Raw genomic sequence first — 46,770 nt, 5'->3', positions numbered from 1 at the left:
CTCTTCGCACGCGCGTCAACACGCGCGTCAAGATTGGAGGCTTTCTCCACAGTCGCTGAAGATTTTGAGTTCGACTTGCTGCGGCGACGCTCACTCGCCTGCACAGGATCCGCCGTTATCGGAGCTCCTCCAATCTCAGCACGTTCGGCTGCTGCTTCTTCAGCGCTTCTGCTTTCCAACTCGGTAGGTTCTAGCGTCCGCATCGCGGACCTCGCCTGCGCCTGTTGGCTCATTAGCGCATGCAGCTTCTCTGGCGCGACACCGGCGGGGCCCGTAGACGCCGTTTGCGCAGCTGGGGTCGAGACAGCTTCGTTCTCTGCGCGCGCGAGCGCCTGCTGCGTCGAGCCGGCGCCAGCTTTAGGATCCGCTGTAGTTGTTGCTTCGGCGGACGCCGGGGAGGCAGCTGGAGTAGGTACCGTGGCAGGAGCCAAAGTCTGTGCGGCAGCCTGCTGGGAAATATTCGGAGCTCCGCCGGCTCCATTTCCGATTGCATGCGGCAGAGGGGCCACCTCAATGTCACCAAGGACAGTAAGCGGGTTCGCCAACTTCGTGGCCTGATATTCCTTGCCATTTGGAAGGATTACCTTCCAGTAGGGATCACGATCGCTCTTACCAACGAACACTTTCGCGTTCAGCAGCGCTTCGGCAAGAGTGTTGGCTTCGGAAGGTACACCTCGTATGCCCTTCTCATCGATCGCCTTCGAAAGCTCGTCCGCAGCTTTTTTCCAGATTACGTATAGGCCGTCGGTGCCATACCACACGCGACCACCCTCTTGGTTGATCGTCCACTTGCTCTCACGAATCAAAGTTCGCATCGCCTCCAGCAGATGAGGCTCCAAATGGTTGCCAACCGTGAGGGTGCCGTAGTACTCCGGCCGCACAGCTTTATCGCGATCCAGAACTCGCTTTCGAATACGGGTAACGAGTTCGGCCACGGCGTTTTCGTTGTCGCGTGCAACGCCCGTCGCAACGGAGAACACGATAGGAGCGAGCGTGGGGGAACCAGCCTCCAGGTACTGAAGGCATTTGTCGGGGACGATCTTACTGATCATCGCGGACACCTCGGCTTTTACCCCGGCCCACTCCGCCCTTGGCTCTGGCTGCCACGAGATGTAGTAGTTCTCGAACCCATGATCGGTACACCACTTATGAAGTGGCGAAAGATACTTTGGCCATTGCACTCCACCCGGGCCACTCACAATGAGTGAAGCCAGCGGGCGATGCAACTCGCAGCACAGACCAGCGAGGAAAGCCGCATAGCGCCATCGAGGTTCGAGTTTGTGACGGCGTTCGACGCCTTCAGTCGGGGTGAAGATCACGCCTTCAGAAGCCTGCAGGCTGTAAAACCCCATTTCGAGCGACAAACGAAAGAGGCCACCCGCGCCGGTGTGTGTCTCTAGTCTTGATGCCGGAAGGAGGTGCACGTACGCCGCCAAGTTGCTGATGACGGACATGTACATCTCGTTGAACTCATCGTCAGCACCGCCAGCGACTGTACGGATACGTCCCATCAACTGGGATTGACTATCAATAAGTTGCTCCACCGCTAACACGTCGATCCCCGGATCTATTGGGGGATAAACAGGGACGCGAACGGCTACAGTGTCGACTCGCGCGGCTGGCGTACCGAGCCGCGCTGCGATGACAGGCGAAACCGCAGGGATAGCGGCGGCCTCTTCTTCAGTTCGACCTAACAGCCGATGGAGGAATCGTTTGAGCATAGGGAAAGTCTATGCCCGGCCTCCAGAGCAAGAAAGCGCAAAACGTGCTGCATACCGACGGTGTTTCAAGGCATTTGAGGCGACTGAAAGACCGAACCGAGTCGAGCACGGCAACCCTATATAGGAGTTGATCAACTGGAGGTAATCAATCCTCGTCACTCACAGTGATGGTGCGGCGGACCGCAGAACTCTCCAGTCTCCGTTTGCACAGTAGACGGCATATTCGTCCACGAGCTGAGCAATCTGCTGCGCAAGGACCTCGTCAGCATCCCCTCCCGAAGGTGCGAAGAAAGCCGAAACTTGCTCCTGCGCTTGTCGACACGCTGGTCGCAATGCTTTCACAAGGCGCAATGCGTGGGCGTAAGGCATGCGATGGAACAAGTACTGGCGGACGTGCGCCGAAACGTCCAGCGCGTCGTTCAGGATCGAGGTATCACTGAAGACAAAGCTGTGCCCGCCGCCGCGAAGCTTCGCCGGCAAGCTGCCCAGACCGAGCGCGCGTCCCTCAAATGCACCCACAATCTGGTTGAACACAATCAGCGTTGGGGACACTTTCCCCAGGCCCTTCAGTTCACATGAACCCAGGGTGCGGAGGATGTTTCCGAGACGCATGCGCGTGTATTTGTCTTTTGGCATTCCCGATGGAATGTCATTCCCCGGAACACAGTGGCCAATCCCTCCCAGCGCCATCAAATTTGCGATCGCCGCCTGATCACCGCGGGAAAATTCGTTTGACGCGGCATAGTTCACCAAATGCCTGTCCGCCAGCTTCTGCAGTGCCCTGGCAACGCGGGGATGGTTGCCACTATCGATCCACAGGACCGCACCGCCGCCTGCGAGCATCTGCTCTGCCAAGCCCATGATTGCCATAGACCTGCCGGAGCCAGTTTCACCAAGGCTGCGCAGGAACAGTGGACGACGGGCCGAGATGGAGACCACTCCCTCGCGCCCGAGCACAAGTTCCCGGCATGATTGGTGTTCTACATTGGCGCGTTTGGTCGCCAACCCGCTGGGGCTCAGTCCGACTTGCATAGCAACTCGTGCCCGCCAGAAATCGCGCTGTCTACTTCCTGTAGAAACACGAACCCGGTTGAGGATGCAGGCAGCACCGATCAGCCTGCCTGCTGGTATGTCGCAACGACACGCGATTTGTGCCGCTTGCGCGAGCCGCCGAAGTTGCCGTTATTGCACACAGGGCACATCACCGGTTCGTTACGCTCATGAACGTGGTTGGAGGAGCAACAGTCGCACTCTGAAAGCCGTAGTTCGCCACTGTCAAATGCCCGAGCGAGCATGAGCGCGCGCTCAAAAGAGAATTCCATGCTCTTTTCCGCGGGCGCGCTCTCCCGAAAAAAGGCGTACGCCTCAATCAGCGCATCAACATGGTGAGCACCAAGATTGCAGAGCTTATTGTATGAGTGGAGTATGAGGCTGCACTCGAATCGACGATTCGGTTTTTGGAAGAAGCTTCCGAAATCCGGAGACGGTGACATGCCCGGCTTTGGCGTTCGCCCCGTCAACTGAGTAAAAATTTCTCGGAAGGTGGCGATATGTACCCCCCCGTGAGGGGTAAGGAGCGCCTGCATCGTTTTGGGTCTGGCGCCAAATTCACATAGCCGCTTCAGTCTGCGTTCGTGCTCAATGTAGAAGCGAAGCTGGGTATTTTTCATGTTTACCCACGCAACGCGATGACATTCTTGATCGCCGACGGTGACGCGGTCGCAATCGCAGCAACCTTGAGGAGATCCTCAAACTGGTTGTCGACGAAAATTGCCTGGTTGGCTTCTTTCGTCTTCTCAACAAGAACTTCAAGAGGGGTCTGGAGAAGCATGTCCACAGCTTCCTGGCTGAGCTTGTAGACCATCATGGCCCGACTCCTATCAAGTCGCACCGCGTTCCAGCGATTCTCCAAAGCCCTTGTATTCTCGCGCGCCGCGAGCTCAAGTATTGGACACATCATGTAGACCCCCCAATGTTTGCCGTCAGCCGATTCCCGTGTTTGGATCTAAGCCTGGGAATTACAACTTCTTGGCAAGAACTAACCCTGAGCGGAATCTACACAAAGGACAGCCCGTTAGCAAGCTGGAGGACACCCCTCGGAAGGGTTGATAGATGTTTCGAGGCAACAGGTCTAAAGTTCCACGAAAACAAGCCGTTACAGCTAGACCGCGTTGACTTCCTAGCGCCAACCGCGTCACCTTGCCCTAGATGAGGGTCACCTTACGCGGCCGGACGAATGTGATTTATTATTCTCATTTTCTTGGCTGCGGACGTGATTTTCCCAGTCGCCCGTGTCGACCTGCGGCATAATACGCCGCTAAAAACTCACTTTCTTTGGGTAAGCCACATGGAACAGAGCGGCATTGACGCCGTCCGTCAGACGTTTGGCCAACGCCTCCACTTGGTCCTGGATGCGAGAGGGTTGCCGACTACTGGATTTGCTCGGAGCAGGTTCATCGCCGAGTTGATCAAAGTCACATCGCCGACTGCATACAAGTATCTGTCCGGCGTGTTCGTGCCCAACTACGACATATTGATGGAGCTCGCGCGCCGACTCAACGTGACGCCAGACTTCTTGATCGGCGCAGAGGGCACGAACAGCTATCTTCTCTACGATCCGCGCGGGAAGGACCCGATTTCAATGTCCTTGCCTCAGCGCATTAAGGAGTTTGCGACCATCGGGTGGGCTGGCTTGTTCTTTTACTGGCAAGTGGCGCCTGAAGAGGCATTCTCACTCGTCCAGGCCGGCGACATTGTTGTCTATACGGCGCAAAACGTGGTCCTTGAGGATGGCCAGCACTACATCGTTCGCTATAACAACTTGATGTACGTGGCCAGGATCAGATCTCTGCCGGAAAACCCACAAGGGGCGCCGCGCTGGGAGTTCGCTTTTGAAGACAACACGGTCATCGATATTGCCCAATCCGACATTGGCATTGGCTATACGACCCATCAGCAACGCGATAGCCTCTACGTTATCGGAGCGCCCGTGTATCGGTTTCCTGCTGGACATGCTTTCCCGCGTTGAGGTCTGAGTAGGCGGTAATCAGATTGCCGTCCTCCCCCACAATGAACGCCCAGTGACTTTCTGCATGGAAGAGCTTTCGGCTTCCTCGATGGTACTCACGCGTTGAGACCATTCCCACCTTCGCGATTCGCTGCATCTCCTTCCAAGCATCAACTGCACCGACGTTGTTCAGCCGAGTTCGGAACTGATCGAACCCATGCTTTGTGACGCCGATCGTTCCGTGCCCTTTTACGTCCAGTAGAACTCGCATAGGCTCCGTCACCACCAGGTGCTTGACGCGGGTGCCCGCGCCCTCGCCTACCCAAGAGTCGTCCCTACTCACACTCGTTGGAACATCGAGGAATTTTGTAGTGAGAAGCGCCGCAAATGGGACCAGGTGGGATCTTTGGCTTTTGCCCGTTTTGATGTCTGCAATGAGCGACGACGAAACAGTGAGCGCGAGATTAGCGCCACTCCGATTATCGCCAAGCAATTGGACGTCTTCCACGAGATAGTGAATTGCGCTCAATTCAGCAACGACGGCCTTTTCTGGCACGTCCACCTCAACGCTGACGAAAACCATCCCCTGCTTCCGGCCTACCTTCCAAACGCATACAAACTTGTCACCGTCCTCCCGCGTGTGCACGGTGAGTTGATCCATCGCTGCAGTCATCAAAACTCCTCTATCTACTGCCTAGAGGATACGGAATGTGCCCTGGGTTTCAAGCCACTTTCCTCTCACGACAGCGCAAAAAAAACGCGCCGGGATATCCCCGGCGCGCTCATCATACACAGACCGTTTCCGGCCTGCCATCACGCCCTTTTGGGAAGCGATCGGACAAAATCATCCATGTCCATCCCTGCCTTTCCAGGTGCGTACTTGATTGCACGCTTGCCCATCGCTTTCGCACGCTGAGCAAGCTTTTCTCCCGCCTCGAAACCACGTCGACGACCCCGTTGATCCGGTAGGTCGTTGTCCTGATAGATGCGGATAAGGTCTACCTCATCTGGAATGGCGATTTCCTCCATCCCCTGGGCGTCAACGGCTGACCAACAACTCTCGCCGCGATATCGAATCACTGCGAGTGATGTCTCAATGCCTTCCGCAACGCTCATCTCCCGGCCGACCAATGGGAGCAGCCGGATGGCTCCCCCCTTCACTCCGATGGAGAGTTCCTTCTTACGAGCACTCGGTACCGGCGCCTTCTCTCCTTCCTCGGTCAGGAAAGTTCGATGGATGTTGCAACAGACGCCATCTGGGCCCTGAATTGCGGCCAGCATTCCCGGAAAATTGCCGACATGAACCCACTTCTCGTTGTCGTCTTTCTCCCAGTACTCCAAGGCAGGATGAAACCGCAATACTCGAGGCACTTCAGATTCCTCCAGCCCGGGCAGCCTTCGCTCCAAGTGCTTCCATACCGGGTCTCCTTGAGTCACCCGAAAACCGGCGTCCCAAAGCTTTTTGTATCGCCCTTTCCTCCGCTCTACTTCAGCGGGAGTAAGTTCGTCGCTGGACTTCAGGACAGGCCTCGGAGCAAGCGCTGAACCGCTTAGGTCGGGCACGCTTCCCCCCGACCATTGGATCGCCCACTCGATAGCTTCCATGAAGCTCACGCCGCCCAGGGCGAACTGCAGCAACTTCAGGCCATCGCCTGGGCCACATCCGCGACAGAAGTAGTTCCCATCTCCCCACTTGTCGGTGAAGCTGTAGCGATCATGGCCACCACAGAAGGGGCAGGGAACACCCTTTTTCAACCAAGTTTTGTCAAGGCCAGCTGACTCGAGCAGGCCGCGCCATTTGCCGGCCGCACGGTACTTGGCATCCTTGATCATCGCGTCGCGCGCCGCACGGCGAGCATTGTCATCTCTAATCATGGTTCCAATCCCCATGCTTACAGCTGTTAAAGAAACCAGGCGCAATCATCGCGCCTGGGCCCCTACGCCGCTTGCTTCAGTACAAGACGATTCGTCATCATCTCGAACATTCGCTGCGGCAACTCCTCGACCTTGTCAATTCTGATGCTGTCGGGTATCTGACTGGAGATATCAAGGCCAATTCCCACTCCCATCACCTCGACACCCCAACGAGCGCATGAAGCGACAACTTCGGCAACTGCAGACCGGCTATCCGGTTCTCCATCGGTGATGGGAAGAAGGATTCGCCGAGTCGCCTTAGTCGAAAGCAGCGAGTACTGGCCAAACAACATCGCGTCGGCTAGCGGGGTGTTTGCCCCGTCCGCCCGAACTGCCGCGATTCGACCTGCACGCCTGCTCACCGACTCACTGAACCCGTTCAAGACGAGCACGTTGCGATCGCAGTTGATTTCACCCGCCGGGAAAGCAGCAGTTGCAATCTGCACGCCATCAATCTGACCGAGCGCTAGACCCAATGCAGTGCATGCGTCAATTGCCAATGCGATACGCTCTTCCTCCTGCATGCTGCCCGAACGATCCAGCAGCAATTGGATAGCGACGTCGACGTTTGTCCGTCGTGTTTCCCGCTCGAAGATGTTCAAGTCCCCCATAGGCAACCTGAGAGCTCCGAGATTGGAAAGACGTTCACCTGCATACCCTTCCCAACACTGGCTCAACGTCTGTGATTCCAATGCCGTCGTCAACTTCCGACGCAGTGCGATCGTTTCGCGCTTCACGCGCTGAACGATTTCACCGTTGTCTTCAATTTCCGACAAGAACGGCACGGCTTCGGACAGTACTGGCGGGTCCTCCGTGGTGGACGCAATGCTGGTCAGCATCGCTTGCAGCGCTTCACCTAAGTCCTCGCTTGGGTTGTACGCCGCTCCAAGCGCTGCCTGAAGGGCGGCGCTTGTGACGGGATCTGCCAGGCAGAACGACGGTTCCGCTTGCCCGCCGGTATCGACTTCAGTTGCGTCGGTACCATTGGCTGTCGCGTCGTGACCATCTTGTCCACCCGCCAACGATTCGCTGTCGGCGATATCGCTGCATTCTGATGAAGAAGAGTTACCTTCCCCAACTGCTCCGGGTTCGCCGGCATGCGATGACTCAGTGTCTCCGCCGGCGGTGTCCTTCTCGCCGTTGACGTGACTTTCACCGCCGCTCTCAGCAGGGACTTGCGTCCCAGCCTCGATACCTTCTGGACCAGATTCAGCCTGCTGCGGTTGCCCACTTTCGGCTGTATCTTGCTCTCCACTAGGGCTGGTCGCTGACGACTGAGTGCTGTCGCCAGCAGCCGCGTCCGAGTCATTGGTTCCCGTCGGGGACGCGTCAGACTCATCACCTTGCGGATCATCTTCGGACTGTTGGCCAGGAACGCTGGAGGCGTCTGCAGACTCGTTCTCGCTGCCGCTTTCATCCGGCTGAGAAGTTGACTCTGCAAGGTCGTCCACGAACTGTTGGAGCAGCGCAGCTGCCTCTAGGGCAATGTGCGCGGCTTCAACTGACGAGCACGAAGTCTTAAGCTTTCCAACGATCGCGAGGTAAGAGTCGGCAAAGGCAATGCCGAACCCGTTGCGCAACCACTCAACAGCAGTTGCCTCGCTTTCCTTGTAGAACTCGCGCTTCAGCACTCGCCACTGCAGTATTTGCAGCGTGCCGATTACCAGTGCCCCGGACAATGAATCCACGTTTGAGATATCTGCCAGGCGGCCTTGCTCTTGAAGCAGCTTTCGCATCGCCATAAAGACCCGATGCGCGCCCGGATACCGACGCTCCACTCGCCCCTCAATGCGCACGTCTTCCAGTGCATTGAAGAGTCGGAATACGAACGGCGGCAGATTCAAGGCTTGAACCCCCTCGAAGTCGGTTTCGACCACATGTCCAGCGCCTTCGTGGAGGATAAATCCAAGACCCAAGATGCGCGCTGTTTCGACTTCAATCGGCAAATTCGGCAGGGTAATCTCTCTGCCGTTGGTGCAAGCCTGGCCGCCAAACCGCACGACAAGGCCACACTTCTGTGCCAACAGCCTTGCTGCGATTGGCAGAGCCCCTTTCAAGGTATTGATGTTCATGCGATTCCTCAGAATGAGAATCGTCCCCGAAGGGGCGACAAATTGCCCCTACGGGATTAAATACCGAGACTGATGACAGTTCCCGACTGCGTCGGCAACGGCAGCGGCAGGGACGGAAGCTGGCGCGAAGAGCGCACAGTTGTTACTGCCGAAGCACCGACTGTGACCGAGTGCTGAACCGGTGCCTGAGGTACCTGTACAGGCGCGAGTTCGGTTTCGTCGTCGACCGCACTTTCGTTCGTGCCGACAGCAAATCCGAACGTCGCGGCAACATCACCGGAGTCCAGACATTGCTGACCGAACGCGCGCATCCGATCTGGACGTTTCAAGATGCCTGTCAGGCCCCAGAGAGTCGTCAGATGGATCCCCTCGATCTTGCCCTTCGACGGTAGCAAGTTGATGCTGTAGTCGATGGTCTCGATGATGGGACGCACGCACGGGTCGAGGAACGCCAGACCCTCCATCTTCTCGCGAATGGCTTCCAGTGCGTTCTTGCATCGCTGGGTGACATACTCACGAGCATGGCGACCTTTGTTAGCGTCACCAAAGCAGAGGGTGCGCTCCTCAAAAGCTGCGGCCTCTTGGGCGATTTCCCGAAAGAGAGTGCCCGCAAGCCCCTGCTCCGCCTGCTTCAGACCTCGCGACAGTTGCTCTGCTGCTTCCTCCGATTCGTCGACCGAACGGACCTTGCAGGCCTGCCAATTGAAACCCAACGCACTCTCAACGTACGCCTTCCCAGGCGCTTCGTCTTTGATGATGTGGGCCCACTCCTTGTTGTTCGGAGCGTTTTGCCATTCCTGGATGAAGCGGTCGTAGTTTGCAACGAGGTGGGCGCGAGCTTGCTCGTATTCCACTGCGATGGCTTCCAGCTCGTCGGCGACGAGTTTGGCCTTGTTGTACGGAATAGCATAGCCGCCAAGAAAGCGTACGCCGCGGCTTTCGCAAGCCTTCTGCGCGCGCTTCTTGAGCTTATCGAACGGTTTCAGGTGCTCGCTATCGATGACCTTTTTGCTTCCTAGCGACGCGAGGTCGCTGTTCGGCAGCTCATCGATCTCACCGATATCAGTCGTACGCAGCTTGCGCCGGCCCGACCAGATATGGATTTCGAGACTGAAACAAAGGACCCGTTCAATGGTCCGGATTTCGTTTTGATTCGACATGGAGATCTCCTTACTGCGAAAACCCGAAGACACCATGCCCCCTACCGGGCATGGAATCCCCGGCTGGGTTAACAAACGAATGGCTGACTTGGTTAGGTGTGTCAGCTACCCTCTCTGCGCACTGCGCAAAAAACATCTCTGGAAACGGCTCGCTTTCCGGAGATGTCTTCAAACATATGGGCCGGCCAAGGCCCTTCAGCACGGATACCCGCGCCTAATTACCGCACCGTGATTCCCCAGAGGTAAGCGCGATTGCTAAGAGCTGTCAGTTTCGCCGACTGCTCCAAGCTCCAGCTGTCCGGGATCAGCACCTCTGCGAGATACTGGGTCCCAAAGCCCTGAGAGATCACTTCGTGCCAAGCAATTTGTTGGCCGACCCCCTCTGCAGTTCTCACTGCATCAACTGCCCAATCGGAAGTTACTCCGACAGACATCGCAAACGCCGGCCGATCCGCCATAAGCGCCCAACCGAAGATCTGCGCATTCCTGAGCCCATACGTACGGATACGCTCCACCAATGAAGGCGGTAACTGATCCGCGACGGGTCCGGTGTGGAAATCAACGCTGTCAAACCATGGCGACGCACCAAACTCCTCTGCGAGATCGCAGGAAGCTCGATAAGCCTCGTCACGAATGATCCTGGTTACCTGCGCAAGCGCCGCTCTGGCTTTATCCGCGTTCCCTGCAACTCCAAGCTGCTGAAGTGCGAACGCGACGCCCGAGATCCCGATTCCGATCCGCCGGCCAAATCCAGGTTGCCCCGGACATCCCAGCGTCTCCTTGACGTCGTGCATCGAGTCAAGCTCGCGAACCGCCAGCCGGATTTGCTCCTCGAGCCGCTTGCTGTCGAACCAATCATTTCCGCGTTGAGTATCAGCAAGATAGTCGCAGAGGTTGATCACCGATCCTGCCACCATCTCGCTTGCGTCGACGAACTCGGAGCTCGTACCGAACACGCCGCCGCAACCATCCCGAACCACTGAACCCGCACCAAAAATCATTCCGCTGACTTCCGTTCCCAGCAATTCGGGAACGCGTTGCGGATGAGCGAGTAACTCGCAATCGACGTGTTGGCTTGACCCAACACGCACATACTTTTCCACATTCCCGAGACGAGCAGCATCTGCGAGATCGCCTTCGCTGATCACGATCATCGGAGGGGCCCCATCAACTGCGTTGCCTCGCGCCGACGCTGCGTACAGCCTTTCGATTGCTTGCAAGGTCGCAGCCCTGTTGGGCTCATGGGGATTAGATTCATCGATGAGTTGAGTCGCACTCGCCAGATCAACGAGAAGCGGCATACCCACCCGCCCGGCAACAGCTACTTCTGCCAGGACGTCGTATGTTGAACGGCTGCTTGATAGCGCCAAACTGACCGCCAGCACGCGGCTAGTGTCAGTCGATGTGGTGTACTCGGAGACGAGAACACCACGGTCACTCACAGGATCGGCAAGCCAACTGGTGCCTTGATCGGTGCCATTGCTTGCCCCGAACACACCTGACTGCGCAATGAGCTGACGCTCAAAAACCTGGGGTTGGACGTTCATTTCTATCTCCTTGCGAATTTGAACCCCAGAATCGAGGCCCCCCAGAGCGTTCTGGATCGCTCTGGGGGGCCCCGAAACTGAAGAAATTCGCAGGGAGAAGCACTACCAGCCCATTGCTGGACTTGGTGAAGACGAGAGGGGAAAGCTCCCTAAGGCTTGGCTAGTCACATTCGAAGAATGCAAGACGGGCATACCAAGCAGCCCTTCCGTGCCGTGGCACAAGAAAACGTCAGAAGCATTCCAGTGGGGCATGCTTATGACGTCTCGGAAGAACAGAATGCCGCGGGCGCGGCTAAGGCTAGTGTAGACCCCCAGCTAGGTTCCGGTGATTATAGTACGGGCGATTCCTAACGGGAACGGTCAATTTAGTTGTTGTTGCGTGGACGAGGCCCCGCGCTTACGCGCGGGGGCTGCCCACGGCCACCTAACAGATAGGTAACCACTTTTACAGGGGTTTCCTGATACGAAGCAAGCAACACCGCTTCGTCGTGTCTCCATACCGGAGTCGCCTTCCGAGGCGGAGACTGACACATTGGACAAGATTGCAAACACCTAACGAACGTGCCGATTAGGGCACAAAATCTCAACTTATGTGTCCGAAATCTCAACTTATGTGTCCGTGAGCAGGCGAAGATTTTCAATCCCAACTGAGTGCACCGCCAGTCTGATACTCGATGACTCGAGTCTCAAAAAAGTTGCGCTCCTTCTTCAGGTCGATCATCTCGCTCATCCACGGGAACGGGTTTTCCTCGTTCGGGAACAGCGGTTCCAAGCCGATCTGCTGACAACGGCGGTTGCAGATGAAGCGCAGGTAACCCTTGAACATCGATGCGTTCAGGCCCAGCACACCGCGCGGCATAGTGTCTTCCGCATAGCGGTATTCCAGATCGACGGCCTTCTTGAACAGCTCCGTGATCTCGGCCTTGAACTCATCCGTGAATAGGTGCGGGTTCTCTAGCTTGATCTGGTTGATCAGGTCAATACCGAAATTGCAGTGCAGCGACTCGTCGCGCAGGATGTACTGGTACTGCTCGGCAGCACCAGTCATCTTGTTCTGACGGCCCATCGCGAGGATCTGCGTGAAGCCGACGTAGAAGAACAGGCCTTCCATGATGCAGGCGAAGACGATGAGCGACTTCAACAGCTTCTGGTCGTTCTCGGGCGTGCCGGTCTCGAAGGACGGGTCCGTCAGCGTGTCGATGAACGGGATCAGGAACTCGTCCTTGTCGCGGATCGACTGCACCTCGTGGTACGCGTTGAAGATCTCGGCCTCGTTCAGGCCCAGCGATTCAACGATGTACTGATACGCGTGCGTATGAATCGCCTCCTCAAACGCTTGGCGCAGCAGGTACTGGCGACACTCAGGTGCCGTAATGTGCCGATAGGTTCCGAGCACGATGTTGTTGGCAGCCAGTGAGTCGGCCGTAACGAAAAAGCCTAAATTGCGCTTGATGATACGTCGCTCGTCTTCGGTCAGACCGTTCGGGTCTTTCCACAGGGCGATGTCGCGCGACATGTTGATTTCCTGCGGCATCCAATGGTTCGCGCAGCCGGCCAGGTATTTTTCCCACGCCCACTTGTACTTGAACGGCACCAATTGGTTCACATCGGTCTTACCGTTGATGATCCGCTTTTCGGCAACGTTCACTCGTTTCGCAGCTGCGGTCGCATGAGCGAGCGCAGTCGTTTCGACTGACGAGATATCCATATTAACCTCTCTCTGAAAATGACGGGGGCAGCCGACTGACTGCCCCCAAAAATGATTCACTGCAAACCTAGTCCGACTTCATTGGCAGGCTTGGCATCCATCAGAATCCGGATCCCCAGGACGGAACATGCATACCCGTCCCTCAACATCAAGATCCGAACTCTGCGTTGATTGCTGCGTCGCCATTGCTGACGAAGGCGCAACAGCATTGAGAGTTCCCAAAGCAACCGTAGACTTCTCAACAGACGTAGCGGCAATCGTGCGCAGGTAATAGGTCGTTTTGAGACCACGCAACCACGCAAGTTTGTACACCTCGTCCAACTTCTTTCCAGAAGCGCCGGCCATGTAGATGTTCAAAGACTGCGCCTGATCGATCCACTTCTGCCGGCGTGCGCCAGCTTCCACGGACCAACGTGGCTCGACCTCGAACGCTGTGGCATAACGCGCCTTGATCTCATCAGGGACGCGATCGATCTTCTGAACAGAACCATCGTAGAACTTCAGGTCCGACAACATCACCTCGTCCCAGATGCCGAGCTTCTTCAGATCGGCGACCAGGTACTCGTTGACCAAAGTGAACTCCCCCGAGAGGTTGGATTTCACGTAAAGGTTCTGGAACTGGGGCTCGTTACTCGCAGAGACACCCACGATGTTCGAGATAGTTGCAGTCGGAGCAATCGCTACGCAATTCGAGTTGCGCATACCCTGCCGCCCGATCTTTTCCCGCAGGGCATCCCAGTCCATCGACGACGAACGGTCGATATCCAGGTAGCCCTCTCCGCGTTCCTGCACCAGCAGATCAATCGAGTCGAGTGGAAGAATTCCCTTCGACCACAGCGACCCGTTGTAGCTCGGGTAAACGCCGCGCTCAACAGCGAGATCCGAAGAGGCCTCGTAAGCGTAGTAGCAGATGGCTTCCATCGAGCGATCGGAGAAATCGACAGCTGCCTCGCTGCCGAATGGAATACCAAGCACGTACAGCGAATCTTGATACCCCATCATGCCAAGGCCCACCGGACGGTGCCGCATATTCGACGCGCGAGCTTTTGCCACAGCGTAGAAATTCATGTCGATCACGTTGTCCAGCATCCGCATCGCGATCCGGACAGTGCGCCGCAGCTTCTGGTGATCGAGCGCCATACTGCCATCTGGCAGTTTCACCAAATGAGCAACAAGGTTCACCGAACCAAGGTTGCACACGGCGATTTCGCTGTCGTTGGTGTTCAGCGTGATTTCCGTGCAGAGGTTGGAGCTGTGCACCACGCCGACATGCTGCTGCGGAGACCGAATATTGCAAGGGTCCTTGAACGTGATCCAAGGATGTCCGGTCTCAAACAGCAGACCGAGCATCTTGCGCCAAAGATCAACAGCGGGCAACCGTTTGAAGTGCTTCAACGTACCAGCATCGGCCAAAGCTTCATAATGCTTGTAGCGCGCTTCGAACTTCGAACCGTACAGATCATGCAAGTCCGGAACATCGTTCGGCGAGAACAGCGTCCAGTCTGCACCCTCGTGCACGCGCTTCATAAACAAGTCCGGAATCCAGTTGGCCGTGTTCATGTCATGCGTACGACGCCGATCATCCCCGGTGTTCTTGCGAAGCTCCAGGAATTCCTCGATGTCGAGGTGCCACGTTTCAAGGTACGCACACACCGCACCTTTGCGCTTGCCCCCTTGGTTCACGGCGACGGCTGTGTCGTTGGTGACCTTGAGGAAAGGGACAATTCCTTGCGATTTGCCATTGGTCCCCTTGATGTAGGAACCCAATGCGCGAACGCGAGTCCAGTCGTTACCGAGCCCACCAGCGAACTTCGACAACAGGGCATTTTCTTTAAGCCCGTCATAGATGCCCTCGAGGTCATCCGAGATCGTGGTCAGATAGCAGCTCGAAAGCTGCGACCGGAGCGATCCCGTATTGAACAGCGTCGGCGTACTGGCCATGTAGTCAAACGTCGACAGTACTTCGTAGAACTCGATGGCACGTACTTCTCGTTCCACCTCGTTCCGCGCCAGCCCCATCGCCACCCGCATCAGGAATGCCTGCGGTAGTTCGATGCGCTTGCCGTCGATGTGCAACAAGTAGCGGTCGTACAACGTCTGCATCCCGAGATAGTCCCAAAGGCGATCTCGGTCCGGACGAATGGCACTTGCCAGACGTTGCAAATCGAACCCACGCGACATGTCGTCGGCAAGCAGTTCAGCGTTCACCCCTTCCTTGATACCGCGAGCGAACGCCTCTCCGTAAGAACCGGCAAGCTCAGCGAAGGTTACGGCCTTGCCGAACACGTCGTGTCCCAACTGAAGCGCCAGGACAAGCCTGGCAGCCGCCTTGGTGTAAGCCGGCTCCAACTCGATCTTCGTACGCGCTGCAAGAATCAACGCGTTCTCGATCTCCTCTTCCTTCGCCTTGTTGTAGAGGTTTCGAACGGCTTCATCAAACAGATCTGTCGCTGAAACACCTTCGAGTCCAGCTACGACGGACTCGACAATAGCGATCCAGAAGTTAGGATCGAACGCTGATTCACCGCCACTGCGCGTGCGATACGACTTGATGTGGTCGTAACGCCCTGCAGTCTCGGCCGGCGCACGCTTCTTCGACGCCATCTCGCGGTAGAGGACATAGCCGCGGGCGACCTCGTGCTCGCCCGCACGCATCAGGGCCAGTTCGACTTGGTCCTGCAAGGCCTCGATGTGAAATGAACTGCTTTCCCCTCGTCGACCCAGCGCATCACAGACTGCTTGTGTCAGCTGCTCAATGCGTTCACGTTGTGCGGCGCTGAGCGATACGACGCCTGGGCGATACGGATTCCCATGTGCGTCATACAGAAACGCCTTGGCAAGCGCGTTTGCAATTTTCGATGCGTCAAACGGCACCGTCTCGCCATTTCGGCGAATGACCATGTAAGCACCGACAAAATCTCTTTTCATACAAAACTCCCACAAAAATGCGTGTTACCCAAATGATTGGACGAGGCCTAGTTAAGCGGCCTCTCTGCGAGATCGCTTAAGTGGATCCCGCAAGCACTGGGTGACATACGTTCGGCAGGAATTTCCCCTGACGGGAAAGCTTCCCCGCCGGGTTCAAGAACGTCGACCGCGAGGGTCAACAGTGAAAGAGAGAACGAGGTGTTCTCGATGGTGTGTACAGCATCACCAGACTAGCCAATGGTCCGGCCTGGGCTAAATCCGTCAGCTCGGGAGCGACTTGCGCTCAAAGAAACCGGCAACTTCCCAAAGGTTCTCATTCAGAGAAGCTTGGGGAAGTCCGCTCGAGTGAACGAGCGGGCTTCGGGTTGTGTACAGCAAATTCGCTGTACGAAGACATCCGGTCAGCGCAGCACCGGGGGCACAAAGACACTGTTCGCTTTGACGAACTGATCGGGATCACAACTCTCGTTGTCAACCACCAAACCGATACCGTCGAAGGCGACCTTCTTCTCCACCGTCTTACCTGCTGCTTCGACCTGCACTCTGCAAGCAAACGCGTTTCGGAGCACCTGCTCGTTCTTGATGAACTCGATCAGTTCTGCACCCGTTACGACTCGTTGAGCATCCATGTCCGTCTCCAAATCTAGTTGAGGCAGACACATTCCCCGGGATGGGGAACGTGCCCCCATCTCGGGAAAAAACTCATTTCATTGCGACGCTACACCGGCAGGATCTTCAAAAGTTCTTGCCACCATAATCGTCCGACAAACCAGCAACAGAAGTTACCTCCTGTCTACCGTTTCCAGCTTGATACTGCTTGCGCTGTTCGGCCTTGCGCCCTTCTGAAGCACCGCCTCGCTGCTGATCGTTTCCGATCGGCTTTGCGCGCTTGGCGATCAGCTCCATCGTTGACACATAGATTTCGACAACTTTCACCTTCTGACCGTTTTTCTCGTAAAAACGAGGTTTCACACGGCCTTGGACGATGACTTCGTCGCCTTGCTGATACTTCTCAGCATATTGCTCAGCGGCATTCCCAACTACGACGCAGTCGTGCCACTCTTTGACTTCCACCCATTCGGTTCCATTGTGATAGTCGTCGTTCGTACAGAGCGAGAACAACACAGTGGCACCGCCAGAGTTGCGAAAACGAACTTCAGGGTCCTTCCCCAACCAGCCGTGGAGAACACAATGGTTCGTGTTTTTCATCTCTTACCTCATCAATCAACTGAGCAACTCAACGTTGAAGGCGTTCTTCCAAGCTTTCTTTCCGTTCTGCTCGTGCCACTCGATACGACCGAGGTGCTCGATTCGAACGCGATCGCCAACTTTAGCCCCACACTCATCAATTGCTCTCTCCAGGTCGGTACCCCAAACCGGCAGGGCGTTTCCTTGGAGTTCGTCTGCTTCCATGGTCACGCAGAACTGGTCAATTTGCTTTGCGGGTTTCCCCTTCTCTTGGGAGATCTTTCTGGACTTGACGCCCAATTCGATGACTCGCCCGGTGTAGACCTTTGCAGGTCGGCTCTTCGACCGTTTCAACTCCACGGCATCCTTGAAGGATTTCGGCATCACTGCGACATCACCGTCAACCTTCTTGGCCTCCATTGTTGAAGCTACTTGGGTGTCCTCCACTTGTACCTTTGTGGACCCCCCCTCTTCCTTCTTCGCGTCACTGGCGGACTCGTTAGAACCCGAAGCGACGATCCGAAGTTTCACTTCATGCTTGCCTCGCAGAAGTCTTTGGACTTGCGCGATGGTTTGCCTGATAACCACTTCGACTTCGGCCTGGCCGGAGTATGCAACCTCCTCCAACTCGTACCGCTCGAAGCCAACTTGCTCGATCAAGGCACGGTCGTAGATTTTTACGAGCCTCCTAACCTTGCCGCCCGGGTAGAACCACAACAGCACTGACCCAAAGCCCTTCTCGAAGCTGATGGTTCGTGTGAACGCTGCCGTTACCGGACCCGAAAACGCAATTCGGCTCTTCGGTTCAGCCACGCTCATGGCCGGCTTGAGACTTGGCACCGGTTCTGGTGACTTCGTCTTTGCCGGCTCAGTCGCCTCCAGATCCTTCGGCACACGGCGCTTCGCTGCTTTCATTCCGAAAGCAAACAAGAAGCGACAACTGACGAGCAGCAACTTCGCTGCGCCACGCACCACCAGTGAAGCGATGGTGACCGCCGTCTTGAGGGCGAACCCGATCAGGACGAAGCACCACTCCACAATCGTTTCACACACTCCTTGCGGACGGCGGTAAACGCTACCTTGCTGAGACATATCAACCTCTCATCAGAAATTGACCAATGGCCTCCCCACTGAGAAAACTGTTGGAGAGACAACCAGTCCGGCTTTGACAGATGCTCCATGGAGCGCCCCGAAAAACAGGTCGCGACCAAAGAACGACAACATCTCCTTCCCGCTTTTGCGAACAGGAACGAGATCGAGCTCATCGCTCGTACTGCGCGGCTTGGCAACCTCAAGTCCTAACCTGATTGCCGCGCCGAGGACACCGATTACCGTCTGGTTGCTCGCACGGGTTCCCACGACAAACATCTCGTCGTGGCAATCGACAAACGACCAGTCAAGGTCACCTCCGACCAGGCCCGCGACTGACTTCCTGAATGTTGACTCCTTGACGCCGAGTACTACGAACAGGAGGTCTGAGGCCGCCGTTTCTACGACAGAGCCCTCCTCGAACTCTCTTTCGCCGAGCGACTCGAAGCCCATGGCCCCGAGCTGCTCTTTGAGTGAGCTCTGCGTGTAGCCTTCGACGATATGCTTCGTCATCCGCCCGCCAGATACCCCGATGTGCAAACACAGCGGGGAATCCTGCGTCGTCGACAAAGCTACGTCGAGACCATCAGTGGCCTTACGGAACAGCAGAACGTTATTCACGATCAGCCTCCCGCTAGATCCAGTGCATGCAAGCTGTCCTTGCTGGATTTGTATTCAGCTCCCCCGAAGGTTTGCGTCACCAGCTCGTGAACTGCAACTCGAACCTCATCTGAACACGACAAGGACCACGCACGTTCGAGACCGTAGTGAATGGGTGCCTCAACGAGGCCTCCACCCTGTGCCAACATCGCCTTGCCGACCCAACGACGCAGAACGCGTGTCGAGATCGTCTTGTCGAGAGCACCGGACTCGTCGGACTCACCAGCGTAGAGCTTGCGCACTTGGTTGGCGACAGTAACGAACATCTCCGCAAGAGTCTTTGGTGGCAGACCAGGTTGAAATGGTTCGATCAGCCCCGCAACCAGATCGATCTCGACCTCAGGTGGGAGGTAGCCGAACCAGCTGAACTCGAAGCGTTCGTCATTCGCGTTGTCCTGCGTATGACGTCCATGAACCAAGCCTTTGTCATCCTTTGGATTGCAGGTGGCGTAGACGCGAAACCCCTTCCGCGGAACAACAAGTTCGCTTGTTTCCGGAACCAGATACGGCCGTCCCTCCAGAAGGAGGTTCAAGCCGGTCATTTCTCCCGGATCGATGACGTTGTATTCATCGATCAAAACGGACATACCGAGGCGGGCAGCCATGAGCACTGGGCCGTCTGACCAAGACACGCCACCCTCTTGGTTCGGAACGAGCCGGCCAATCAGGTGATACGCCTGGGTCCTCGGATTTGCCGACATGCAAAGAAGCGGCAAATTCAACGCGGCGTGGAACTGCTGCACGCCTGCCGTCTTGCCTGTCCCGGGGTGACCCATTGCGCAGAAGGCATTCCCACCAGCAACGTAGAAATACGCCAGATCGCGCAGGTTTTCCATCGGCCACTTGTAAGTCGGGTCCTTGGCCGGCGTGAACGCCGAAGGCGCACTCAGACCAATCATCGTCTTACCACGCATCAGCTCAACGCCGAACGCTTGATAAGCGTCGTGCTGAACCCATTGCGGTTGGACCTGCTCTTCGGCCAGCCCAGCACCAGCGACAGCCTGCGGCGCGGGAGTGGGAGCAGGTGAAGCCTTCTTTCTGCCCTTCTGTCCCGTACCAGCGGACGTTGTAGCTTGGGTTGTCATAAAAATCTCCGGATGATTTGGAGACTCCAGTCCCCACGGGGACAGGAGCCCCCGGGGCTTAACTACTCAGAATCTGCTCCCGCCTCGACCGAATCTGCTCCCTGAGTTCTTCAGGATTCAGTCCAGCGACACGGCAACAGGTAGCGAAAGTGAAGGGGATCTCGTCTTGATAGACCCGCACTCGCACCCGGCGCTGCTCAACGACATCAGTTTCACGTCCGTCGATATCCTTATCCCTCCTATCGGAGAGAATCTGGTCGCGGTAGCCGCAAAAGTTGGGCTTCAAAATCCAATCAAGGATATCGAGCTTTTCCTCAGTGCTGATCCGCATCGACAGCAGTTCGATCGATCTCTCGAGGAGCAAAGCGTGGAGCCATTTGACGGCATCCGCACTCCATTCCTCATTCGATTCGACCGCCCCAGCGACGTTGACTGCTTTATCTACCGTGGCACCGTCTGCCGCCTCAAAAATCTCAGCGAACATCTGGCGCAGCAGGGGCATGTCCAGATCGTCGAATCCCTCAGGGACCGGCCGAACCTTCTTGGACTTGCTCTTGGCGTAGGCGACTTGCCTCGCTTCACGCTCTCGCGCTTCCTGGGCGTCCTTCGCTTCCCGCACGATTTGCTCGTGCGCCGGAATGAAGAAGAACGTTGCCTGGATTGGTGATGTCGAAACTTGCCTCATGAACCATCCTCCTTCTCGGAGAACAGTTCGGCACCATCCTTCAGCGCTTGGACGATATCGGCAGTACGCCGACCGTCCTTCTTTGCACTGATGAATTCGTGCCGGCCATTGGCCTTGCGCTTCCGGGCGAGGACGATACATCCCCCGGAGCCCGACAACTCCCAGACCGTAAAGAACCGGTCTTTGGAAACGTTGTCGTCGACCTCGACACGCGACACGACACGAGAATTGCCCTGCAGACGACTGACTTGCGTCCAGTCCATAGGCTTCTCCATCTGTGAGACGCGAGAAACCCATCCCCCTGCGGAAATGAGATTCCCGCAGGGGTTAATACGCGGCAAGGTTGCCGCGCCAGGCTAGGCCTGTAACAAAGGTAGGCTAGAACACCAGCTTTAGCCGGAAAACTCCGGCAATACCCCCAAGACACAACAGTGTCCAGAGAGCATTTCAACGACGTTCAACAGCTACGCCGCACGAAATACCTGGCTTTGGAATAGACAATGGAGGAAGGGAAAGCGTATCAACGCCTATTCGAAAGCCCCCGGTTCCACCAGGGGCTGGTACTTCTGGCAGTGCTTGAGGCACTCCCGGGCCAAGGGCCCGCTTAACTAGCGAATTAGCGGTTTCCCGCTAGGGGCCGGCCGTCGCCAGCTCGCAACAATTGGGCTACGAAAAGGGTACCAGTTCCAGCTGCTGGGTGTGGGTTCTCTACCGACACGTGGCCATTCTGTACCGCGACCGTAGAAATTGCAAGCACGGCTTCCTACCAAGAACCACAGGCGGCCCTTATGCAGTACCGACTGGTGCGCCAAACAGCGCATTACGCCGCATACCTGCAAGAAAGACACCCTTCATAGACGACGATTCCGCGTTGTTGCACCCGGTGGCGACAATTACTCTAGGCTGACCCACTTCCTATGAGGAATCACCATGACAACTGCAGAAAACGTCAACCTGCTGCGCCCGACCGTGACCGAATCGGTCGCGGAGTTCGCTCGCGAAGCTTTCGGCCGCCAGATGCGCGGCGCTGTGGCGATGGAGCCCGTTGAATTTTGCTCCACCATCGTGCAATCCATCGTTCGACGAGAGTACCTGCTGCTGAACAAGAATATCTCGTTCACGATCGACGCTCCGCGCACGTTGCCCCGGTTCGATACGACTGCGTGCGACGAAATCGATGATCTGTTCAAGAAGAAGATTGGCGACACGATCGTCTATGTCGACAATCTGACCAAGCAGCTGTGGGCGCTGTTCGAGAACAACAGTGAGACACCGGCGGCTGAGTTTCCCGGCATGCTCAAGCAGGATCTCCCCTACGTCTCTCCGCGCGTCAAGGAGTACATCAAGCTCCTGCGCCGCGCAGATGAGTACCTCAAGCTCATCTGGGCTGCGTATCTTGCCGGCCTCGTAAGCGCGCGCGACCGTCACAGCGCCGAGATTGCTGTCCGCAAGCGCCTTCGCTCGATCTCCAACCTCGCGCGCGACGTGAAGTTCCGGATGTACAAGCAGTTCAATGCCTGGCAGGCCGCTGAGAAAGCCCGATTGCCTGCCGGTTCCTCCGCAGCTGCCACTGCGGGATCTGCCCACACGGGAGACGAGAGCGTGGAGACCGACGCCACCGAAGAAGGCGCGACTGCATCAGCTACCGATGAAGCAATCTCCGTCGCGCCGGCATCCACCGAAGCCCACTCGCATGCCGAGGCAGCCTAACTCGTGAGTCTCAATCCTTCCCAGCACCGCGTGGCGTACGGCCACGGCAACATCCTTGCCGTGGCCGGCCCCGGCTCGGGGAAAACCAAAACGATCATCACGAAAATCGGGGTCACCCTTGAGGCCGACCGGAAGAATCGAGTCGGCGCAGTGACCTTCACGAGCGATACGGCGGCTGAAATGCGCCATCGCCTAACTCGAGACATCGGGCCCGACGTACTTAAACGCGTAGAGTTGGGTACCTTTCACAAGCTCTCGATCGATCACCTGCGCCGGCACAAGATGCTCGGCAAGATCGCTACACCACCTGAACAGAAGACTTTCCTCAGGCGCGCGATCGCGGTTACCAATACCGAAATCGACAACGAAACGGCCTTAAAGCTGTTCGAGAACTTCAAGTGCGCGATTGCGCCCGACGAGTCGGATGTTCCTCCGTTCATCGCGGCATACAACGAGATGCTAAAGCGCAACCGCGTTGTCGATTTGTATGACGTCATGCGCGACTGTGCTCTGAAAATGACTAGCGGAGAGCTTCCCCCTCTTCCAGTCACCCACCTTCTAGTCGACGAATTCCAGGACAGTGACGAGATCCAGTTCGTCTGGATGATGGCGCACGCCAACAGGGGCATCCCTGTCACCATCGTGGGGGATGACGATCAGTCGATTTACGCTTGGCGTCGAGCTCTCGGCTACAAGGGCATGATCGATTTCGTCGAGCAAACCGGCGCTGAGATCATCCCCCTTGGCGAGAACTATCGATCCCACTCTGAGATCCTTGGCCCTGCAGACAGGCTGATCCGTCACAACGCTGGACAGCGAGTGGAGAAGAACCTCGTCGCAAAGCGCGGCCCTGGTGGATCGGCTCACGTCTACGCTGTGTCTGCTGCGAACCGGCAGGATGGAGAGGAGCACGATTCCGTTGCCCTTCAAACTCAGTTTCTCGTGCCCTTCATCCTTGAGTTTGCGCTACCCGAAGACGAGCAACCGGGCGGCAGAATTGCAGTTCAACCAGAACAGTGGGCGATTCTCGCGCGAACCAACTTTATGCTCGACACGGTCGAGGCAGTCTTGGACGAGTTCAACATCCGCTCCCGAAGGAACGGCGCCTCGTTTTGGGACAAGGACTACATCAATACCTATCTCCAGTTACTCGTGTCCGTCGAGACGATGAGCCGCAGCGGCATCGATCACGCCCTCGCGTTCGTCGGCGCCGGTGAAGAAGCCCTCAGCCAACTTCACAAGCGGATACCCGGCGCGACCATGGCTCCGTTCTTCGAGCGGGACTTCGACGACTACGGCGATATCGCGAAGGTCGATGCAGAGCACATGCGTTCACTTCAGCAGCTGCTAGTCACTTGGCGACAGGATGCGCTGTATAGAAAAATCCCTGGCACGAACACACCGATGCGTGCGGTCAACCAGGCTATCGATAGCGCAGCCACCTTCCTCACCATGGGAATGCGCCAAGGACAGTATAGGGACCGCGTCTCTAAACATCTGACCAAGGCGGCGGACATTCTTAAACGTCGTAGTGGTTCGCTGGTGTCTCGTGTTCAGAGCGTCCAAAAGCCCAAGGGAAAGGACGATCCAGCCTCTGTCGGCTTGTTCACCATGCACAGTTGCAAAGGTCTTGAGTTTGGCAACACTGCCATTGTCGGCGCCGACAAGGACATCATCCCTTCGCTTGGAGAGGGTAGCTCCGAGGTCGACGAACGGCGGTTGATGTACGTGGCGATGACTCGAGCGAAGAACCGCCTTTTCATTCTCCACTCTCCCGCGAACGACACGCCATACATTGCTGAGGCTGGGCTGGCCTCGAACCCTGCCACGGTCTACCCCGACTGAGCCTCGATTCCAACGATCTACATCAAAAGACGATCCACATGACCCGCGTTGTGCTGCCGACTGTCGCTGACTACAAGCGCCTGTACCGACAAGAGAAGGCCGAGCTGTATGCCCAAGACAAGTGGGCCGACACCGCGTGGCTGTATGACTTCTGCGTCCTCGCATGGAAAGGCTTGGTGTACGCAATTGTCTTGGTCCCCGTGGCCGCCTTCTGGGTGGGTGCGTCGGATCTTCCCTATGTCCGGGAACTGCTCAATCAGAGCAATTTTGAAGATCTGAAGAATCTCCTGCTCCGGTACTTCGTTGGCTTCTACTTCCTTAGCTTCTTAGGTCACGCGCTCTTCTACCGTTGGACTTTGCCTTCCCGAGTCAAGCGCCGCATCACTGCGAAGGTGGTGGCTCAATACATCAAGGACGACATCCGAAGCGGTCGGTGACGCGAGCAACTCCGCCGGCGAGGTGGGCATTGACGACATCGTCGTCAAGAAGGCAGAAGCGCTCTCAATGGCGATGGTCGGCACACTCTTGGGCTTGTTCTACGTGCTTCCGTTTATTCGGCTGTTGGTCAACGCGAAGTCCTCGGTTCGCCGAAGCACTCATTCCCGGCCCTAACCATTCCAACTCCGCTCACCTGCCCCGGGGGCTGCCGTTGCAGGTGACGAAACTCTGATCTCTGATGCGTTAATCCAACCGCTTGGCCTAGTGTCAGCTATTGGTAGCGATTACCAGGGGGAGCCCAAAAAGTTTCGCGTAGCCCTCGGCGTGGCGGTGCTGTAGAACAGGCTCTCCCGTGCCTTTTGTCCACCACAAATTGGACATCGCCACGATCAAATCCGGCTTTTCCCGCCCGATCGAGTAGAGCACCTCCCAGGGCAGATACTCTTCATAGCAGAAGAGAAAAAGTGCCCCTCTTCCGCCGATAGGCATCACCCCGCTGGAAAACCATTGGGCGGGATAGTGATAACGAGATAGAGGGTTCCATTCGGCGACGGGCACCGTCTGGCGTGCCTGAAATTGAAGTTCGTGTACCCCGTCCGAGGTGTACTCGTACTCGCGCGCAATGTTGGCCATTCCGACGTCAGTCATCGCGTTTGCACCAAACACCACGCTCACCTTCTTCTGTGCAGCGGCCTGCTTGAGCATGATCTCAAGCACGCCATCTTCGGAAGAGTCATAGGTGCCTATGATGCTTTCTGGGAACACAATAACCTTTGCTCCCCGGGAAGCTTCATCATGGATGATCGTGCGCATCTTCACGAGTGTTTCAGGAAGGGTATCTGGCGTTTGGACACCCCATTCCGTAGAAACGCCCACCCAATCTTCTGAACGTGCGAACGAAGCCTCCTCCAAGGGCGAAAAGACCAGCGCGACAACCACTGCAACGCCCACCGCTACCTGGCCAAAAAATCTGTGTGCGTAAGCGCCGAGCAACGTGGTGAAGCCAGCGCCCAAAGCAAGCCCCAACCACTTGGTTCCTGGGAACCAGAATCCCCAAGTGGCCACAAGCGACCCTGCCAAGAACGCTCCCAGCGGCGGATAGGTCCACAAGACGGTCCATGCCATGACCGCAACCGCCTTTTTCTTTGGGCTTTGAGTGTCATTCGGATACAGCGCAGCAACGGTTGCACTGAAAATCAAACCGTAAGTGGCACCTGCTGCAAGCCCCAGAAGCCACGATCCGCCGAAGAAGGTACCGGCACCACCGAAGCCCATCAGGCCAATGTCGAGACCGTATCCCAACGCAAGACACCAGGCTTGCAAGCGGGATGTGCACATAACCATCACCACAGGGAAGAGTGCGGCCAACAAGGGCGCGGCATGCTCTCGCCAACTGAACGCACACATCGATGCTCCAACCGCAAACGCGAGAAAGCACCCCGCAAGTTTGCTTTGGCCAAATGGCAACGCTGTCGCCCGCCACTGGCTGAAATTGCCCCAAGTCTTGCCGGCCATAAAGATCCATTCCTCAAAAGCAAACCGCGGCGGATCTTGAGGTCCGCCGCGGTCTATGTCTAGTCGTTCAGCCTACTGCCGCGACTTGTGCAGAGTCAGAAATGACGACTCGCAATGCGGGTGCCTGCTGAGCTTGTGCCGGAGGCTGCGTAAAGTTGGCGACGGGCGACGGATCGTGCGTCAACGCCGGCGGTTGAGTGGAACTCAGCTCTTCAAGATGGAGATCCTGCCCAGGCGTTCGCAAGCCTTCTCGAGCAAGCGGCTGCTGGTGAGTTACTTCACCTATGCGCTGAATCTGCCCGCTTACATTTGTCGCCGAGATCCCGTTGTGCTCGATGTTGGCGTGAATTTGGGCGGCGTGACTGATTGTCAGACCGTCAATCTTCTCGCAGCGAATCGTCGATCGGTGGGAGGACGTTCCGACCTGGCCTAGAACAATGCAACGGCCTTTGGCCACGATATCGCCCTCAACAATGGCACTTGAGTCGATCAACAGCGTTCCGGACTCACTGATGACATTGCCTTTGACCACGCCACCAATGCGACCGCCTTCTTTCAATCTGAGCGCCCCTTCGATAGTGGCGCCGGCTGGCAGTACCGCTGTGATCTTTTCCTTTACGGGATCGATGCTCAGCACGCACGACACCGTTTCAGATGCTTGATCATTCATGGGGGTGATGTTCATTTTGACTCCTTACCTTTACTGAATTGGCCGCCAACCAAGATCGGCGAGTTCTGCTCCGCTGCCGGCGCCTCGTGCGGTTGCGGCCGCACAGGAGCCTCCTGATGCACTACGCGAGGCCTCACGATCTTCGGAGCAGCAGGCAGGGGCACAAGCGGCGCCCGTTCAATGAGAGCTTGGGGAACCGGTTGAACTTCGGCTTTTTTCACCGGCTGGGCCTCCACCGCGACGGGAGCCGGCGCAGCAGCCTGAGCCGGTGGCGCCACCGGGGCATTCGCCTGTTGAGGTCCTGTAGGCGCTGAGGCGAACGGTTGCACCGCCGAAGCTTGGCTGTGAACCTCCACTGGGGCTGCCGGCTGCGTCGGTGGAATGACAGCAGCTGCTTGCGTGACCACTGCAGACGCTGCAGAAGGGGTCACAGCTGAAGCCGGAGCCTGTGTGACGGCCCCACCAGCAACTAAAGTTGGCGGAGTGCTTGAGGTCGCAGACGACCTCGTCTCGTTATGAACCGTCGGGAGAAAACCCTTAAAAAACTTCCATCCGTCGCGCATGTAGATGGTGCCGGCCGTGAACGCAAGCGCTCCGACGCATCCAACTGTCAACGCAACCCGCAGGCGCTCCGCGCTCAGCGGTTTCATGACGAATACCCCCCCCAGCTTTCGCCATCCCGTCTTAGCAGTGAGGCTTCGCGCTTGCCTGGAGCCGTCCTCAGGCTTTGCGAACATCACTTCAGGCTTGGGCGCTGGTGGTAACGGCCCCAATCGAGGCGCGGCCGCATTCGCCGCAGTCGCCTTGGATTGAAAAGGCGGTCGTGTGGGGGTACCTCCAACAAACTGTTCGAGACGCACCGTAATGGATGAGCCGATCACCCTCGCGTCTAGTTCTTCAAAGGCCATAGTGCTCCTTGCGATGTATCAAAAACCTGTCCCGCCTGCTACTGCACGCGGCATTTCCGGGATACCGGCCAAGGAGGCCGCAGTTACCCTTCCAAGTGCGCACCCCCGCACCGATGGAACCATCGGGACAGGCGTCGGCACATCTGCATCTGCGGGCGCAACGAGATGCAGCATTTCGGATTTCAAGTTGCTTTCAGCGCCCTTGGCCGACAATTCAGCACTAGGAGCTAGGCGCTCGTTCAGAGAGGTAACGCTGGTAGCAGCTTGCACAGCTTTACGCATCCGGAACCTCGCCCCCCCTTTTGGAGGGGGAAGCGGCGGAGCCGCCTCGAGATCAGCAATCGGCTGGTCGCCACCGGCGACAGCTTCCGAGGTGTGACCATCTGCATTAACGGCCACAAGCTGCAAAGATTGAGAAGCATGTTCTCCACGAGAAGCTGCTCGTCGACGGCCGTAAAAGTCCTGAACCTGGCCGAAGTCTTCCGGAGGCGCAAACTGAGACTGAGCCTTCAACTGGAGAAGAGCCTCCTCCATCGCGCCTTGGTCAAAGCCTGCTTCTTTCTGCTGACGCTCGTATTCCATCGCCACCTTCACCGCTTCATTTGGATTGATATCCCGGAGAACGAGATCGGCGTAAAACACAGATGAGTTGTCGGAGTCGGCGGACACGGTGTTGCGCATTTTCAGCGTCATCGGAATGCCGGTCAGGCGATTCCCAAACGCAGCATGCATTGAGTGAACCTTTGTAACGAGCGTTTGCGCCGTGTTCCTTCCAGCGGAATGGAGAACAAACACCGAGAACGGATCGTCTTGCCCCTCAATTCGAAAAATCAACGATGTGCGACGTTGGCACTGCACTTCCTGCGTGTTTCCGAAGGGGCAACGTTCGCATCCTGGACAGGCCGTTGCGACTGTTCGCTGGTCGCTCTCGAGGCGAACAGCGCTCTCCCCGTTGCCGACACACACTCGTCTACCATCCACAAGACTACGGGCTTCTAGTTGCTGGGTAAGCAGCAGCTTGGGGTTGTTGTAAGGCAGCGTGATTGGAATCTCGCGCAACTTCAATTCACCAGTCGCTGTGCCTGCATGGCCGTCTAACTTGAGCCTGTTGTGAAGCTTGTCGTGGATGGGATGCTTTGCCCAGCTGCCGTCGGCATTGCGTTCGCGGTTGTGCACTTCGAAGTAATCGAAATGCACCAGATAGTCCTCTGCGCCACCCAATCCAGGGCGAGTCTCGCCCATTCGCACGGTGCCAAGAATTGGGGTATCAAATTCGAGACCGGTGATCACGTCATTCTCCTGTAGGTCGCTTGAGACAATTTCAACAGACCGCGCGTCAATTTCTAGCCCTCGCGTTCAATGTCGTGTCTCAAGCCCCCAAACGGCCGCTTTTCCCGTTAGGAATCGAATGCTCTCATCGATTCCGGCGATTTCGGCTCCGATATCCGCTCCGCTTCTCGCTGGTACTTCGATAACGTTCACGCCACTACTGTTATGAAGATGAACTCGGAATCCCTGACTCATCGTCGTGACAGTGACGCCTTCAATCGCTGCACCGTCCCCTAGCGCCCCCTCGATACGGCGTGTACCAGCACCAAGCAACATCCTGCGAGCGTCGTCGATAGCCTTGTCGATCCATTGAATCTGGCCAATGGCGGCACCTTGGAACTCCTCCACATGAAAGCCCAAGTAGCCCTGCAACTTCGCATGTATGCTTTGCCAAACATCGGGAGCAGGCAGGCTGAATCGTGACGCTCCGGTGGTCGCCCGGGCTACGACTCCAATGGCGATGACGACCAGCGGCCATTCGTCACCAGGACCCACTGCGTGAACGTACTTCTCGATTCTCGCGGTCTTTCCCTTCATCGTCATTGCGACCATCTCCCTCTCAAAGTTGCGCATGGACGCTGGAGAGATCACGGTCGTACCTTGAAGAGAGATAAAGCGGTCTAGCGTCCTCACCTTGTAGGGCGTCGTCGCGCGCATCAACAGTGCAAGTTCCTCCATGAACCGATACTGCCCCTTAGCCGACTCAGTGCGACATTTGCGTTGGCGAGGCAGCAGAATCGGCACCCCGAAAAGTGCGCCGCTGAAGGTTTCGAGAGGTTTGTTCGTCATGTCAGATCCCCAGGACGTTCATCGGCTTGGCATGCGCAAGCATGTTCGGCACGCCGCGAAGCAACCCGACCTTTCGGCAGATCGCATCGATCTCGGATTTCGGAACTGAGGGAAACAAGCCGCAGATTTCGCGAAAGCCTGTGGCTCCGGCAGTAACTACCTTGCCCTGCTCGTCTTTCAGCGTAATCAGAGTCGGAAACTTCTCGGAGGCTGCGAGCAAGACGGCAAGAGCCTTTGATCGCAGTAGGGGTGGGTTCCCTAGATTGTTGTAGACCGCGCGGACCTCGTTGCAGAAGTCTGTCTGTGTGACAAAGTTGACCTCGGCTAGCTCGAGAAAGGTGTTTTTCACATACGCCTGCAGAGCAGGCGATTTGGGGCGAGAGAGTGTGTTCAGTCGTTTCATGCAGCCAACGATACCGAACCTTCCTCCAGTTTCTATCCCCGCTGTTCAAGGTGCCTGACGCCAGAAAGGGGCTTGAATCGGAGTAATGGCCCTGTACGCTGATCTCAGACTTTCGAGGTGTGAGATGAATGCGTTCCCCAATATGATGCAAAGAGCAAACCTTCCGGCCTGGCGAGGTAAGAAAAAGGCGGTCTTTGGCGTGGATAGGGACAGCTACTCGATGGCCGTCACCGACGAGGAGTACCACTCTGACCGTGACTACGTGTCGTCGACGCAGCTGAAGTCGATCCTCAAGACCCCAAAGCATTTTCTCGCGGCTGTTCAAGGGGCCGGCAAGGACAAGCAAGTGTTGGAATTCGGTCGCCTTGCGCATATGGCCGTGTTTGAGCCGTGGCGATTTGAGGACGTGGTGCTGCCCTATGACGGCGAGTTTGACCGACGCCTTCGTAGCTGCAAGACGTTTATCGCTGATCATCCGAACCATACTGTCATTGGGCAGGACAAATTCGACGCACTCCTGTCCATGCGCAAGGCAGTTCGAGAACACTATTTTCGCGGCCGCACTCTTGGAGAGTGGTTTGACGAAGGGGAGTCGGAAAAGGCGATCTACTTTGTTGAGCGGGTAACGAATGTCAAATGCCGGGTCAAGGTAGATAACCTGCACCCCGAGTTCATCTTCGATCTGAAGTCGACCGTCGACGTTCGACCCGCAGCATTCAACGGCTCTGTCCACGCTTACCATTACGATCTGTCGGCGTTCATGTACCAGACGGGCGTCCAGTACTTTACTGGTGAGGAGAGGCCATTCGTCTTCATTGCGGTTGAGAAGGAAGCGCCCTACAGCGTCATGACCTACACCGCAGGAGACTCCCTGCTCGACAACGGTGCTCAGAAGTTCGAGGACGGCCTTAATCGGTTGAACCATGCACGCGCGCATGATTCTTGGCCGGGGTACGCGGGAGACTATGTTCTCGAAGTGGATCGGTGGCACGAATACCAATCCAACCACGACATCCTGGCCTCGGCCTAGCCTGCCCATGTTCTGAGTCTCCCGCTGTCTACATGGACAAACTGCTTGGTCGCGTAATAGCCAACACCGCCACCGCGGAGGTATAGCCCCAACCTTGCCAAGTACTCTGTTGGGACGTCGGGTACACGTATATCGGCTGCCCGGCCGACCAGGTGCATGGAATTCCGAGCTGAACCTTCAGTTCTTCCGTTCGTCGCTTGCGTTCGGTACCCTGATGTGACGACGATTGGACGTTCGATCCCTGCCTGCGCGAACCAGCCGTAGACTCCGCACAGAATGTCCAAGAGGGTGGGATTCATCTGAACCACCGCGCCGGCGCGAACGTCTCGAAGCAACGTGCAGCATTGGACATAAGCATCGACAACGAGCTTTCCGTCTGCCCAATAGACGGTTCTGACTTCTTCCCCTGTTTCTTTGCGTCTCAGCCACAGGGCCCGCGGTCGGGACCAGTAGTCATCCCGCGCTTGCGCAAAGATGGCTGGAGCATAGGCCGCCGCCGCCACTAAAGTCGCGCTCTGTAGAAAGCGTCGACGTGGCAGGCTCGTGATCGGCGAAGGGGCGGGATGGGAAAGATCTTCCATTCCGCTATTTTTTTCGGACTAGCCAAAGTCAGCCAGCGCGAAACGGTACGCATCAGGGGTAGCTTTCGCGTACGAGTTCTCGCGCCCAGCGCTCTAGCTGGTCTGCACACAAAAAAAGGGAGGAAGCCTCAGCTTCCTCCCTTTCTTTTCTACGCGTGATGATCGTGCGGGTTGTGTTCGGCGTAGTACGCCGCGTCTTCCGCCGCATGCGTTCGACGCTCCACTTCATCAGTCAACTGTTCTTCGCTCGATGAACGCTTCCTTTTCGAAGAAGAGTCTTGATCAAAGAAGCCGACGAAGAAGCAGAAAAGCACGAACAGACCCACTGCCCAATTGAACAATGTCTTCATAGCTACTCCTCGAAAAGTGGAGCAGCTCGACCGCGGGGTACGAGTGCCCCACGGGTCGGTTATCCGGTCGCCCGAATTGGCTGGTTCCCCAGCTGGTCGTTTGAAACACGAATGGTCGGTCTCAATTTGAGCACACATCGTAGCCGACCAACTGCGAACTGGCAACGAGCCGGTTCTTGCTGAGAAGTTATCAACAGGGCGCTGCTGGTAGGTAACCACTTCTAAGGGCCACCATGAAGAGTTTGTTCTTTTAGTTTAGAAGAACATCCTTTGTTTACTTGTTTACGGGTCGAGAACTGGCTTCGCGCAAGCGTTGGCAGCTCAGAAGGTAACCTAGTCTATGGACTTAGGCACCTTCCACACGGCACCTATCGCTTGTCAGGTTACTGACTTCACAAGAGCCAGGTATCCAGTTCTCGTAATTTGGGCCGGGGCAAGGCCGGTAGACCTGGTTACCTATAACCGTCGATGCCTATCCATTGTGCAACTCACCCACCTTCCCTTGAAGCGGGCTGCCAAACCTGTGCCGTCGCGTCTTAAGCGGCGCTTCAATCTGTTCTGAGTGGTAATAGGTAACCAGATCTACTAGGTGGGACTGATCTGGGATGCGCTGAGTGACGCATGCTGGCGGCTCTGTGGGCCTCTCACCACAGCGGCTTCCTTTCGGCACTGCACATCGTGATTTGTCAGCCTAGATACGAGCTTTTCAGCGGCTCGCCTGACAAGTAACCACTTTCACGCTCTCTCGGGAGTTGGCCGCCCTTCCCGTGCCGCTCTTCCAGTAAGGGGTAGAGGTGGTTACCAATGGCCTCCAGAGAGGCAAAAAGAGAAGGTTCTCCGTTCGATAGGTAACCATTTCTACAATCCGCTGAACGCTCCCCTGCCTTCGGTAGAAGTGGCCCGTAGGCCATTCGGCGCTGTCATGCTGTCCAGCTCAAATTCGAATTTGTGGGGGTATGGCGCTTCTTTTCGGCTTTTTCCAAGTCCTGTCAACGGGTATCTTCACAGTCTCCGCTTCCAGATGGGAAGTAGTTTCGAAACCAACCAAGCTTAGCCATCAGCTTTCACTCGTCGTCCGTCCTCTATGAAGTCGGATCTTCAACCGAGCGTTGCTATACGGTGGAATCGAGCATTGGGCACCGAGTTCGACAAGGGTATGAGCGTTCAAGCTAGTGGGTCGATCACACAGTTGCCTGCGCCTCAGCAGGCTGCACTGCTTCCTATGGTGAAGCGTGGTAGCCCCGTCACCATGCGCAAGGCGCGCGAAGCCATCTTCGTTTTCCCAGACAGGCCCCTGTCAGTCCTGCAGCAACGACTCTTCAACTCTTGCGTCTACTTTGCGCAGCGGCAGCCCGAACTCCACAGCTGGAAGGTTCTGATTTCTGAGCTCGAGCACGTCATTGGCTATAAAGATTCGAGCAACCGCCGTTATGTCATGGGCGAGTTACTTAGCCTCATGAAGGAGCATGTGGTTTGGGATGCGACCACGAACCCGTTGGACCGCAAGATTTCAGCCTCGACGTTGCTTGCTGATGTGACGCACTTGGTCGACCAAAAAGCGTTCGAGTTCTCGTTCAGCCCGAAGCTTCGGGAAGCTCTTCTTGATCCCAAAATTTGGCAGCGCATCAATCTACTCATTTCGCAGCGCTTCCGTTCGATGGGTAGTGGACCTTTATATGAGTGGTGCAAACGTTACGAGCGCACCGGCATGACCAGTCGATGGTCATGGGAGGACTTCAGGCATGCTGTTGTTGGAATCATTGACTCTGACTCGATTTACGCACACTTCAAACATTTCCGCGCCAAAGTTCTCAACCGCGCCATTGCGGAAGTGAATGAGCTCACGGACATCGAAGTTACCCTCATCCTTCATAAGGTGGGGCGCGTCGTAAACCAGATCCAGTTCAAAGTGGATCGCAAGGGGGGCGACCTGGCATTAGAGGCCGATTCTCAGAACCCACCACAAGTCTCATCATCAACAACTGCGCTGCTGGAGGAGGTTCTTAAGCTTGGTGTGTCGCCGAACAAAGCCGCCCAGCTCATGAGCGAGTTCTCCGAGGAGCAGGTCAGGGCCGCGCTCCAACATACCCTGCTTCGCGACGCGTCGAAAGACAAAGAGCCCCTGAAGAGTCGGGCATCGTTCTTTGTCAGCAGCATTGAGAATGGATATTCGCGATCAGGTGTTTCGGGAAAACTCAACGCTGGGACATCCCCTCGTCGCCCCGTCTTGAACGACGCTGACCTCAGGGAATCGTTCATGTGCAGCCGTGACGCCAAAGCGGAAAAAGCGTTCTTGGAGATGCCCCTCGACGAGCAGGCGGAGGTGCTCCAGCGATACAACTCCAGTGTGCGGAACGACAAGCTCTTGTACGACCCATCCCGTAGTACAAAACTGGCAAAAACTGGGTTTATCCGGTTCTTGAACCAGCATTTGTGGGGCGAACCTGGTGATGCCGATCTGTACGCCTATCACTTCAAGAACTGAGAGATCCTGCGTGTTCTGTAGCTTCTTACTGGTATTGGCCGCAATATCTTTCCGCTAGCCTTGCCAATTTGGGTTCTGCCGGGCGTGTAAGGGCAGTTGCTCCCCCCCTCCCCGTTCCTCCATTATTCTTCCTTGCTTGAGTCCGGCCGGCGATCGGCCTCAGATGGCCACACAACGGCCACAGACAGGCAAGGAGGAGCATGTCCCCCAGTTCAATGGCCACTTTCCGGCCATTGATCGGCGCACTATGGCCTCAGGCTGTCCAGGTGCGTAATGAGTTGCCGCTTTACACCTTTCCCACCGCCGTTTCTGGTCAAAGGAATTGCGCTCTCAGTGAATGGAAATGCTGTTAGAGCGATTGCGGCAGCCTTGTCGTGACCTACTGTACACATACATATCTGCATAATTTGATGGATTTTTGTCGTACTTTCTTTATATTTTTTTATTTCTATCGTCAAATTGTTGTGAAGTCACTCGCTTGATTGCGCGGGACCAGCTTGCAACCGCTTCAGCGTCATACCGGGCAGCACTGTGCCGATCGGGCGGCGGCTAAGGGGTAAAAGTAAAAACACACAATCAAGATCCTGGGCGGCGCCTCTTCGAGGAGCAGTTGCCTTGGCGAAGCGACTTGGCTCGAGCCAACTTTCCTATCGGCTTGGAGTGCGCCATACGACTGCTTTCTTCCATGGAACCCTGCGAGTGCCTGAAAAGTTGGCTCGAGCCAAGATTTCACTGACCACTTTGGGGTCCGACCAATCAACAAGACCGCTACTTCCGAATCGAGCTACGCGCCTCGTTTCCGGGGAGTTGGCTCGAGCCAACTTCTAAAGGGCTCGGGTGCGCGTCATTCACACGCCTTCCTCCAGAGAGCCCCGTGACCACCGGCGATCTTGGCTCGAGCCAAGATTCTCTCGGCCATATTTGAATCCGACCAATCAGCAAATCCGTTACTTCCGAATCCAGCCACGCACTTAGGTCTACGGCAAGTTGGCTCGAGCCAACTTCCAAAGGGGCTCAGTTGTGCGTTACAAATTTCTCTTCTTCCATAGAGGCCCGTTACCATCGGAAAAAGTTGGCTCGAGCCAAGATTTCACCGGCCACGCTGCGGGCCGCAATATCCTCGGAATCTTTGCGTTCGAGTCGCCCGGTGCACGGCTGCGGCACTAGGTTGGCTCGAGCCAACTTTTTATATGCGAACTTTGCGCGCGGAATTTCTTGACGTTTGGATTGCCATCTCTTGTTTAGCGATTTCTTCTGAATTAGAATTCACTAAATTTCGATAATTTGTCTGGAGGACATCCATGGTTATCACTATCGGTGCCGAAAAGGGTGGGGTCGCGAAAACACGGTTGTCTACGCATCTCGCAGCTTTGGCAGCAACTGAAGGAATAGATGTGGTTCTTTTGGATACGGACAAACAAGGCTCCGCGATGTCTTGGTCTCGCATACGCAATGACGAAGGCGTAACTCCGGCGATTCCTGTACTTTCTTTGCCACCAAATCCGGCTAGAGAGCTCGCTAATCTTGCCGGCAAGTACACGCTAGTTGTCGTCGATATCGGGGCGCAAAACTATCGAACGATGCTTGAATGCGCACAATTATCGGATCTTGTGCTGGTTCCTTGTGGACCCGATCAGCAAGAAGTCGAATCCACACTCAATGTGTTCGAAGCACTGCGTGCTCTGGATCATCGGCACCAGAACGGCAGTATTCCAGCTCATGTCGTTCTGACCAGAGTGTCTACAAAAGAAAATGCAAAAGCCACGAATGAATTGAGGGAATACTTCGCGGGAGAATCCATTCCAGTGTGCCGAACACACATTGCACAGCGAGAAGCGTGGCGGGCGACGGGAAAAACTGGTCGCGCCCTGCATGAACTCAAAGGCTCCGACCGGTCATTAAAAGCAATTGAAGAGATGCAGGCGCTATACGAAGAAATCGTCGAACTGGCAAATAAGGAGTGATCTAATGGCCACATTTAAAAAGAAGACTATTTCTCCGGCCGCCGTCGCAGTTGCGGAGGCAAATGCAGCAAGCGCCCCAATTGTCGGAGACCCCCGGACGCACAATGACGGGTTGGCGCTTGCTCAGCCGGTATTTCACGACGCAACAACAAAAGTTGGCTCGAGCCAAGATGTTGTGATCGGCCAAATTATCGAAGTGCCTGTTGAACGGGTCAGGTCGAATCCACTGAATCCACGTGCTGTCTATACGAGTGCAGCAGTGGACGAAATGGCGATCTCACTGACGAATAACGGGCAGCGTGTTGCCGCACTCGGCTATCAGGAGGACGACGGAGCAATCGTACTGATTGAGGGCGAGACGCGTTTGCGCGGCGCCCGGGCGGCCGGTATCCCGACGCTCCGGGTCGAAATTCGTGCCAAGCCCGCAAGCGAACGCGAGCTGTACGAAATGGCGCGCGCTGCGAACGTCGAGCGAAGAGACCAGACTCCGCTCGACGACGCTATTAGGTGGAAGGAACTGCTCGCACGAAAGATCTACCCAACCCAGAGTGCACTCGCTAAGGCGTTGAATCTCGGTGAAGACTATGTGTCCCGCACCCTATCACTCGCGCAGTTGCCTCACAAAATTGTCTTGGGGGTATCTGAGTATTCAGAGCTAATGAATCACAAGATGCTCAACGCCTTGCGTGAATACTGGGAACAGCAAGGCGATGACGAGACCTTCGAACTAATTCAAGACGCAGCCAGGAATGGTCTGGGTTACCGTGACGTGGTTGCTCGCCGCAAGCTAGCAGCCAAAGGCCCAGTGCGCCGGGCACGATCATTTCGGGAACACTTAAGCTTTGGCGAGGCAAAAGGGGAGCTAAGGACGTTCGAGGCCGACGGCCGACTTGAATTGAAGTTGAAGGGCCTGAGCGCACAACAGGCCGAGGAGGTCGCGAGAAAGATCAAAGATCTTTTCCCGACTCAAGTTACGTGACACTCGTTGGTGGCGACGACAGTTGATTGCACTATGGCAGCCGCGTTTCCGAGGGTCCCACGTAATACGAATTAGAGCCTGCAGCAAGAGTTGCGTAATACAACAGCACGGGACTACCTAGTTGCGCCGACTAGCGCACCTAGATTGGTTGAAGCATCACTGAATAGTTTTGCCGGAGAAGGGGAGGGGGGGATGCTGCGATTGGGGAAGGTTCTGCGCTTGACGCCAGAGGAAACTGAGCGCTTTCAGACGATTTCTGGTGACCAGACAACACCGAAGTCGGTGGAGGAGTACAACAAGGCCTTGCTAAAAACAGCAGAGCATTACCAACTGCTGGCCGCGCAAGAAGGATCCGCAGATGCGGAACTTCTTGCACGACTGGCAGAAGGGGAACTGATCCAGACCGAACCGAAGTTCAAATCAAGGCCAGATCCATGCGAGCAATAAGGCTAGCTGGTAGAACCTGTCGCCAGGTACGTTCCAAGCGAGCCACTTTGCTCGTCCATGCCCCACCAAATCAGTAGGCGGGACGATAGGCCCGTGCAGACGGGACCGACTCGTTTGCTTTGGCGAAGAGCCACAGCAGACCGATCACGATCATGGAGAACGCGAGCACACCCAGCTGATGACGCAGCACCGAACTGCTGACCGGAATGGTCAGGAAGTAGAGGGCGGCAAACAGCTGGACGACGACGGCCAAGATGGCAACTGCAGACGAACGGGATTCGATGTTCAACATGCTAGGCTCCAAAGATGTTTCGAAGCCTGCCCCCCAGCGGGGAGTAGGCCCCGATGGGTGAGAAACAACAAGTGCCGGATGGCACGGTGGACTCGCTTGTGGCGCATTACTGCGTCGAAAGCTTGCGACCACATGCCTATCAGACTGGAAGACTCCGCATAGCGGAACCCCCAGCGCTGATTGGCAAAGAGGAACTGTGTGCGATTAAGCAGAAGCCTTGGTCGCAAACAGAACCACGCGAGAGATGACGGTACTCGCGTAGCGCCCGATACCAGGCGCATCACACAGCAGCTCGAGCTGCTTACCAAATCCCTGTTCCACGAGAATCTCCACGACTTCTTCCAAGCATGCCAGATCGCCCACAAGGGACGGATACATGCGGAAGTTTTCGAGGAGCGTCTTCGGTTGCTTTGCAGCCACCTCCAGGAGATGGCTGTGAGCTTCCGAAATGGCTTGGCGACGCAGGGCGCGTTCAGACAGGACGACGTTCGACATGACAATCTCCAAAGGAGAATGCGAAGACATCGTCCCCACGAGGGAATCGAGTCCCCGCGCGGGTTGAAAGAAAAACGGAACGAGCAACAGCCGATCGAATCGGACAGCTACCAGAACCGAGGCACAACAAGACGACAAATCGCTGAAAAGGCGATGCCGAGACAGGAGAACGGTGAAGTTCTCGAGGCTACCGGAGTAGCAAGCCGTCCACAAAGGGACGAGCAAGATCACAAAGGATCTCGCGGGAAAAACGGGACACGCGAACGTGTTCGAAATCCTGCTGCTTGCAACCAAGGAGAGCAAGACAAGCCCAGAGGGACTTGGATGAAAGCTTGGGGAATGCAAGCCACTGCATTTCCCAAATCTTCATCCGCGTAGAGGCTTGCGTAGAAGTGAGGCTCGAAATGGTGCGAGTTCCAGCTGCTCGATGCCGGTGTTCGGCACGTGGGTATTCTTTTTCAGTTCGCCAGCAAAGTCAAGAACTACTTCCCATCAGGAATCGCTGGGGGCAGATATTGTGCAGCCCTAGGCGATTCGCTTAGGCACCGAGGGGCGCGACGGGAGCAAGAGAATGCCCGATTTGTCGTAGTCGAGCTTCGCGTCGCGGTAGACTTCCTTCACATCCTTCAGGTTTTTGAGGAAGTTTTCCTTGAACTTGTGAGGTGACGACTCAGAGCCGAACTGCAGCATCAGAGCTTCCCATGGAATCTTGGTCGACTTGTCCATAATCGCGTATCGATAAGTCAACCAGCAGTAGATGTCGATCGCCATTGCGGATCGAGACAATGCCTTCACAATCCGCAGGTCGACTGGAACCGGGCTCTTCGACAGCGTCTCATGGAACCGCTCGGTCAAACGAAGCCGAGACTGCCAGAGTGAGCCTTGGTCAGGGTTGTGCGGATTCCACCAAATCTCGATGTTCGCGTTGTCCACAATGCGAAAGCCATCAGTCTGCCAAGCCACCGCATCCGGATCACTCGTCACCGCGATATTGGCGGAAAACAACCGCTGCATCTGGTTGCGCATCAAGGTGATATTGCCTCGGGATCCCCCTGACACATGTTCTCTGCCGATGTTGCTCATGAACTCACTGAGTGAGTTGCCGAGAACCAGTTCGCGCTCACCTGTTTTCGCAACCTCGGTCGCAATCCAAGCCAGGATCAGGCGCGGGTATGCGCCGTACGGATACCCAATGGACACTGCCTCCTGGGTGATTTTCGGCTTGCCGCGGACAATCGTCTCCACCCGTTTCATGTAGTGGCCGGGTTGAATTAGCAGGCTGACCTTACCGCTATTTCGCCCCCATGCGGGCGGATTGTTCTTAGGCTGCACATACGGAAGAGTGGCGTGCACCATCCACTTGGCCACGAACCCAATTTGGCCAGCCTTCTTTGCATCTTCCGCCTCGATTGCCAAGGCTTCTTCATACAAAGCGGTGAAGCGTCGCTCCCGAGCGCGCTTGCTCTCCGACGTGGAATCTCGGGGCACTAAGACGAGTTGGGAGGGCTTCTTGGAATCTTCGTTGTTCATGTGAGCTCCGGTACCGGAACGTTTGGGGAAATCTACACGCTCTTCGATCTCGGTGTAACGCAGATTCAGGGTGAAACTGGGGTTTTGGTCGTTTTTTTTCTACATCGTGTTCGCGGGCGCGCTGGGCGGGGGGCAACTTTGGTTTTTCAAAGTTGTCCCCGGGCCGGGCGACCTCAACTAGTTGAGAGATATAGAAAGTCTTAGATACAGAAGATAAATGCCAACATATATGCGGTGCCCGCGAACCGTTGTCCCGTCTAGGTTTGCGGGCACCCTCAACCCTGAATCAGCGTTCTCTCTCCCTGAATCTGCGTAGGTACACCCTGAATCTGCTTGGACAAGCATGCTTTCCGCACCCTGATTCTTCGCCGGCCCACCCTGAATCTTTGTGGACAACTTTCACAATGCACAGGTTTGTCCACAGAGCGCCCTTGCGTCGATATCGAGCTCGCGGCCACAGAGCCTTTCCCACCCTGAATCTGCGCCCAGAGTCACCCTGAATCTTCGCAAATCGCCTTCAAGGCATGCTGGAGCTGAGGTTCTAGGGCCTACCAGAGGTCGACGGCGGCGTACCTGGCGTCTCGAGGTCCGGATCGGCATGAAGGCCGTACGGCGCATTTCCACCCTGGATCTGCGTGTATTGCTCAATCGGACTGGTCTGCCACTTGCCTCACCGTCCGCATTGGCCTAGGAGGTAGCGGCAATGCAGATTCAGGGTGGATTCCGGCGCAACTATCGGATTGTTAACGGGTTTTTCTGATGAGCAATCGGTCCGGCTGAGGCCATTCTAAGGTCATTGATCTGCTCAAGCGGGCCACGTCCATGCGCGGTATGGCCGGCATGCTATCCCACCCGAAGCGCAGATTCAGGGTGGGCATCGTCCCTGAAGGCCCTTGCGGTGGTGGTTGGCAGGCCGCCCATATATAGAGTGTCTGCCATTGTGGGAGGTAGAGCGGGAACGCTCAATTGCGCAGAATCAGGGTGGCGCTTGCGCTTGTTTTTGCCGCCCAAAGGGGCACGAAGATTCAGGGTACGCAGAATCAGGGTGGAAGGGGCATGGCTCCGGCTGCCGCACCGCTCGAGCCTGTAGCCGCGGTTGGCAGCATCGCAACCAGTGCATGGCGCTGCTGCGCGCCGACGGCAGATTCGCACCCCGATTCTTCGCGCACTCGGAACCGGTCGATTTAGATTCACCCCGAATCTTCGTTCGGAGGGAATGGCCGCTGGCCGCCGGCACCTCGGCAACAGTGTGCTGGCCGCGTTTGCCGACTGCTTACCCTGAATCAGCGTGTCGCTTTCAGGGCAAAGAGTGCTGGGGTGTGCACGGAAATCCACCCTAAATCTGCGCAGGTTGGCTGGCCATAGATGTTCGTCTCCCACAGAGTGGCCGGCGCCTCAGTGCGCGTTCGCGCACCCTTGTTCTGCGTGACCCCCATGTTGGGTTATATACGCTTTAGCGCCCATAAGTCGGGACTGAGGCGGATCTTCGATCCGCCCAAAATGCAGCTGCCATTGGAAAACCCAGATAGGAACGCTTTTGGCCAACGCTGAACGATGGGCGGTCAAGAGAGGTCAGGGAAGAAGCGCAAGCGCGCGTGACTCTTTTTCGTGCGCGACTTGTCCAGAGCTACGGGCGGGAAGCGCCACTGTGCACCCTGAACCAGCGTGGCATTACCCTGGGGTAGGGAGGCAAAGTTTCCTTGGGGCGCGTGTCTTTCGTCGACTTGTGTCGGCAATAGAAAGCGCGTTGCTATGCAGAAGCCGGGTAGGGCGCCTACGTGCCAAACGACGATTCGATGAAGGCATCGACCTCTCGGTACTGGCGGGCAATGTCGGCGACCGAGTAGATGCCCGTCGTGCTGATCGACGCGTGCCCCAGGAACTGGCGCGCGGTTTCCAACGCCATCCCGCCGGCCACGGCGTGCGAGCCGAACGTATGGCGCAGCCAGTGTGTGGTTGCCCGCGAGAACGCGTCTGCGAATTCGGGCGCTTCCAGGTGAGCGGCGGCCGCAGCATTGTCGAAAAAGCGCTTCACCGCGTTGTACAGCTTGGCCAGCGTGACGGCCTTCTCGGTACGGTCCGCGGGCACGACGGCCTCTGCACCTGCCGGCTTCAGACGCTTGAGTTGCAGTTCGCGCTTGTCCTGCAGTGCCGGGATGAGCGGCGTGCCGGCCGGGCAGGCCTGCGGATCCGCCGGCAGACCGCGGTAGACCAGGTACGCGGACAGCGCCTGCAGCAGGCGCGGCGACAGTGGGATGAAGCGTTCCTTGCCGCCCTTGCCGATCACCCGTAGGACCGTGATGGTGCCCAGCTCGGGCCCCGCGTACGTGCGGGTGATGTGCCCGGTGCGCGCGCCGGCCAGCTCTGCCCGGCGCAAACCGGTGCCATAGGCGAAGGTCAGGATGAAGCGAATGCGCTGGGTGGCGGGCGTCTCCGCTGGCAAGCCGCGCAAGAAGCGCATGGCGAACTGCCATTCGTCGTGGGTGAGACTGCGTTCGGTATGGATGCGGCTGGTGACGGTCTCCGGCTCCGCTGGCGTGCCATCCTCGGCCAGGCGCATCTGCCGCGAAAGGCGCACCTCTGCAAACGGGTTGAAGTCGAGGTAGTGGGCGCGCGTGAGCGACTCGCACAGGCTCTTGAGCGCCTGCAGGGCCAGGTCGCGGCTCTTGTAGCCCAAGCCCTTGCGAAACGGCCGCCACAGCGGGTGCGAGCGCGCTTCGACCCGCTCCATGATCCAGGTCGACGTCGGGGTCGGTGCCGGCAGGAAGGTGTTCACGTACTCGTTGCAGTCCGCGATCGACAGGCTAGAGAGCGCCTTGCCCTTCTGCAGGACGGCCCACAGCAGCAGCCGCTCGGCCTCGGTGCGGTAGCGCGCCAGCGTGTTGGCGTTGCCGGCGTACTTGCCTAGCCACCAGAGGATCGCCGCCTTGTCGTCGTGCGCCTCGGTCTTGTTGCGCGAGTCCAGGTCGCGGTTGGTGCCGAGGCTGCCGTCCAGCGCGCGTGGCAGCACGAAGTACTCCAACGGCGCGACCGACGTCGACGGCGCGCGCTCCAGCACCACCGGCTGGCCCCAGCGCGGCGGGCGGGCCAGGGCGGTCGGCGCCACCGGCATGCCGAGCGCCTGCCCATTGGCTTCCAGCCAGGCGGTGATGCGGCCGGCACCCTTTTCGCCGAGGCGCGGCACGTTGCGGTACCAGCGGTAGCCGGCCGCATTGACGGCCTGCACCAGACCTCGGAGGGTGTTGAGGCCGACGTCGGCGAGCTTGAGAGCGATCGACACGTCGAACCAGCCCAGCACGTGGTGCTCGGGCTTGGGCACTTCCACCAGCAGGCGCTCCAACTCCGCCAGCGCGACCAGTTGCTTGGCGCGCAACCGGGCGTTGCGTTCCTGCCGGCGGCGCACCGCGGCCTCGGCCGGATCCTCGCTCTCGCCGCCGGCGGGAAACTCGGCCGTAAAGAGCTCGAGCAGCTCGGCCTCGGTGTAGAACCCGTCCGGGTCGCGTTCGGCGGCGAAGTCGTCCAGCGACGGCGCTTGCCGCTTGGGCTGGGCACCGGGCGTGACTGGCGCCGCCTCCAGCGGCGCGATCGCGGCCGGGCGGATCTTCAGGAGGCGCGCGGTGGCGAAATCCTTGTGCTTGCGGGCGGCCGCGACCAACTCGTCGAGCAGCCAGCGCTGGGTGCGGCGCGCGCGCGGCGTGTCGCGCCCGAAATCCAGGTAGCGGTCGGCCGCGTCAGCGAGGTCCAGCCCCTCCAGGTAGGTGCGGAAGAACGCAATGTGGTGCAGGCCGATGCGCCGTCGCTCCGGGGCCGCTCGGGCAGCGGCCGGTGCCTGGCCATCAGCAGGCGCTGCCGGCGTGGCCACCTCGCGAAAGGTCACGTCCTCGACCGTCGCGTCGGCGGGCAGGGCGCCCGGGCGGTTGGCGGTGGTCTCGCGGTCGTCGTTCGTCGGCATGCGGGTTCGCTGTGGGTCGGTCTGGGGGTGTTCGTGGCGCCGACCCCGCTCGGCCGGCGCCGGCTCGGACCGGTGCGGGGCCTTGCTGGCCAAGGGCTGGCGGCCGGGGAGGGTGAGGCGCGTTCAAAAACAGCCTAACTTCACGTATTTTGTGAAGGGGTACATAGTAACACCTATGTATCCCTTGGTTTCACCCTAAAAAATTGCGCCCTCGCGCAATCAAGTCCACAGCAATGCGGTTGACGAAGGGAAAGTCGCACGCGGAGTCCTTGAAATACAGTCTAGGCGCTCGGTGGCTGCTATACCAAGGACACCTTGTGGAGGCAGCGGCTCGACCCGTGCATTCAATCCTCTTCCCGTTGCCCGGAAGGGCAGGGGAGTGGTGGTTGAGAAAATGCGACCGGTCTACACGGCACGCGGGTCCGCGCGATGACTAATCGACCCGAGGCCCTGGGGAAAAGCGGTGCTCTTGCTCGGCGTCAGCCTCATGCAAGCGCTCTTGCCAGGCCCAGTGCTGGTACCAGGGCCCCGGGCGCGTGGGCCAGCGGCCGTCAACAGTCGGAATTCCCTGGTAGGTCTGTACCCACCTTGCGAGGCTGTAGCGGTCGTACTTCGCTTGAAAGCGTTCGTTCTCGTCGGCGTCGCCTGTCTCGCCGGGAAAGCGGATTGGGAGCGTGTTCGTTCGCACGCAATGCACTAGATACGCAATGATCTCCTCCTCCAAGTCGCTTTCGGAGAGTGCCGCCTCCGTGGGAAAGTGGATGGCGAAGTAATCCTGGTCACTCCTGCTCCTGTTCAGCAACTCCAGCGCGCGTACCAGGCTCCTGTCATAAGGATCGATCAGCCCCAGATAATGGAGCGCATCGCGTATAGAGGACTCCATTGCCTCCGCCTCTTCGGCGAATGCAATCGTGACAAGATGGAATTCGCCGCTATCCGCATAGGCGCCATCCGGTAAGCGTAGATGGGGCGGCATCGAACTGTTCCGCTGAGGGGACAGGAGTAGGCCACCGTGGGAGGCTGTGTAGACGTGCCGGATTCCGGGTACGAGTTCCTCGGGCTCACCGATCGCGATTCCCCAAGGGGTGCTGTTTTCCAACTGGCGCTGGCGCATTCTCGGAGAATAGCCCACGCCCGCAGACGTGACAGCGTCGTAGACCGATCCATTTCCATCGCTTAGACCCAAGAGCGTAGTGAGCTTCGTCACAACCTCGAAAAGGATTGTCTGCCCATCTGAGCCTGGATCAACCGTGTCGACATAGACAGGCTCGTGTGGCTGCTGGACCGCCCTTGAAAGCTCACGCCAACCCGCATAGCCCATTGCAGTAGCCATGAACTCTTGAGTTTTCTGCAAGCTGGGTTGAAGCGTTCCAGGGTTTCGCCAGTTCCCTGGCAGTTCCATGGCGGTGAAGGCGTCGAAAAGACGGCGAGCCATGCCTTTGGCTTCGCGAAGATGAGCGGGGAATAGACGCATGGCAGCTCCTTGGCATGAGGGTCGGCGGCGGCTCGCTCACCATCGACCCCGACAAGAAGCAGGATGAAAGGCGGTATTACTAAGTGGCAGTGCCGTTGCGGCTAACCCAATGCGAGCGGGACGCTTTCTGCCAAGCGTAGATTTAGATTAGCACAGATGCGCCATGCGGGGCCGCAATCCTCAGAGATTCGAGTGCACGATCCGCTGTCTTTTCAGACAAAGCCCCCGCAAGAAACTTGCGCATGGTCGGGCTATAGATTGAGCCCTGCCGCGAGGAACTATTCGGCGAGTATCAGCGGTATGGGTGCCCGAGCCGGAAAACGGAAAAGGTCGCCTGAAAGTGCCAATTTCAACGACCCGGCCACCAGATACTTCCATGTTCAATGAACCAAGAGTTCCACGTTCGCTGAACAATTCAGCAGTGAAGGTCCCCAATCTCACGTTCGAGCGGTTCAAGATTCAGTGAATCTCGACAGAAGGTTTTGGCGCGCGCGCGTGCGGGCTATCATCAGGTAGGCAGACTTTTCTAGGATTCCATGAAAGCACGCACGCGCTGGCTTGCCTGTACTACCTGTACGGTCTTGCGGGACCATGTTCTCGACACCAGCGGCCAGACATCGCTAGGGCCCTGTCGCACCACCGAGAGCTGGGTCTGCACAGTTTGCGGAACCGTCCATCCAGTCGCGCCGGCGAACAGCGATCAGGCCGATCGGGACCGCCTAGAGCGACTCGGCCAGATCCGCTTGATTGACTGAGTGTAGGGCACCAGAGTGGCCGCCTCGCGCAGAATGTCTAGCGTGCCCCAGGATAGGCGGCGTTA

Annotated in this window: 39 protein-coding genes; 9 read left to right on the top strand and 30 right to left on the bottom strand. The window is 57.2% G+C overall.

Annotation, left to right across the window (positions count from 1 at the left end; translation table 11 throughout):
• From mobH to BG83_RS0125530, 4 genes are all read right to left on the bottom strand, one after another.
• A partial coding sequence (gene mobH / locus BG83_RS0125545; RefSeq protein ID WP_024979419.1) for a MobH family relaxase occupies window positions 1–1,721 on the bottom strand: 1,721 nt, incomplete at its 3' end.
• Between the two features lie 159 nt (window positions 1,722–1,880).
• Complete coding sequence (locus BG83_RS0125540; RefSeq protein ID WP_024979418.1) at window positions 1,881–2,753, bottom strand: hypothetical protein; 873 nt, start codon at window positions 2,751–2,753, stop codon at window positions 1,881–1,883.
• Between the two features lie 80 nt (window positions 2,754–2,833).
• Window positions 2,834–3,391, bottom strand: a complete 558-nt coding sequence (locus BG83_RS0125535) for a FlhC family transcriptional regulator (RefSeq protein ID WP_024979417.1) — start codon at window positions 3,389–3,391, stop codon at window positions 2,834–2,836.
• Window positions 3,392–3,393: 2 nt separating this feature from the next.
• Window positions 3,394–3,588 carry a hypothetical protein gene (locus BG83_RS0125530; RefSeq protein WP_024979416.1) on the bottom strand — a complete coding sequence of 65 codons (195 nt, stop codon included), beginning with the start codon at window positions 3,586–3,588 and terminating at the stop codon, window positions 3,394–3,396.
• A 480-nt stretch (window positions 3,589–4,068) separates the two neighbouring features.
• On the opposite strand from BG83_RS0125530, the gene BG83_RS0125525 reads away from it, so the two are divergent.
• Window positions 4,069–4,749 carry a helix-turn-helix domain-containing protein gene (locus BG83_RS0125525; protein WP_024979415.1) on the top strand — a complete coding sequence of 227 codons (681 nt, stop codon included), beginning with the start codon at window positions 4,069–4,071 and terminating at the stop codon, window positions 4,747–4,749.
• Here BG83_RS0125525 and BG83_RS0125520 read toward each other — a convergent pair.
• The 14 genes from BG83_RS0125520 to BG83_RS0125455 form a co-directional block, all read right to left on the bottom strand.
• Window positions 4,697–5,401, bottom strand: coding sequence for a hypothetical protein (locus tag BG83_RS0125520; protein WP_024979414.1), 705 nt, complete (start codon window positions 5,399–5,401; stop codon window positions 4,697–4,699). The two genes, BG83_RS0125525 and BG83_RS0125520, sit on opposite strands and share 53 nt — an antisense overlap.
• Before the next feature lie 140 nt (window positions 5,402–5,541).
• Window positions 5,542–6,603, bottom strand: a complete 1,062-nt coding sequence (locus BG83_RS0125515; protein ID WP_024979413.1) for a DUF7146 domain-containing protein — start codon at window positions 6,601–6,603, stop codon at window positions 5,542–5,544.
• Between the two features lie 62 nt (window positions 6,604–6,665).
• The gene (locus tag BG83_RS0125510) at window positions 6,666–8,714 is read right to left on the bottom strand and encodes a hypothetical protein (RefSeq protein ID WP_024979412.1); all 2,049 of its coding nucleotides are present in this window, start codon (window positions 8,712–8,714) and stop codon (window positions 6,666–6,668) included.
• Between the two features lie 56 nt (window positions 8,715–8,770).
• Window positions 8,771–9,874 (bottom strand): DUF3150 domain-containing protein, encoded by a 1,104-nt coding sequence (locus BG83_RS0125505; RefSeq protein WP_024979411.1) that lies wholly within the window; start codon window positions 9,872–9,874, stop codon window positions 8,771–8,773.
• Window positions 9,875–10,092: 218 nt separating this feature from the next.
• The gene (locus BG83_RS0125500) at window positions 10,093–11,421 is read right to left on the bottom strand and encodes a hypothetical protein (protein WP_024979410.1); all 1,329 of its coding nucleotides are present in this window, start codon (window positions 11,419–11,421) and stop codon (window positions 10,093–10,095) included.
• A 637-nt stretch (window positions 11,422–12,058) separates the two neighbouring features.
• Window positions 12,059–13,129: a ribonucleotide-diphosphate reductase subunit beta gene (locus BG83_RS0125495; RefSeq protein WP_024979409.1), complete on the bottom strand. Its 1,071-nt coding sequence runs from the start codon at window positions 13,127–13,129 to the stop codon at window positions 12,059–12,061.
• 78 nt (window positions 13,130–13,207) lie between these two features.
• Window positions 13,208–16,057 carry a ribonucleoside-diphosphate reductase subunit alpha gene (locus BG83_RS0125490; protein ID WP_024979408.1) on the bottom strand — a complete coding sequence of 950 codons (2,850 nt, stop codon included), beginning with the start codon at window positions 16,055–16,057 and terminating at the stop codon, window positions 13,208–13,210.
• Between the two features lie 401 nt (window positions 16,058–16,458).
• On the bottom strand, window positions 16,459–16,686 hold the full coding sequence (locus BG83_RS0125485; RefSeq protein ID WP_024979407.1) for a hypothetical protein: 228 nt from the start codon (window positions 16,684–16,686) through the stop codon (window positions 16,459–16,461).
• Between the two features lie 106 nt (window positions 16,687–16,792).
• Window positions 16,793–17,266 carry a single-stranded DNA-binding protein gene (locus BG83_RS0125480; RefSeq protein ID WP_024979406.1) on the bottom strand — a complete coding sequence of 158 codons (474 nt, stop codon included), beginning with the start codon at window positions 17,264–17,266 and terminating at the stop codon, window positions 16,793–16,795.
• A gap of 15 nt (window positions 17,267–17,281) precedes the next feature.
• Complete coding sequence (locus BG83_RS0125475; protein WP_024979405.1) at window positions 17,282–18,337, bottom strand: hypothetical protein; 1,056 nt, start codon at window positions 18,335–18,337, stop codon at window positions 17,282–17,284.
• A 12-nt stretch (window positions 18,338–18,349) separates the two neighbouring features.
• A complete protein-coding gene (locus BG83_RS0125470) occupies window positions 18,350–18,955 on the bottom strand; it encodes a hypothetical protein (RefSeq protein WP_024979404.1) in 606 nt (201 codons plus the stop codon).
• A 2-nt stretch (window positions 18,956–18,957) separates the two neighbouring features.
• On the bottom strand, window positions 18,958–20,079 hold the full coding sequence (locus tag BG83_RS0125465; protein WP_024979403.1) for an AAA family ATPase: 1,122 nt from the start codon (window positions 20,077–20,079) through the stop codon (window positions 18,958–18,960).
• 58 nt (window positions 20,080–20,137) lie between these two features.
• Window positions 20,138–20,764, bottom strand: coding sequence for a hypothetical protein (locus tag BG83_RS0125460; RefSeq protein ID WP_024979402.1), 627 nt, complete (start codon window positions 20,762–20,764; stop codon window positions 20,138–20,140).
• Entirely contained in the window at window positions 20,761–21,027 is a 267-nt protein-coding gene (locus BG83_RS0125455) for a hypothetical protein (protein WP_024979401.1), read from the bottom strand. The genes BG83_RS0125460 and BG83_RS0125455 overlap by 4 nt, the downstream gene beginning before the upstream one ends.
• 667 nt (window positions 21,028–21,694) lie before the next feature.
• On the opposite strand from BG83_RS0125455, the gene BG83_RS0125450 reads away from it, so the two are divergent.
• The 3 genes from BG83_RS0125450 to BG83_RS0125440 are packed head-to-tail and all read left to right on the top strand — an operon-like array spanning window position 21,695 to window position 24,756.
• A complete protein-coding gene (locus BG83_RS0125450; protein WP_024979400.1) occupies window positions 21,695–22,474 on the top strand; it encodes a hypothetical protein in 780 nt (259 codons plus the stop codon).
• Between the two features lie 3 nt (window positions 22,475–22,477).
• Entirely contained in the window at window positions 22,478–24,319 is a 1,842-nt protein-coding gene (locus BG83_RS0125445) for an ATP-dependent helicase (RefSeq protein WP_024979399.1), read from the top strand.
• 38 nt (window positions 24,320–24,357) lie between these two features.
• The gene (locus tag BG83_RS0125440; protein WP_024979398.1) at window positions 24,358–24,756 is read left to right on the top strand and encodes a hypothetical protein; all 399 of its coding nucleotides are present in this window, start codon (window positions 24,358–24,360) and stop codon (window positions 24,754–24,756) included.
• Window positions 24,757–25,024: 268 nt separating this feature from the next.
• Here BG83_RS0125440 and BG83_RS0125435 read toward each other — a convergent pair whose 3' ends face one another.
• The 5 genes from BG83_RS0125435 to BG83_RS0125415 all read right to left on the bottom strand — a co-directional run bounded on the left by BG83_RS0125435 (window position 25,025) and on the right by BG83_RS0125415 (window position 30,371).
• Window positions 25,025–26,272: a hypothetical protein gene (locus tag BG83_RS0125435; protein ID WP_024979397.1), complete on the bottom strand. Its 1,248-nt coding sequence runs from the start codon at window positions 26,270–26,272 to the stop codon at window positions 25,025–25,027.
• Window positions 26,273–26,339: 67 nt separating this feature from the next.
• Window positions 26,340–26,957: a polymer-forming cytoskeletal protein gene (locus BG83_RS0125430; protein WP_024979396.1), complete on the bottom strand. Its 618-nt coding sequence runs from the start codon at window positions 26,955–26,957 to the stop codon at window positions 26,340–26,342.
• Window positions 26,958–27,868: 911 nt separating this feature from the next.
• On the bottom strand, window positions 27,869–29,140 hold the full coding sequence (locus BG83_RS0125425) for a hypothetical protein (RefSeq protein ID WP_024979395.1): 1,272 nt from the start codon (window positions 29,138–29,140) through the stop codon (window positions 27,869–27,871).
• Between the two features lie 66 nt (window positions 29,141–29,206).
• Window positions 29,207–29,968 (bottom strand): hypothetical protein, encoded by a 762-nt coding sequence (locus BG83_RS0125420; RefSeq protein ID WP_024979394.1) that lies wholly within the window; start codon window positions 29,966–29,968, stop codon window positions 29,207–29,209.
• 1 nt (window position 29,969) lies between these two features.
• Window positions 29,970–30,371 carry a hypothetical protein gene (locus tag BG83_RS0125415; protein WP_024979393.1) on the bottom strand — a complete coding sequence of 134 codons (402 nt, stop codon included), beginning with the start codon at window positions 30,369–30,371 and terminating at the stop codon, window positions 29,970–29,972.
• Window positions 30,372–30,495: 124 nt separating this feature from the next.
• Between BG83_RS0125415 and BG83_RS0125410 the strand changes: the two genes are divergently transcribed.
• Complete coding sequence (locus BG83_RS0125410; protein ID WP_024979392.1) at window positions 30,496–31,401, top strand: PD-(D/E)XK nuclease-like domain-containing protein; 906 nt, start codon at window positions 30,496–30,498, stop codon at window positions 31,399–31,401.
• Here BG83_RS0125410 and BG83_RS29080 read toward each other — a convergent pair.
• Window positions 31,398–31,982 carry a YcbK family protein gene (locus BG83_RS29080; protein WP_080693741.1) on the bottom strand — a complete coding sequence of 195 codons (585 nt, stop codon included), beginning with the start codon at window positions 31,980–31,982 and terminating at the stop codon, window positions 31,398–31,400. The two genes, BG83_RS0125410 and BG83_RS29080, sit on opposite strands and share 4 nt — an antisense overlap.
• 149 nt (window positions 31,983–32,131) lie before the next feature.
• Window positions 32,132–32,332: a hypothetical protein gene (locus BG83_RS0125405; protein WP_024979391.1), complete on the bottom strand. Its 201-nt coding sequence runs from the start codon at window positions 32,330–32,332 to the stop codon at window positions 32,132–32,134.
• A gap of 1,132 nt (window positions 32,333–33,464) precedes the next feature.
• Between BG83_RS0125405 and BG83_RS0125400 the strand changes: the two genes are divergently transcribed.
• The 4 genes from BG83_RS0125400 (at window position 33,465) to BG83_RS0125385 (ending at window position 38,207) form a co-directional block, all read left to right on the top strand.
• Window positions 33,465–34,817 (top strand): replication initiation protein, encoded by a 1,353-nt coding sequence (locus BG83_RS0125400; RefSeq protein WP_024979390.1) that lies wholly within the window; start codon window positions 33,465–33,467, stop codon window positions 34,815–34,817.
• A gap of 1,301 nt (window positions 34,818–36,118) precedes the next feature.
• Window positions 36,119–36,781: an AAA family ATPase gene (locus tag BG83_RS29075; RefSeq protein ID WP_080693740.1), complete on the top strand. Its 663-nt coding sequence runs from the start codon at window positions 36,119–36,121 to the stop codon at window positions 36,779–36,781.
• A 4-nt stretch (window positions 36,782–36,785) separates the two neighbouring features.
• Window positions 36,786–37,760, top strand: a complete 975-nt coding sequence (locus tag BG83_RS0125390) for a ParB/RepB/Spo0J family partition protein (RefSeq protein ID WP_024979389.1) — start codon at window positions 36,786–36,788, stop codon at window positions 37,758–37,760.
• Window positions 37,761–37,904: 144 nt separating this feature from the next.
• A complete protein-coding gene (locus BG83_RS0125385) occupies window positions 37,905–38,207 on the top strand; it encodes a hypothetical protein (RefSeq protein ID WP_231973571.1) in 303 nt (100 codons plus the stop codon).
• Window positions 38,208–38,277: 70 nt separating this feature from the next.
• Here BG83_RS0125385 and BG83_RS0125380 read toward each other — a convergent pair whose 3' ends face one another.
• From BG83_RS0125380 to BG83_RS0125360, 5 genes are all read right to left on the bottom strand, one after another.
• Window positions 38,278–38,499 (bottom strand): hypothetical protein, encoded by a 222-nt coding sequence (locus tag BG83_RS0125380; protein ID WP_024979387.1) that lies wholly within the window; start codon window positions 38,497–38,499, stop codon window positions 38,278–38,280.
• A 204-nt stretch (window positions 38,500–38,703) separates the two neighbouring features.
• On the bottom strand, window positions 38,704–38,994 hold the full coding sequence (locus BG83_RS0125375) for a hypothetical protein (RefSeq protein ID WP_004630160.1): 291 nt from the start codon (window positions 38,992–38,994) through the stop codon (window positions 38,704–38,706).
• Between the two features lie 525 nt (window positions 38,995–39,519).
• Complete coding sequence (locus tag BG83_RS0125370; protein ID WP_024979386.1) at window positions 39,520–40,524, bottom strand: replication protein RepA; 1,005 nt, start codon at window positions 40,522–40,524, stop codon at window positions 39,520–39,522.
• Window positions 40,525–42,298: 1,774 nt separating this feature from the next.
• The gene (locus BG83_RS0125365; RefSeq protein WP_024979385.1) at window positions 42,299–44,476 is read right to left on the bottom strand and encodes a phage integrase family protein; all 2,178 of its coding nucleotides are present in this window, start codon (window positions 44,474–44,476) and stop codon (window positions 42,299–42,301) included.
• Window positions 44,477–44,909: 433 nt separating this feature from the next.
• On the bottom strand, window positions 44,910–45,950 hold the full coding sequence (locus BG83_RS0125360) for a DUF7007 domain-containing protein (RefSeq protein WP_024979384.1): 1,041 nt from the start codon (window positions 45,948–45,950) through the stop codon (window positions 44,910–44,912).
• Window positions 45,951–46,770 lie beyond the last annotated feature (820 nt).

Source organism: Ralstonia pickettii (assembly GCF_000607165.1).
Classification (GTDB): Bacteria; Pseudomonadota; Gammaproteobacteria; order Burkholderiales; family Burkholderiaceae; genus Ralstonia; species Ralstonia holmesii.
Note: the sequence above shows the minus strand (reverse complement) of the source record. Positions and strands in the feature narration are given on the sequence as shown.

Coding starts and splice junctions, on each gene's coding strand:
- BG83_RS0125540 (WP_024979418.1), bottom strand. CDS start 2,753: ATGCAAGTCGGACTGAGCCCCAGCGGGTTGGCGACCAAACGCGCCAAT.
- BG83_RS0125535 (WP_024979417.1), bottom strand. CDS start 3,391: ATGAAAAATACCCAGCTTCGCTTCTACATTGAGCACGAACGCAGACTG.
- BG83_RS0125530 (WP_024979416.1), bottom strand. CDS start 3,588: ATGATGGTCTACAAGCTCAGCCAGGAAGCTGTGGACATGCTTCTCCAG.
- BG83_RS0125525 (WP_024979415.1), top strand. CDS start 4,069: ATGGAACAGAGCGGCATTGACGCCGTCCGTCAGACGTTTGGCCAACGC.
- BG83_RS0125520 (WP_024979414.1), bottom strand. CDS start 5,401: ATGACTGCAGCGATGGATCAACTCACCGTGCACACGCGGGAGGACGGT.
- BG83_RS0125515 (WP_024979413.1), bottom strand. CDS start 6,603: ATGATTAGAGATGACAATGCTCGCCGTGCGGCGCGCGACGCGATGATC.
- BG83_RS0125510 (WP_024979412.1), bottom strand. CDS start 8,714: ATGAACATCAATACCTTGAAAGGGGCTCTGCCAATCGCAGCAAGGCTG.
- BG83_RS0125505 (WP_024979411.1), bottom strand. CDS start 9,874: ATGTCGAATCAAAACGAAATCCGGACCATTGAACGGGTCCTTTGTTTC.
- BG83_RS0125500 (WP_024979410.1), bottom strand. CDS start 11,421: ATGAACGTCCAACCCCAGGTTTTTGAGCGTCAGCTCATTGCGCAGTCA.
- BG83_RS0125495 (WP_024979409.1), bottom strand. CDS start 13,129: ATGGATATCTCGTCAGTCGAAACGACTGCGCTCGCTCATGCGACCGCA.
- BG83_RS0125490 (WP_024979408.1), bottom strand. CDS start 16,057: ATGAAAAGAGATTTTGTCGGTGCTTACATGGTCATTCGCCGAAATGGC.
- BG83_RS0125485 (WP_024979407.1), bottom strand. CDS start 16,686: ATGGATGCTCAACGAGTCGTAACGGGTGCAGAACTGATCGAGTTCATC.
- BG83_RS0125480 (WP_024979406.1), bottom strand. CDS start 17,266: ATGAAAAACACGAACCATTGTGTTCTCCACGGCTGGTTGGGGAAGGAC.
- BG83_RS0125475 (WP_024979405.1), bottom strand. CDS start 18,337: ATGTCTCAGCAAGGTAGCGTTTACCGCCGTCCGCAAGGAGTGTGTGAA.
- BG83_RS0125465 (WP_024979403.1), bottom strand. CDS start 20,079: ATGACAACCCAAGCTACAACGTCCGCTGGTACGGGACAGAAGGGCAGA.
- BG83_RS0125460 (WP_024979402.1), bottom strand. CDS start 20,764: ATGAGGCAAGTTTCGACATCACCAATCCAGGCAACGTTCTTCTTCATT.
- BG83_RS0125455 (WP_024979401.1), bottom strand. CDS start 21,027: ATGGACTGGACGCAAGTCAGTCGTCTGCAGGGCAATTCTCGTGTCGTG.
- BG83_RS0125450 (WP_024979400.1), top strand. CDS start 21,695: ATGACAACTGCAGAAAACGTCAACCTGCTGCGCCCGACCGTGACCGAA.
- BG83_RS0125440 (WP_024979398.1), top strand. CDS start 24,358: ATGACCCGCGTTGTGCTGCCGACTGTCGCTGACTACAAGCGCCTGTAC.
- BG83_RS0125435 (WP_024979397.1), bottom strand. CDS start 26,272: ATGGCCGGCAAGACTTGGGGCAATTTCAGCCAGTGGCGGGCGACAGCG.
- BG83_RS0125430 (WP_024979396.1), bottom strand. CDS start 26,957: ATGAACATCACCCCCATGAATGATCAAGCATCTGAAACGGTGTCGTGC.
- BG83_RS0125420 (WP_024979394.1), bottom strand. CDS start 29,968: ATGACGAACAAACCTCTCGAAACCTTCAGCGGCGCACTTTTCGGGGTG.
- BG83_RS0125415 (WP_024979393.1), bottom strand. CDS start 30,371: ATGAAACGACTGAACACACTCTCTCGCCCCAAATCGCCTGCTCTGCAG.
- BG83_RS0125410 (WP_024979392.1), top strand. CDS start 30,496: ATGAATGCGTTCCCCAATATGATGCAAAGAGCAAACCTTCCGGCCTGG.
- BG83_RS29080 (WP_080693741.1), bottom strand. CDS start 31,982: ATGGAAGATCTTTCCCATCCCGCCCCTTCGCCGATCACGAGCCTGCCA.
- BG83_RS0125405 (WP_024979391.1), bottom strand. CDS start 32,332: ATGAAGACATTGTTCAATTGGGCAGTGGGTCTGTTCGTGCTTTTCTGC.
- BG83_RS29075 (WP_080693740.1), top strand. CDS start 36,119: ATGGTTATCACTATCGGTGCCGAAAAGGGTGGGGTCGCGAAAACACGG.
- BG83_RS0125390 (WP_024979389.1), top strand. CDS start 36,786: ATGGCCACATTTAAAAAGAAGACTATTTCTCCGGCCGCCGTCGCAGTT.
- BG83_RS0125380 (WP_024979387.1), bottom strand. CDS start 38,499: ATGTTGAACATCGAATCCCGTTCGTCTGCAGTTGCCATCTTGGCCGTC.
- BG83_RS0125375 (WP_004630160.1), bottom strand. CDS start 38,994: ATGTCGAACGTCGTCCTGTCTGAACGCGCCCTGCGTCGCCAAGCCATT.
- BG83_RS0125370 (WP_024979386.1), bottom strand. CDS start 40,524: ATGAACAACGAAGATTCCAAGAAGCCCTCCCAACTCGTCTTAGTGCCC.
- BG83_RS0125365 (WP_024979385.1), bottom strand. CDS start 44,476: ATGCCGACGAACGACGACCGCGAGACCACCGCCAACCGCCCGGGCGCC.
- BG83_RS0125360 (WP_024979384.1), bottom strand. CDS start 45,950: ATGCGTCTATTCCCCGCTCATCTTCGCGAAGCCAAAGGCATGGCTCGC.